54 protein-coding genes are annotated in these 51900 nt (G+C 63.0%); 34 read left to right on the top strand and 20 right to left on the bottom strand.

Going from position 1 to position 51900, the window contains the following annotated elements; all coding sequences use genetic code 11:
- From NKJ37_RS28065 to NKJ37_RS28045, 5 genes are all read left to right on the top strand, one after another.
- Positions 1-1753: pseudouridine synthase (locus tag NKJ37_RS28065; RefSeq protein WP_502902025.1), on the top strand; the 1753-nt coding region annotated here is incomplete at its 5' end.
- Entirely contained in the window at positions 1750-2304 is a 555-nt protein-coding gene (rsmD, locus tag NKJ37_RS28060) for a 16S rRNA (guanine(966)-N(2))-methyltransferase RsmD (RefSeq protein WP_023813546.1), read from the top strand. The genes NKJ37_RS28065 and rsmD, both read left to right, overlap by 4 nt.
- 132 nt (positions 2305-2436) lie before the next feature.
- Positions 2437-3825, top strand: a complete 1389-nt coding sequence (locus NKJ37_RS28055) for a M16 family metallopeptidase (RefSeq protein ID WP_352442467.1) — start codon at positions 2437-2439, stop codon at positions 3823-3825.
- Positions 3826-3829: 4 nt separating this feature from the next.
- On the top strand, positions 3830-5170 hold the full coding sequence (locus NKJ37_RS28050) for a M16 family metallopeptidase (RefSeq protein WP_352775939.1): 1341 nt from the start codon (positions 3830-3832) through the stop codon (positions 5168-5170).
- A complete protein-coding gene (locus NKJ37_RS28045; protein WP_352775936.1) occupies positions 5167-6030 on the top strand; it encodes a patatin-like phospholipase family protein in 864 nt (287 codons plus the stop codon). The genes NKJ37_RS28050 and NKJ37_RS28045 overlap by 4 nt, the downstream gene beginning before the upstream one ends.
- Before the next feature lie 76 nt (positions 6031-6106).
- Here the strand turns inward: NKJ37_RS28045 and NKJ37_RS28040 are convergent, their stop codons facing one another.
- From NKJ37_RS28040 to efp, 6 genes are all read right to left on the bottom strand, one after another.
- On the bottom strand, positions 6107-7084 hold the full coding sequence (locus NKJ37_RS28040) for a ComEC/Rec2 family competence protein (RefSeq protein WP_352775933.1): 978 nt from the start codon (positions 7082-7084) through the stop codon (positions 6107-6109).
- Complete coding sequence (locus tag NKJ37_RS28035) at positions 7081-7752, bottom strand: ANTAR domain-containing protein (RefSeq protein ID WP_352775930.1); 672 nt, start codon at positions 7750-7752, stop codon at positions 7081-7083. The genes NKJ37_RS28040 and NKJ37_RS28035 overlap by 4 nt, the downstream gene beginning before the upstream one ends.
- Before the next feature lie 4 nt (positions 7753-7756).
- On the bottom strand, positions 7757-9817 hold the full coding sequence (locus tag NKJ37_RS28030; RefSeq protein WP_352775927.1) for a sensor histidine kinase: 2061 nt from the start codon (positions 9815-9817) through the stop codon (positions 7757-7759).
- Entirely contained in the window at positions 9810-11150 is a 1341-nt protein-coding gene (locus NKJ37_RS28025) for an N-6 DNA methylase (protein ID WP_352775924.1), read from the bottom strand. The genes NKJ37_RS28030 and NKJ37_RS28025 overlap by 8 nt, the downstream gene beginning before the upstream one ends.
- Entirely contained in the window at positions 11147-11599 is a 453-nt protein-coding gene (locus NKJ37_RS28020; protein ID WP_352775922.1) for a helix-turn-helix transcriptional regulator, read from the bottom strand. Before NKJ37_RS28020 ends, NKJ37_RS28025 begins: the two co-directional genes overlap by 4 nt.
- A gap of 259 nt (positions 11600-11858) precedes the next feature.
- Complete coding sequence (efp, locus tag NKJ37_RS28015) at positions 11859-12428, bottom strand: elongation factor P (protein ID WP_027038615.1); 570 nt, start codon at positions 12426-12428, stop codon at positions 11859-11861.
- 117 nt (positions 12429-12545) lie between these two features.
- Between efp and epmA the strand changes: the two genes are divergently transcribed.
- Together epmA and NKJ37_RS28005 are read left to right on the top strand one after the other, a co-directional pair.
- Positions 12546-13586 carry an EF-P lysine aminoacylase EpmA gene (epmA, locus tag NKJ37_RS28010; protein WP_352629706.1) on the top strand — a complete coding sequence of 347 codons (1041 nt, stop codon included), beginning with the start codon at positions 12546-12548 and terminating at the stop codon, positions 13584-13586.
- Positions 13587-13698: 112 nt separating this feature from the next.
- Positions 13699-14949: an NAD(P)/FAD-dependent oxidoreductase gene (locus tag NKJ37_RS28005; RefSeq protein WP_352629708.1), complete on the top strand. Its 1251-nt coding sequence runs from the start codon at positions 13699-13701 to the stop codon at positions 14947-14949.
- Between the two features lie 23 nt (positions 14950-14972).
- Here NKJ37_RS28005 and NKJ37_RS28000 read toward each other — a convergent pair whose 3' ends face one another.
- Entirely contained in the window at positions 14973-15389 is a 417-nt protein-coding gene (locus NKJ37_RS28000) for a VOC family protein (RefSeq protein WP_013532348.1), read from the bottom strand.
- Positions 15390-15556: 167 nt separating this feature from the next.
- Between NKJ37_RS28000 and NKJ37_RS27995 the strand changes: the two genes are divergently transcribed.
- The 6 genes from NKJ37_RS27995 (at position 15557) to lpxK (ending at position 21188) form a co-directional block, all read left to right on the top strand.
- On the top strand, positions 15557-16900 hold the full coding sequence (locus NKJ37_RS27995; RefSeq protein WP_352775919.1) for a TldD/PmbA family protein: 1344 nt from the start codon (positions 15557-15559) through the stop codon (positions 16898-16900).
- The gene (locus tag NKJ37_RS27990) at positions 16887-17702 is read left to right on the top strand and encodes a 3'(2'),5'-bisphosphate nucleotidase CysQ (protein WP_352583473.1); all 816 of its coding nucleotides are present in this window, start codon (positions 16887-16889) and stop codon (positions 17700-17702) included. Before NKJ37_RS27995 ends, NKJ37_RS27990 begins: the two co-directional genes overlap by 14 nt.
- A gap of 103 nt (positions 17703-17805) precedes the next feature.
- Complete coding sequence (locus NKJ37_RS27985) at positions 17806-18051, top strand: DUF4170 domain-containing protein (RefSeq protein ID WP_027038609.1); 246 nt, start codon at positions 17806-17808, stop codon at positions 18049-18051.
- Between the two features lie 5 nt (positions 18052-18056).
- Positions 18057-18848 carry a lysophospholipid acyltransferase family protein gene (locus NKJ37_RS27980; protein WP_352775914.1) on the top strand — a complete coding sequence of 264 codons (792 nt, stop codon included), beginning with the start codon at positions 18057-18059 and terminating at the stop codon, positions 18846-18848.
- Positions 18845-20161: a lipid IV(A) 3-deoxy-D-manno-octulosonic acid transferase gene (waaA, locus tag NKJ37_RS27975; RefSeq protein WP_027038607.1), complete on the top strand. Its 1317-nt coding sequence runs from the start codon at positions 18845-18847 to the stop codon at positions 20159-20161. Before NKJ37_RS27980 ends, waaA begins: the two co-directional genes overlap by 4 nt.
- A 1-nt stretch (position 20162) precedes the next feature.
- A complete protein-coding gene (gene lpxK, locus NKJ37_RS27970) occupies positions 20163-21188 on the top strand; it encodes a tetraacyldisaccharide 4'-kinase (protein ID WP_352775911.1) in 1026 nt (341 codons plus the stop codon).
- On the opposite strand, the gene NKJ37_RS27965 is transcribed toward lpxK, so the two are convergent.
- Positions 21185-21418 (bottom strand): DUF2093 domain-containing protein, encoded by a 234-nt coding sequence (locus NKJ37_RS27965; protein ID WP_031213688.1) that lies wholly within the window; start codon positions 21416-21418, stop codon positions 21185-21187. The genes lpxK and NKJ37_RS27965 overlap by 4 nt on opposite strands.
- 125 nt (positions 21419-21543) lie before the next feature.
- Between NKJ37_RS27965 and NKJ37_RS27960 the strand changes: the two genes are divergently transcribed.
- Positions 21544-22131 carry a hypothetical protein gene (locus NKJ37_RS27960; protein WP_128308912.1) on the top strand — a complete coding sequence of 196 codons (588 nt, stop codon included), beginning with the start codon at positions 21544-21546 and terminating at the stop codon, positions 22129-22131.
- A 42-nt stretch (positions 22132-22173) separates the two neighbouring features.
- Here the strand turns inward: NKJ37_RS27960 and NKJ37_RS27955 are convergent, their stop codons facing one another.
- Positions 22174-23100: a LysR family transcriptional regulator gene (locus tag NKJ37_RS27955; protein WP_352775907.1), complete on the bottom strand. Its 927-nt coding sequence runs from the start codon at positions 23098-23100 to the stop codon at positions 22174-22176.
- A 91-nt stretch (positions 23101-23191) separates the two neighbouring features.
- Between NKJ37_RS27955 and NKJ37_RS27950 the strand changes: the two genes are divergently transcribed.
- From NKJ37_RS27950 to NKJ37_RS27935, 4 genes are all read left to right on the top strand, one after another.
- Positions 23192-24085 (top strand): DMT family transporter, encoded by an 894-nt coding sequence (locus tag NKJ37_RS27950; protein WP_023813564.1) that lies wholly within the window; start codon positions 23192-23194, stop codon positions 24083-24085.
- An 84-nt stretch (positions 24086-24169) separates the two neighbouring features.
- Positions 24170-25045, top strand: coding sequence for an alpha/beta fold hydrolase (locus NKJ37_RS27945; RefSeq protein ID WP_352775904.1), 876 nt, complete (start codon positions 24170-24172; stop codon positions 25043-25045).
- Between the two features lie 58 nt (positions 25046-25103).
- The gene (locus NKJ37_RS27940; protein WP_023813566.1) at positions 25104-25430 is read left to right on the top strand and encodes an antibiotic biosynthesis monooxygenase family protein; all 327 of its coding nucleotides are present in this window, start codon (positions 25104-25106) and stop codon (positions 25428-25430) included.
- Positions 25431-25442: 12 nt separating this feature from the next.
- Positions 25443-26333 (top strand): DMT family transporter, encoded by an 891-nt coding sequence (locus tag NKJ37_RS27935; RefSeq protein WP_023813567.1) that lies wholly within the window; start codon positions 25443-25445, stop codon positions 26331-26333.
- 72 nt (positions 26334-26405) lie between these two features.
- On the opposite strand, the gene mutL is transcribed toward NKJ37_RS27935, so the two are convergent.
- Both mutL and NKJ37_RS27925 read right to left on the bottom strand, forming a co-directional pair.
- Positions 26406-28280, bottom strand: a complete 1875-nt coding sequence (gene mutL, locus NKJ37_RS27930; RefSeq protein WP_128305109.1) for a DNA mismatch repair endonuclease MutL — start codon at positions 28278-28280, stop codon at positions 26406-26408.
- A gap of 276 nt (positions 28281-28556) precedes the next feature.
- A complete protein-coding gene (locus tag NKJ37_RS27925; RefSeq protein ID WP_127288978.1) occupies positions 28557-29459 on the bottom strand; it encodes a LysR substrate-binding domain-containing protein in 903 nt (300 codons plus the stop codon).
- 90 nt (positions 29460-29549) lie between these two features.
- Between NKJ37_RS27925 and NKJ37_RS27920 the strand changes: the two genes are divergently transcribed.
- The 4 genes from NKJ37_RS27920 (at position 29550) to NKJ37_RS27905 (ending at position 33971) form a co-directional block, all read left to right on the top strand.
- Complete coding sequence (locus tag NKJ37_RS27920) at positions 29550-31100, top strand: trimethylamine methyltransferase family protein (RefSeq protein WP_013532332.1); 1551 nt, start codon at positions 29550-29552, stop codon at positions 31098-31100.
- Positions 31101-31141: 41 nt separating this feature from the next.
- The gene (locus tag NKJ37_RS27915; protein ID WP_023813570.1) at positions 31142-32791 is read left to right on the top strand and encodes an ABC transporter substrate-binding protein; all 1650 of its coding nucleotides are present in this window, start codon (positions 31142-31144) and stop codon (positions 32789-32791) included.
- Between the two features lie 96 nt (positions 32792-32887).
- Positions 32888-33367, top strand: a complete 480-nt coding sequence (locus tag NKJ37_RS27910; RefSeq protein WP_023813571.1) for a DUF3828 domain-containing protein — start codon at positions 32888-32890, stop codon at positions 33365-33367.
- Positions 33368-33371: 4 nt separating this feature from the next.
- Complete coding sequence (locus NKJ37_RS27905) at positions 33372-33971, top strand: hypothetical protein (protein ID WP_023813572.1); 600 nt, start codon at positions 33372-33374, stop codon at positions 33969-33971.
- A gap of 9 nt (positions 33972-33980) precedes the next feature.
- Here the strand turns inward: NKJ37_RS27905 and queF are convergent, their stop codons facing one another.
- Positions 33981-34442, bottom strand: a complete 462-nt coding sequence (gene queF, locus NKJ37_RS27900; protein WP_010915503.1) for a preQ(1) synthase — start codon at positions 34440-34442, stop codon at positions 33981-33983.
- A gap of 101 nt (positions 34443-34543) precedes the next feature.
- Here queF and NKJ37_RS27895 point away from each other — a divergent pair, with 101 nt between their 5' ends.
- Positions 34544-36589, top strand: a complete 2046-nt coding sequence (locus NKJ37_RS27895) for an NADH:flavin oxidoreductase (protein ID WP_023813573.1) — start codon at positions 34544-34546, stop codon at positions 36587-36589.
- A 144-nt stretch (positions 36590-36733) separates the two neighbouring features.
- Here NKJ37_RS27895 and NKJ37_RS27890 read toward each other — a convergent pair whose 3' ends face one another.
- On the bottom strand, positions 36734-37138 hold the full coding sequence (locus NKJ37_RS27890) for a hypothetical protein (RefSeq protein WP_352775899.1): 405 nt from the start codon (positions 37136-37138) through the stop codon (positions 36734-36736).
- 115 nt (positions 37139-37253) lie between these two features.
- Here NKJ37_RS27890 and NKJ37_RS27885 point away from each other — a divergent pair, with 115 nt between their 5' ends.
- The 3 genes from NKJ37_RS27885 (at position 37254) to NKJ37_RS27875 (ending at position 38457) form a co-directional block, all read left to right on the top strand.
- On the top strand, positions 37254-37679 hold the full coding sequence (locus NKJ37_RS27885; protein ID WP_128305073.1) for a MarR family winged helix-turn-helix transcriptional regulator: 426 nt from the start codon (positions 37254-37256) through the stop codon (positions 37677-37679).
- Between the two features lie 77 nt (positions 37680-37756).
- Positions 37757-37999: a type II toxin-antitoxin system Phd/YefM family antitoxin gene (locus NKJ37_RS27880; RefSeq protein WP_023813576.1), complete on the top strand. Its 243-nt coding sequence runs from the start codon at positions 37757-37759 to the stop codon at positions 37997-37999.
- A gap of 8 nt (positions 38000-38007) precedes the next feature.
- The gene (locus NKJ37_RS27875) at positions 38008-38457 is read left to right on the top strand and encodes a type II toxin-antitoxin system VapC family toxin (protein ID WP_023813577.1); all 450 of its coding nucleotides are present in this window, start codon (positions 38008-38010) and stop codon (positions 38455-38457) included.
- On the opposite strand, the gene NKJ37_RS27870 is transcribed toward NKJ37_RS27875, so the two are convergent.
- Entirely contained in the window at positions 38445-39185 is a 741-nt protein-coding gene (locus tag NKJ37_RS27870) for a polysaccharide deacetylase family protein (protein WP_352442452.1), read from the bottom strand. The two genes, NKJ37_RS27875 and NKJ37_RS27870, sit on opposite strands and share 13 nt — an antisense overlap.
- Positions 39186-39318: 133 nt before the next feature.
- Positions 39319-41385: a putative bifunctional diguanylate cyclase/phosphodiesterase gene (locus NKJ37_RS27865; protein ID WP_352611656.1), complete on the bottom strand. Its 2067-nt coding sequence runs from the start codon at positions 41383-41385 to the stop codon at positions 39319-39321.
- Between the two features lie 332 nt (positions 41386-41717).
- On the opposite strand from NKJ37_RS27865, the gene NKJ37_RS27860 reads away from it, so the two are divergent.
- Together NKJ37_RS27860 and tdh are read left to right on the top strand one after the other, a co-directional pair.
- The gene (locus NKJ37_RS27860) at positions 41718-42905 is read left to right on the top strand and encodes a glycine C-acetyltransferase (protein ID WP_352611657.1); all 1188 of its coding nucleotides are present in this window, start codon (positions 41718-41720) and stop codon (positions 42903-42905) included.
- 52 nt (positions 42906-42957) lie between these two features.
- Positions 42958-43992, top strand: a complete 1035-nt coding sequence (gene tdh / locus NKJ37_RS27855) for an L-threonine 3-dehydrogenase (RefSeq protein ID WP_352678558.1) — start codon at positions 42958-42960, stop codon at positions 43990-43992.
- An 8-nt stretch (positions 43993-44000) separates the two neighbouring features.
- On the opposite strand, the gene NKJ37_RS27850 is transcribed toward tdh, so the two are convergent.
- Together NKJ37_RS27850 and NKJ37_RS27845 are read right to left on the bottom strand one after the other, a co-directional pair.
- Positions 44001-44507: a DUF2380 domain-containing protein gene (locus NKJ37_RS27850; protein WP_352678555.1), complete on the bottom strand. Its 507-nt coding sequence runs from the start codon at positions 44505-44507 to the stop codon at positions 44001-44003.
- Between the two features lie 154 nt (positions 44508-44661).
- On the bottom strand, positions 44662-45129 hold the full coding sequence (locus NKJ37_RS27845) for a MarR family winged helix-turn-helix transcriptional regulator (protein WP_352611658.1): 468 nt from the start codon (positions 45127-45129) through the stop codon (positions 44662-44664).
- Between the two features lie 87 nt (positions 45130-45216).
- Here NKJ37_RS27845 and hmgA point away from each other — a divergent pair, with 87 nt between their 5' ends.
- From hmgA to NKJ37_RS27820, 5 genes are read left to right on the top strand one after another with little or no spacing between them, the layout of a single operon-like run.
- Positions 45217-46530, top strand: a complete 1314-nt coding sequence (gene hmgA, locus NKJ37_RS27840) for a homogentisate 1,2-dioxygenase (protein WP_352611659.1) — start codon at positions 45217-45219, stop codon at positions 46528-46530.
- 11 nt (positions 46531-46541) lie between these two features.
- The gene (locus NKJ37_RS27835; protein WP_352775942.1) at positions 46542-47429 is read left to right on the top strand and encodes an MBL fold metallo-hydrolase; all 888 of its coding nucleotides are present in this window, start codon (positions 46542-46544) and stop codon (positions 47427-47429) included.
- Positions 47426-48439, top strand: a complete 1014-nt coding sequence (locus tag NKJ37_RS27830; protein ID WP_352775895.1) for a fumarylacetoacetate hydrolase family protein — start codon at positions 47426-47428, stop codon at positions 48437-48439. The genes NKJ37_RS27835 and NKJ37_RS27830 overlap by 4 nt, the downstream gene beginning before the upstream one ends.
- Before the next feature lie 4 nt (positions 48440-48443).
- Positions 48444-48731, top strand: coding sequence for a hypothetical protein (locus NKJ37_RS27825; protein WP_023813586.1), 288 nt, complete (start codon positions 48444-48446; stop codon positions 48729-48731).
- 4 nt (positions 48732-48735) lie between these two features.
- Positions 48736-49272 (top strand): DinB family protein, encoded by a 537-nt coding sequence (locus NKJ37_RS27820; protein WP_023813587.1) that lies wholly within the window; start codon positions 48736-48738, stop codon positions 49270-49272.
- Positions 49273-49290: 18 nt separating this feature from the next.
- Here the strand turns inward: NKJ37_RS27820 and NKJ37_RS27815 are convergent, their stop codons facing one another.
- The 3 genes from NKJ37_RS27815 to hppD all read right to left on the bottom strand — a co-directional run bounded on the left by NKJ37_RS27815 (position 49291) and on the right by hppD (position 51070).
- Complete coding sequence (locus NKJ37_RS27815) at positions 49291-49668, bottom strand: type II toxin-antitoxin system VapC family toxin (RefSeq protein WP_023813588.1); 378 nt, start codon at positions 49666-49668, stop codon at positions 49291-49293.
- Positions 49665-49889: a type II toxin-antitoxin system Phd/YefM family antitoxin gene (locus NKJ37_RS27810; RefSeq protein ID WP_023813589.1), complete on the bottom strand. Its 225-nt coding sequence runs from the start codon at positions 49887-49889 to the stop codon at positions 49665-49667. The genes NKJ37_RS27815 and NKJ37_RS27810 overlap by 4 nt, the downstream gene beginning before the upstream one ends.
- A gap of 68 nt (positions 49890-49957) precedes the next feature.
- Positions 49958-51070 (bottom strand): 4-hydroxyphenylpyruvate dioxygenase, encoded by a 1113-nt coding sequence (gene hppD / locus NKJ37_RS27805; protein ID WP_023813590.1) that lies wholly within the window; start codon positions 51068-51070, stop codon positions 49958-49960.
- Positions 51071-51208: 138 nt separating this feature from the next.
- Between hppD and NKJ37_RS27800 the strand changes: the two genes are divergently transcribed.
- Positions 51209-51676, top strand: a complete 468-nt coding sequence (locus NKJ37_RS27800) for an Lrp/AsnC family transcriptional regulator (protein ID WP_023813591.1) — start codon at positions 51209-51211, stop codon at positions 51674-51676.
- Positions 51677-51900 lie beyond the last annotated feature (224 nt).

The following is a 51900-nucleotide window of genomic DNA, read 5'->3' as shown; positions in this document are numbered from 1 at the left end:
CCCGGTGGCCGCCGAGGGTGAGCGCAAACCGTATGAGAAGCGCGAAGGACCACGCAAGCCCTACGCACCGCGCGGCGACCGCCCGATGGCCGCCGAAGGCGAGCGCAAGCCCTATGAAAAGCGCGAGGGGCCGCGCAAGCCTTATGCCCCCCGTGGCGATCGCCCGGCTGCGGCGGCAGCGGGCGGCGAAAAGCGTTTCGACCGTCCCAAGCGTGATTTCAGTGACCGCGCGCCGCGCGACGCCGGCGATCGCCCGAAGCGTGACTTCGCCGACCGCCCCAAGCGTGATTTCGGCGAGCGGCCGAAGCGGGATTTCAACGATCGGCCGCAAGGCGCGTCAGGTGGCAGCTTCAAGCCACGCCCGCGTCCCGCCGAGGGCGCGGAAGAGGCAGGCGAGCGCATCGCCAAGCGGCTGGCGCGCGCCGGCCTGGCCTCGCGCCGCGATGCCGAGGAGCTGATCGCCGCCGGCCGCGTCAAGGTCAATGGCCGCGCCCTGACTTCACCGGCCTTCAACGTCATGCCTGATGACATCATCCATCTCGACGGCATGGAAATCCCGCCGATCGAGCGCACCCGGCTGTTCCTGTTCCACAAGCCGGCCGGCGTCGTCACCACCAACCGCGATCCCGAGGGCCGCAAGACCGTCTTCGACGTGCTGCCGGCTGAATTGCCGCGGCTGATGACCATCGGCCGGCTCGACATCAACACCGAAGGCCTGCTGCTGCTCACCAATGATGGCGGCCTCTCGCGCGTGCTCGAACTGCCGGCCACCGGCTGGCTGCGTCGCTACCGGGTGCGCGTCCACGGCAAGGTCGAGGAAAGCGCGCTTGCGGGCCTGCGTGAAGGCATTGCCGTCGACGGCGTGTTCTACGGTGCCATCGAAGCGACGCTCGACCGTGAGCAAGGCACCAATGCTTGGCTGACGATCGGCCTGCGCGAGGGCAAGAACCGCGAAGTCAGGAACATCCTGGGTTCGCTCGGCCTCGACGTTACGCGGCTGATCCGCATCTCCTACGGGCCGTTCCAGCTCGATGACCTCGCCGAGGGCCATGTGCTGGAGATCAAGGGGCGCGTGCTGCGTGACCAACTCGGCGAGCGCCTGGTCGAGGAATCCGGCGCCAATTTCGACGCCGATGTCACCAAGCCGTTTTCCAACAAGCCGGTGCGGCGCACCGAAGTTCGCGAGCCGGAGCCGGAGCCGGAGCGGCCGAAATTCACCCGCGACGGTGAGCGCCGCCCGATCGGGGAGGGCGGTCTGATCAAGAACCGCAAACGCCGCGAAGGCAGCCGCGACGAGGCTCTGGGCAAACTGTCGACAAGTCCCGACAGAAGCGCGGAGAAGAGTTTTGGCGAACGCGGCCCGCGTCCCGAACGCAGCTTCGGCGACAAGCCGCGCGGCAATTTTGGCGACAAACCGCGCGGTGGCTTCGGTGACAAGCCACGCGGCGGTTTCGGCGACAAGCCTCGGGGTGGTGGCAAAAAGTCCGAGCGCGAGCAGCGGCCGATCGAGCCGCCCGGCCAGCGCAAGGCCAATGTCTGGATGGCACCGGGCGCGCGGCCGATCGGCAAGGGCAGGGCCGACGCAGACGCAGCCAAGGCCGCTGAAGCAAAGGCGCGAAAGGCATCGTTCAAGCCGACCTATGGCAAACCGGCCGGTGCCAAGCCGTTCGGCAAGCCGAGAGGCGAACGTCCGGGCGGGGCCGGCGGCGGTGAGCGTCCGCGCAATGGTCCCCGAGGCCCCAAAGCGAGATGAGAATCGTCGGTGGTGAGTTTCGCGGGCGTCCGCTGGCGACGCCCCGTTCGAGCGCCATCCGTCCGACGACCGATCGCACCCGCGAGGCGGTCTTCAACGTGCTGGCGCATCGCTTTGCCGCGCAGTTGGACGGTGCGCGCGTGCTCGACCTGTTCGCCGGCACCGGTGCGCTGGGGCTTGAGGCGCTGTCGCGCGGTGCCTCCTATGGCGTCTTCATCGAGGAATCGGCCGAAGGCCGTGGCCTGATCCGCGACAATGTCGAGGCCTTCGGCCTGACCGGCCGCACCAAGATCTTCCGCCGCGATGCCACCGGCCTGGGCGAAGCGGGCACGCTGGCGCCGTTCGGCCTCGTCTTTGCCGACCCGCCCTATGGCAAGGGTCTTGGCGAGCGCGCCTTGCAGTCGGCGAAAGCCGGCGGCTGGCTTCGCCCCGGCGCGCTGTGCGTGGTCGAAGAGGCGGCAGTGGCGCCGTTCGAGCCTGGTCCCGGCTTTTCGGTGCTGGACGAGCGCAACTATGGCGAGACCGTTATCCGCTTTGTCGAGGCGGTCTGATAGCCTGCATCCTTGGCCGGGCCTCATGGGCCGGCCTCTTTGCCGCCGCCTTTGCCGGCAACATGACCAACAATTAACTTTGCTTGTCGCCAGTACCTTGCCTATCGTCTGCAGACAGAACCGGAGCCATCGATGACATCCAGGATTGAATGGCTGCGCGGAACGCTGTTGGCGACCTCTTTGGCTTTTGTCATGACCAGCCCGGTGCTGGCCGAGAGCCCCGTCTTGCCCAACACGGTTCCGGCCGAGTTCAAGGTCACGGATTTCCTGCTCGACAACGGCATGGAGGTCGTCGTCATTCCCGACCACCGTGCGCCGATCGTCACCCACATGGTCTGGTATAAGATCGGCAGCGCCGACGAGCCGCCCGGCAAATCCGGCATTGCGCATTTCTTCGAGCATCTGATGTTCAAGGCGACGACCAACCATGCGGCCGGCGAGTTCGACCGCGCCATCTCCGATATCGGCGGCTCCAACAACGCCTTCACCTCTTACGACTACACCGCCTTCCACGAAACGGTGGCGCCGTCGGCGCTCGAGCTGATGATGAGCTTCGAGGCCGATCGCATGCGCAATCTCATTCTCACCGACGATGTCATCAAGACCGAGCGCGATGTCATCCTCGAGGAGCGCCGCTCGCGCATCGACAACAGCCCCGAGGCCGTGCTGGACGAGGAGGTCGATGCGACGCTGTGGCAGAACCAGCCCTATCGCATCCCGGTCATCGGCTGGATGCAGGAGATGCAGCAGCTGAACCGCGCCGACGCTGTTGCCTTCTATGACAAATATTACCGGCCCAACAACGCGGTGCTGATCGTCGCCGGCGATGTCGAACCGGACACGGTGCGGGCGCTGGCCGAAAAGACCTATGGCAAGGTGGCACGCGGCCCCGATCTGCCGCCGCGCATCCGTCCGGTCGAGCCGGAGCAGAACACCAAGCGCACGGTGACGCTCGCCGATGCCCGCGTCAGCGTGCCGAGCTTTTCCACCCAATGGGTGGTGCCGTCCTATCACACCGGCAAGCCGGGCGAGGCGGAAGCGCTCGACCTCTTGGCGGAGATCCTTGGCGGCGGCAATCGCAGCCGGCTCTACCAGGCGCTCGTCGTCCAGCAAGGTATCGCATCCAGCGCCGGCGCCTTTTTCCAGGGCACCATGCTCGACGACACCAACTTCACCGTCTATGGCGCGCCGCGCGGGGATGCCAAGATTTCCGACGTCGAAGCGGCGGTCGATGCCGAAGTGGTGCGCATCGTCAAGGACGGCGTCACGCCATCGGAGCTGGAGAAGGCCAAGGACCGCTATGTCAGGTCGATGATTTTTGCCCGCGACAAGCAGGATTCCATGGCCAACATCTACGGCTCGACGCTGGCCACCGGCGGCAATGTGCAGGACGTCCAGCAGTGGACGGACCGCATCCGCAAGGTCACGACAGACGAGGTCAAGGCCGTCGCCGCGCGCTACCTGGTGCTTGCCCGGTCGACCACCGGCTATCTCTTGCCGCAGCAACAGGCGGGGAATTGATTTGATGACGAGCACGAACGCGGTACGCGCATCACTCACCACCCTTTTCCTCTCCATCCTCTTCCTCATCCTGCCGGCACTCACCGCGCGGGCCATGGACATCCAGTCCGTCACCTCGCCGAAGGGCATCACCGCCTGGCTGGTCGAGGACTATTCCGTGCCGGTCGTCGCCATCCGCTTCGTCTTCGGCGGCGGCTCGACGCAGGACCCGCCGGGCAAGGAGGGCTTGGCCAATCTGATGACCGGCCTGTTCGACGAAGGCGCCGGCCCGCTTGACAGTGAAGACTTCCAGATCAAGCTCGACGATGCCGGCGCCGAGATGAGTTTTGATGAAAGCCGCGACGGCATCTACGGCTCGATGCGCATGCTGGCCGAGCAGCGTGACCAGGCGTTCGACCTGTTGCGGCTGGCGGTCAACGAGCCGCGTTTCGACCAGCTGCCGATCGACCGCATTCGCTCCCAGATCCTGTCCGGCATCATCGCCGGCGAGAATGATCCCGACACGGTGGCGCAGAACAAATGGGCGCGCGCCCTCTATGGCGATCATCCCTATTCCCGCTCCGACCAGGGCACCAAGGAAAGCATCGCCGCCATCACGCCCGATGATCTCAAAGCCTTGCACAAAGCGGTGTTCGCCCGCGGCGGCCTGCATGTTGCCGTCGTCGGCGCCATCGACGCGGAGACGCTGAAGAAGAAGCTCGACATGGTGTTCGGCGACCTGCCGCAAAACCAGGCGCTGAGGCCGGTGGCCGATATCGACCCGAAGCTGGCGCAGCATATCGAGGTTGACTACGACCTGCCGCAGACCTCCCTGCAGCTCGCTTTTCCCGGCGTGAAGCGCAAGGCGGCGGATTTCTTCCCCGCCGTGCTGATGAACGAGATCCTCGGCGGCGGCACCTTCACCTCACGCCTGTTCCAGGAAGTGCGCGAGAAGCGCGGGCTGGCCTACAGCGTCAACTCCTCGCTGATCAACCAGGACCACGCCAACGCGCTGATCGTCAGCACCGGCACCCGCTCCGACCGCGCGGCCGAGACGCTGGGGATCGTCCGCGACGTCGTCAATCAGCTGGCCGAAGAAGGCCCGACCGAGGCGGAGCTGGCGGCGACCAAGAAATACATGATCGGCGCCTACGCCATCAACAATCTGGACTCCTCCAGCGCCATCGCCTCGACGCTGGTCGAACTGCAGCTCGACGATCTCGGCATCGACTACATGCAGCGCCGCACCGGTTACATCAACGCGGTGACGCTCGATCAGGTCAAGGCGGCGGCGAAGAAGCTGCTGACCACCGAGCCGACCATCATGGTCATCGGCCCGAAACTGGCCGGAGCCGGCAAGGGATGAGCCTGACTTTCGGCATAGCCTTCGGCGGCGGCGGCGCGCGCGGGCTGGCACATATCCATGTCATCGAGGCGCTGGACGAACTGGGCATCAGACCGGTGGCGATTGCCGGCTCGTCGATCGGCGCCATCATGGGCGCCGGCATGGCATCAGGCATGACCGGCAAGGACATCCACGACTATGCCCGCTCGATCCTCGGCCGCCGCGCCCAAGTGGCGAGCCGCATGTGGCGGGCGCGGCCGGGCACCATCGCCGAAGCCATGCAGGTCCGCGTCAGCCAGTTCAACGTCGAGCGCATCCTGAAAGCCTTTCTGCCCGAAGCCATTCCCGAAACCTTCGGCGAGCTGCAAATCCCGCTGAAGGTGACGGCGACCGATTATTTCGGCCACAAGCTGGCCGTCTTCGAGGATGGCGACCTGCACTCGGCGCTGGCGGCGTCAGCGGCAATACCCGCCGTGTTCCGCCCGGTGATGCGTGACGGCAGGCTGCTGATCGACGGCGGCATCTACAACCCGGTGCCCTTCGACCTGATCGAGAACGATGCCGACATCATCATCGGCGTCGACGTGGTCGGCGCGCCGGAAGAGGCCGACCGCAAGCAGCCGACCTCCGTCGACCTGATGTTCGGCGCCACGCAGCTGATGATGCAGTCGATCATCGCCAACAAGCTAAAGCAATGCCGCCCCGACATCCTGGTCCGCCCGGCAGTGTCGAGATACCGCGTGCTGGATTTCCTGAAGATCGACGCCCTGATGAACGAGACGGTGGATATCAAGGATGAGCTGAAGCGCCAGGTGGAGAGGGTGCTGGAGGCGAGGAATAGCGCCGCCATCAAGAGGAGGCGGGGAAAGCAGGTCGGGTGAGGATGCAGTGGCATCAGCAGGCGGTTTAACCGAGGGTAGTCCGAGCCTGATTCGTCGTAACAAGATTGTTAAGAGTCTAATGCTTTGTACGTGCGCACATTGCTCTCGGAACATGATTTGTCACAAACTCGCGGAAGGCAGCTTCAATTGCGGGATCGCGCACTGCGCCGGCCTCCCCAAGCGTCAGCGAGATTGTGCCAGCGCAGCTGTGTTGCGCGTCGCGCCCCGCGGCTGGCCATTTCTCAAGATGCGTTGCTGTGACCGAATCTCCGCATGCCTTTGCGAGCTGGGTGCAAGCGAGACCGCATCCGTGGTCGAGGATTGCCTCGACGACCTCAGCCCGCGGATTAGCGTGCTTATTGCGCCCGTTCGACACATAGACCTGCGCGGGAGCCACCAGCTTCAACAGCCCTTGTACGAACTCGGCCGACTTTCCTGAGCCGGGCAGTCCACCATGATGCGGATAGACCAGAGCCGATGCGGTAAGCTTCGCGCCCGAGGCGACGACATCATCGAGACCGGTCGCATCGAGGTCGCCCGAGAGCAGCACGCCGACATCCGGAGTACGTTCCACCTTGATCACCGCCGACAGAGTGTTCGCGCTATTCGGCTTGCCGTCCGGCGAACGGCCGCCAACGCCAGACAACGCAAGCGCTTCGGAAGGGGAAACTACTGTCATGGAGATGTCGCCGACCTTCAGCGTACCTGGGACACTAACATTAAGACTTGGAACCGTTCGCATTGCATTGTTGCGGCTGGCGACGCGCACCGCCGCGAGCAGGTCGCGCCACGCGGTCGAGTCCTTGTCAGCGTCAGGATTCAGATACAAATTGCCGACGGTCACCGCACTGCTCGTCAACAAAGCGAGAATGCCGGAGAGGTGATCGGCGTCTGAGTGTGAGATCAGCGCATGTTCGACGTGCGCTATACCGAGCTGATCGAGGGTGTCGAGAATTGCTGAACCAACCGGCGCGTCGATAACGGCGACCATTCCGGCATTCTGCACTATCGCGCAATTGCCGTGCGCCACATCTAGGATCAGCACATCGCTCAAGACAGATCTCGAATATCTTCGACAATCTCATTCACATTGTCGAAGTATATTTCATCCTCGCTCGGTGCGCCAATGTTGACATCACCAAGGAGGTAATCACCTTTCTTAACAGCTTCGCGAACCGCATCGGCAATTTGCCACTTCGGGAGGACGAATGCGTGGTTGCGGTTCCACGACGGCACGACGATTTCGATGTCGCTCGTCCGGACGCCTTCGACGCGCAAAATGACCCGATGGGGCTTCCGGCTATTGACCGGCTGATCGGCGATTTCGAGCCGGACGATCTCGCGCAACCGTGAAACCTCCTCGAAACTGAACCCGTCGCGGCCCTTGATCACGGGCACGCGCGGACGCGCAGCGCGTAATTCAATAAGATCGGGTTCCTGAAATGTCGTGAGCAGCATCGCGGGTCGCTTGCGTTCTATCAGCCGTTCGACGACCTGAAGGCCGGTGAAGGTGGCGTACTGCTTGGCAGTCAGGCGATGATCGCAGATCACGAAACCGGGGTCGGCCTTTTCCACCTCAGCGATAAGCCGGTCAATGTCGCTGCCAAATGGTCCCATGATTGCGATCGGCTCAAAATGCTGTTCGCCCAGCAAATCGATGATCGTGTCGCGCCCATCCGGCTCGTCATCGATTACGGCTACACGGTCATTGAGCGCCAGCATCACATTATCCCAGCAAGACGCGCATTGGTGGTAGCTTGACGGTGAACAGCGCGCCGCCGAATGCCGTAAGTGGGTCGACGTCGATCTTTCCGCCCATATCCGACACAGAATCTTGCACGATCGTCAAACCAAATCCCGTTCCCTCGGCTGAGCTGGTAACTCCGGGCAGAAAGATCTCGGAGACATCAAGATCTTTGATACCGCCGGCGTTGTCCTCGATCATGATCAATACGTCGCCGTCATAAGCAGTCGTGACGTTTATCACGCGATCCGTGGCGTCCGAGCCACGCCGTTGGAAGGCGTTGATCGAATTAGTGATCAGGTTGAGAAGAATGCCCTCGATCAATGCTTCGCTGCCGTTGACGGCGACCTTGCCGGCGCCGAGGTCGACCTTGGGCACAACGTTGAAGTGTTCGAGAATCGGCTCGAGCAATCCCATCAGATTGTTGACACAGTCGTTGATGTTGATGCGCCCAGAACGACGCTTTCCCTTCGCCAACAGCTTGAGCGGGATCGACACGAAAGACTTCAGTTTAGCACTCGATCGCTCAATTCGGCCAACGCGCCGCTCCGCGTCATCGCGTCGCTCCTTCGGGATCATCTTCACGAGAGAGGCGAGATTAGTGTCGAGTAGTTCCAGCGGCCGCCCGATCTCGTGAGCGAACACCGCCGACGTCATACCCGCCGTTGCGAGCGATCGGTATAGCTGCAACTCCTCGCGGAGTACCTTGGTCTCGCGTTCGTTCGCCTTGAATACACGCGCGATCGCAACATCGACTTCCTTACGCTGGGTGACTGGAACGGCCTTGGCCAAAACTGCGTCCAGCGATGCATTTGCCTTCTCGGCGCGCTTGCTTACGTCGGCGCGTTCCGCGCGGCGTTTGGCTTCGCGCTCGCTGACTCTCACCTTTGCCGACCAATCGAGGGCATCGATACAGAATTGACGCAATTCCTGGAAAGCAGCGTTTTCCAAGTATCCGACGCGATCCGTTTTCTGTACGAGCGCGCCGGACACATTCGACACCGAGACGCGTCCGATCGCGCTGTTGGTGCCAGGGCGCAGCTCGGGGCTGCGCACTCGCAACAGGTTCATATCAAGCCAGTCGTTTCCCGGGCCGCCATAGGGCGGCACACGAAGCCCATCTTGGTAAATATGTACGCCGCCGATATGCTTTAGCCACGCACGGACCTCGGGAAGCGTCGAGCTTTTGTTCGAGAAACGCGAGGCCTCGAGAACGAAGTGCCACAGGTCGAAACGTAATGGCGGGGCCGCATACGTTCGCGAACCGGGCGCCGAGTATAGAATGGCACCTTTCCAATCGAGGAGCGAGAAGACGGCCTCTCCATTTGCGAGCAGTTCGCCGACGATCCTAAAATCGGCATCCTTGAAATAGGAGGCCTCGACTTTCGACTGGAGATCCTTGAACTCGGGTGCGTGCAGTTCGGTAGTGAAACCCGGATCGCCAGCAATGATCCCACTGTCATCTGAATCGCGAAATGGATCGGACAGCAGTAACAGGTTCCGCGCCAATTTATTGGCGATACCGAATCCGAACGCCGATCTCAGGCGCCGGATGCGGATCTCGGTACCAGAAGGTTTGTCTGAGACGGCGATCTTGATCGGGATTTCCACATCCTCGACCGCCTCCGCAACGTCGAACGCATCCCAATCGAGTTCAAGCCGCAGTTCAACCCCGGGCTGCTCGCGAGGTCGGGTGATGACGGTAACACGATGCCCCAAACGAAGCGCAGACAAGCGCCCAAGGCCTTTGTCGCCAACCGGGACGCGTTCAAAGCAGCGGGTGAGCGACGCAGCATCCTTGCGCGATCGTCCGACGATCAAGAAGCCTTGCTTTAGGTCGGCTTCGTTCATCCCGACGCCGTCGTCCGCTACGCTAATGTCGCCTCCGGGATCGCCGGTCCGAATTAATTCGACGCAGCACCGCGTAGCATCGGCATCATAGGCGTTCTTGACCAGCTCGATGACGCCTTGGTCCGCATCCGGCACGAGTTCTTCGCCGAGCCGCGAGAGGATCGAAGGGGAAAAGCGCAGTCGCTCACTCATCGGATGCTATCCAGCGCAAACTCTTAATCGCACCCGTCGTCAGATGTCGACATCGCATCAGCTCGTTCAACTGACTATTAGTCTCCGGAGATCGAAGCACGGCGACAAGCGCTTCGCACGCCGCCAGGCCATTTTCGCGCGGCATCGCGACAAGCAAATGGTTCTCGACCGCGACGGCTTCATCACCGACGATTACCGTCGCCACGGCGCGAAACTTGTCGCTCGGGCTCGAAGTGCGCCGGATCGCAACAAACGGAGGAGAAAAAACCCTGCCGGAATAGGCCAGACGGACCGGCGGCATAAACGCCGCATGCCAGGCTGGCGTTGTTTTGGCGCAGATATAGGCTCGGGAAGGGCCGCTCACCGGATCGCGGTGGGGCACGACAGAGCCAACGCGCACTTCGTAGAGGTCGTCTACCGTCGTAAGGACATGTGGTTTGGTTGCCGTCCATAGCGAGCTGGGAGTTTCCGAGCGAGAGAGCAGGGTCGAGAAGACGTCGACATCGGTCCATGAATCGAACCGGCCGTGCACCTCGAACGATCCCGAGTAGCCGAACTTCGATAGGCGAGTGCGGAATCGATTGTAGCGCGATCCGCATCGGAGCACTTCGGGAAGCACGGCGGCAATCGGCACGTCCGGCCGTACCGATGCAACGAGATGATCAAGGAAGATCGCGGCGGCGTTGATCTCGCCTGATGCCCAATCGAGCCTCTTAGGCCAAGTTGTCTTGCCGAACGGCGGGTTGAACAGGATCGCGTCGGCACGCCATAGCAGGTCACGACTTTCAGGCGCCGTCATGTCCTGTGCAACGATTTGTGGAAATGCTTCCAGAGGATCGGTTTGATCCGTGAACCCACCACGCGCCCGCGCCAGCATGCACAGCCGAACCTTGCACAGATCGACTAGGTCCTTGCGAATATCAAAGCCAGCTAGTCGTTCACCCCAGAGCGCTAGTGTTGCCTCTAAATTCGCTCCCAGAGGAAGAATTGCAGCTCGCGCGAGCAGCAGGTCGCCGATTCCGCAGCTTGGATCAAGCACGAGGGAATCCGCATCGAGCATTTCGGCCAGCTGAATCGCCAAGCTCCTCGATATGTCGTCGCTCGAGAAGAAGGCACCAAGCTCACGTCGCGTTTCGATGTCTATTTCACGGCGAAAGGTCGCGTAAGGCACACCGTTCAGCAGTGGGTGTGAGATCGTAACGGGAGACTTATCGCCGATCTCGCCGCTGGCAGTCTTTACTGCACTGGCGATGAACTCGCCGAATTTAATCGCCGGCTCTGGCGTCCTGGACACTTCGCCGAGACAGGGAGTCGACGCTGCGATGTTGGTCATGCCTTAAGAGCCGCCCACTCGAGCTTGACTTGAGTCAGGTCGCTCATCGTCCGAGCAAAGGTGGGGTCTCGCGCATCTGACACGTTGATCTGACCGATCACCCCTTGCGCGCGATAGATTAGCTGCCGGCCAGTATCGCTTCCACCCGCTGCGGTCCAGCTCTCAAGCGCGGCCTTCAGCTTGTCGGTGCGTTGGATCGATGGGCTTGCGCGTACGGCAGCGTCGTCAAGCACGTTCGCGACATCAGAATGAACCTGCGAAAGCGACCGGTCTGCGGCAATTCCGTATTCGGCGATGTAGCGCACCGCCAGCTCGGTCCGCTTCTCGACAGTTTCCCGGCTTCGCTCGATGCGCCCGATGCTTTCCCGCGACATGCCGATCGCTGACGCTAACTGGGCCTGCGATAGCTTCGCCCGCTGCCGCAGATCTTTCATTTCAGGACCAGTCACGTGCGCCTCATCAGCCTATGATGAGGCGCCGCGCCTCTTTTGGCAACTCATATTGTGTCATCACTTCACTAAATTTGGCGAAGCGGGGCGGATCCGCCCCTCAAGGGTCCGATGTCCATTTTTGCGGCCGAACGCCGGAAAGCTGCCGGTCAGCAACCGGCCCCACGGCGGTCATTCGATCCCCGGCCCTAAGGTGCCGCTCATGGCGCGAAGCGCTCGCTGAGGAATAACCGCCTTCGCCCTGAAGCTAAAGCAGCCCTCAGTCCTTCGCGCGCTCCACATAAGCCCCATCGGCCGTCATCACCACCACGCGGGTGCCCGGCGCGATGTGCGGCGGCACCAGGGTGCGCACGCCGTTGGACAGCACGGCCGGCTTGTAGGATGACGAGGCCGTCTGGCCCTTGGTCGTCGGCTCGGTTTCCACCACTTCGAAGGTGGCGCGCTGCGGCAGCACCAGGGAAATAGCAATGCCGTTGAACTGCGACACCTGCACGGCCATGCCTTCCAGCAGGTAAGGCGCCATGTCGCCGACCACGGCTTCCGACACCGCGACCTGGTCGTAGCTTTCCGGGTTCATGAAATGAAAGCCTTCGCCGTCGCGATAGAGGAAGGTATGCTCGCGCTCTTCCACATAGGCGCGCTCCACCTGTTCGGTGGTGCGGTAGCGCTCCGAAACTTTCACCCCGTCGCCGATGCGGCGCATGTCGAGCTGCGTTACAGGCGTGCCCTTGCCTGGGTGGATGTTTTCGGCAAAGAGGATCACATAAAGCTTGCCGTCCTTGTCGACGACGTTGCCTTTGCGGAGCGAACTGGCGATGACTTTCACCACGGTTTTAAATCCTGCAAGAAGAGTTGACTGGCGTTTGCCGGCTTGTGCGGCGCTGGATGGGGGCCTACCGCATCTTGGCCGCCACCGCCAGCCCCCTTCCACCATGATCCGAGCCGCATGACCGAAGCTTCGCCCTGGTGGACGCCTGACGTTCATGCCGACCGCCGCCCGCGGCTGATGCTGCGCAACGGCATCGCCGCCAGCCTGCGCGACTGGTTCGCCGCCCATGATTTCGTCGAGGTGCAGACGGCGGCCCTGCAGGTCTCGCCCGGCAACGAGGCGCATCTGGCGGCTTTCGCCACCGATGCGATCGGGCCGGACGGCGCAAGGGCGCCGCTTTATCTCCACACCTCGCCGGAGTTTGCCTGCAAGAAGTTGCTCGCCGCCGGCGAGCAGCGCATTTTCAGCTTCGGTCCGGTCTATCGCAACCGCGAGCGCGGCCCCTTGCACCATCCCGAATTCACCATGCTCGAATGGTATCGCGTGGGCGAAGCCTATGAGAGCCTGATGCTGGATTGCGCGGCCTTCCTGGCGCTGGCCGCGACAAGGGCAGGGGCTACTCTTTTCTCGTTTCGTGGCCGCGACTGCGATCCGTTCGCCGAGCCGGAACGGCTGACGGTGGCAGATGCCTTCTCTCGCCATGCCGGCATCGATCTGCTGGCCACGGTCGCCGCCGACGGCAGCACCGATCGCGACGCGCTATACGCCGCCTTGATCCGGGCCGGCATGCGTACCGCGCCCGACGACAGCTGGGCCGACCTGTTCAGCCGGGTGATGGTGGAAAAAATCGAGCCATTCCTCGGGCAGGGACGAACGACCATCCTGTGCGAATATCCGGTGGCCGAGGCGGCACTGGCACGGCCGAGCCCACGCGACCCGCGCGTGGCGGAGCGTTTCGAGCTCTATTGCTGCGGCGTCGAGCTCGCCAACGGCTTTGGCGAACTGACCGACGCCAAGGAGCAGCGCCGGCGCTTCATCATCGAGATGGATGAGAAACAGCGCATCTATGGCGAGCGCTATCCGCTCGACGAGGATTTCCTCGCCGCGCTTGCCATCATGCCGCCGGCCAGCGGCATCGCGCTCGGCTTCGACCGGCTCGTCATGCTGGCGACAGGCGCGCAAAAAATCGAGGACGTGATCTGGACGCCTGTTGCCTGAGGCGCGGAAAGATCTGGCCTATTCGATTCCAGGGATCAAGACTGGACCGTGACCCCGAACCAAGAGACCACATGATCGGTACTGGATTTCAAGGTCAATCGGAAGATCTACAGTGGCTGCTTCTGAAACGGTCGAAATCGCCATTGTCGGCGCCGGAGTTGTCGGGCTGGCGACGGCACTTCGCCTTGTCGCGGACGGCCGCGAAGTCCTGCTCATCGATCCGAACGAGCCGGGCTCCGGCGCGTCATCAGGCAATGCCGGAACGATCGCCGAATATGCCTGCATGCCGGTCGGCACTCCTGCGGTGCTGCGGGCGTTGCCAAAGCTGCTGCTTGATCCCGACAGCCCGTTTTCGCTGCGCTGGCCGGCGCTGCTGCAGCTGGCGCCATGGCTCGTTCGGTTCATGCGGCAATCGCTGCCGGCGGCCACCCGGGCCAATGCGCTGGCGCTCGCCGGACTGCTGGCCGACGCCCTCCCGGCCTGGGAAGACATGGCCGGGGAGGCCGGCCTGGAGGACCAGCTGCGCCGCAATGGCTGTCTTTACCTCTATCGCCGCGAGAGCGATTTTGCCGCTGGCGCCAGCGGCCGGGCAATGCGCGCTGGGTTTGGCATCCGCCAAGAGGTGCTGACTCCCGAAGAGGTGGCGGCGCTTGAGCCGGGCCTGCCGGCGACAGCAGCGCATGGCGTGTATTTTCCCGACTCGATCAATGTCACCGATCCGGCAATGGTGATGCGGCGGTTGCTGGGCGCGGTGAGTGCCCGTGGTGCATCGGTGAAGCAGGCTGAGATCACCGGACTGCAGGTCGAGGCTGACGGTGTCCAGCTCAGCGGACCCGGCGTTCGCATCAAGGCTGGCACGGTGGTGATCGCCGCCGGTGCACGGTCGCGCGCACTGGCCGCGCAGGCCGGCGACAGGATTCCGCTCGAGACCGAGCGCGGCTATCATCTCGAATTCCACACCGACGCGCCGCTGCTCAACCGACCTGTCTGTCCCGTCGATCTTGGTTTCTACCTGACGCCGATGGCTGGCCGCTTGCGGGTCGCCGGCACCGTCGAACTCGGCGGCCTGGTCGCGCCGCCAAATCCGCGCCGGCTGGCACTGCTTGACCGTGGCGCCAGGCAAATTTTTCCCGGGCTCGGCTCGCCTGCCTCGCAATGGCTCGGCTTCCGGCCGTCCCTGCCGGATTCCAGGCCGGTCATCGGCGCTTCGCGCGGCAGCTCCCGCGTAATTCATGCTTTCGGGCACGGCCATCTCGGCCTGACGCTGGCTCCGATCACCGCGCGGCTGGTCGCCGACTTGATCGGCGGACGCGGCGGTCCGGCTCGGCTCGCACCTTTCGCGGCGGGCCGTTTCGGCCGTTGATCGACGGATGCCCCCGATCTGAGCTAGTGCGCGAAAACCTGCTCCAGCGAGCGAAAACCCTTGAATTCCAGGGCATTGCCCGAGGGGTCGCGGATGAAAAGCGTTGCCTGTTCGCCGGGCTCGCCCTTGAAACGCACCATCGGCCGTTCCAGCCAGTCGATGTCGTCACGCGCCTCCAGCCGCGTCGCCAGGCGCTGCCAGTCGTCCATCAAGAGCACGGCGCCGAAATGCGGGATCGGCACGACAATGCCGTCGACCTTGCCGTCACTGGGGGCCTGTGCGGCCTGCGGACGCAGATGCGCCGACATCTGGTGGCCGTAAAGGTCGAAATCGACCCAGGTCGCCGATGAACGGCCGATCGCACAGCCCAGCACCTCGCCATAGAAAACGCGGGTTTCATCGAGATCACGGACCGGGAAGGCGAGATGGAAAGGCGTCATCGAAATGCTCCGTGCAAGCTGCGAACCGATTTTGCGTCACAGGGTTCGCGGTTTTGAACCGCCCACCCTGCATTTTGATTGAAGCCTATGCCATTGCACAAGCCGGACCGGAACAATAGATGGGTGGGCAACGGCCGCACACCGGCCGCACCAGCAGGATTTCAGGCATGACCGATATATCAGACGCAGCAAAATTGACCGACCGCGTCGCGGCCTTGGTCGAGGCTGCCAAGAAGGCCGGCGCCGATGCCGCCGACGCCGTGGCCGTGCGCGGCCGCTCGACCGGCGTGTCGGTGCGTCTCGGCAAAGTCGAGGCTACCGAAGCCTCCGAGAGCGAGGATGTCGCGCTGCGTGTTTTCGTCGGCGGCCGCGTGGCGAGTGTCTCGGCGACAGCGGCGTCCGACCCGAAAACGCTGGCCGAACGCGCTGTTTCCATGGCGAGAGTCTCGCCTGAGGATCCCTATCAGGGGTTGGCCGACCCGGCATTGCTGGCCAAACAGACACGCGATCTCGATCTGTTCGACGCCACCGTGGTGTCCGCCGACCAGTTGAAGGAAGCCGCATTGGCGGCGGAGGCGGCAGCGCTTGGCGTCAAGGGCGTGACCAATTCGGCCGGCGCCAGCGCCGGTGCCGGCCTCGGCGGCCTGGTGCTGGCCACCTCGCACGGCTTCCTCGGCCATTATGTCGGCTCGCGTTTCTCGCGCTCGGCCAGCGTCATCGCCGGTGAGGGCACCGGCATGGAGCGCGACTATGAATTCTCCTCGCGCCAGCACTTTGCCGATCTCGATGCGCCCGAGGACATCGGCCGCAAGGCCGGTGAACGCGCGGTGCGCCGCATCGGCGCGCGCAAGGCAGCGACCGGGCCGGTCGACGTGGTGTTCGACCCGCGCGTCGCGCGCGGCATCGCCGGCCATCTTGCTGGCGCCATCAACGGCGCCTCGGTGGCGCGCAAGACCTCGTTCCTGCGTGACATGATGGGCAGGCAGGTGGCCGCGTCCGCCATCACCGTCACCGATGAGCCGCTCAGGCGGCGTGGCCAGGCCTCGCGGCCGTTCGACGGCGAGGGCGTCGAGGGCGAAAAGCTGTTGATGGTCGAGAAAGGCGTGCTCAACCACTGGTTCCTGTCGACCTCGGCTGCAAGGGAACTGGGCCTCGTCACCAACGGCCGCGGCGCGCGCGGCGGCTCCTCCGTGACGCCATCCTCCACCAATCTCGCCATCGAACCGGGCGAGCGGTCGCCGGAAGAGCTGATCAAATCGCTCAGGACCGGCTTCTACGTCACCGAAGTGTTCGGCCAGGGCGTCGACATGGTCACCGGCGAATACAGCCGTGGCGCCTCGGGCTTCTGGATCGAGAATGGCGAACTGGCCTATCCGGTCGCCGAGGTCACCATCGCCTCGAACCTGAAGACGATGTTCCTCAACATGGTGCCGGCCGATGACCTCGACCGCAATTTCGGCACCGCCGCCCCGACGCTCCTGATCGAAGGCATGACCCTTGCCGGAGCATGACCTGACCATAGCCGGGGCCATCTCCGGCGCCTCTGGGGACTTGCCGCTGCTGCGCGATGCTGCCCGCGAGGCGGGGCTCATCGCCATGCGCTACTTCGGCAACAGCCCGCAAGTCTGGATGAAGGGCGGCACATCGCCGGTCAGCGAGGCCGACCATGCCGCCGACGCCTATCTGCGCGAAACGCTGCTGGCGGCGCGGCCGGACTATGGCTGGCTGTCGGAAGAGACGGTCGACGATCCGGTCCGGCTTTCGGCACGCCGCACCTTCGTCGTCGACCCGATCGACGGCACGCGCGGTTTTCTGGAAGGCCAGCGCACCTGGTGCGTCAGCGTCGCCGTCGTCGAGCGTGGCCGTACGCTGGCCGGCGTGCTGGAATGCCCGGCGATGGAGGAGACCTATTGGGCGCTGCCCGGCCAGGGCGCCTTCCGCAACGGCAAGCGCATTGCGGTTCGCAAGCTGGCGGAAACAGCCGAGATTTCCGGGCTGAAGCAGTTGACCGACCTGATGCCGGCCGAATGGCAGGCGCGGCTGAAGCGAGCGCCCTACAGCCCTTCGCTGGCTTATCGGCTGGCGATGATCGCCAATGGCGCGCTGGATGCCACTTTCGTCAAGCCGAATGCGCATGACTGGGATATTGCGGCGGCCGACCTCATCCTGCGCGAGGCCGGCGGCCAGCTGCTCGACCAGCACGGTCGCGCTCCGCTCTATGCCGGCGAGGTGACCCGTCACGGCGCCCTTGCTGCCGGCAGCGGTGAATTGCTGGCCGTGCTCGCTGGCGTCATCGCCGGCCTGGACGCGTGAAGGCGTTTTCCCCGGCGAGATGAATTCATCTCGCCCTAAAGGTTCCAAAGTTGGCGGCTTTGGTCTAGACCTGTGACAAACTCACGATATGTGAAGGACCGACATGGCCGCGGAAGACGGAAAGAAACAGCTTTTGCATCTGGTGTTCGGTGGCGAACTCAAGAAGCTTGGCGGCACCGAATTCCGCGATCTCGAGGGCCTCGATATCGTCGGCATCTATCCCGACTATCAATCCGCGCACACGGCGTGGAAAGCCAAGGCGCAAGCCAGCGTGGACAACGCCCACATGCGTTACTTCGTCGTTCATCTGCACCGGCTGCTGGACCCCGACAACAAGGTTGCCGGTTGACTTCGATGGAGCATGACCTGGCGAAAGGGCCAGCAAGCGATGCCGCGCCCACGGGCAGGGGACGCAGCCGCACGACCAAGGCCTTCTGGCGCAAGATTCGCCAACCGCTGGCGCAGTCGCGATTCGTCAAGAACGCCATCGCCAGCCTGTTCGCTCAGTTCGTGCGCTTCGTGCGCCTTACCAATCGCGTCGTCGAGGGATCGGCACGGTTTTCGGGCGGTGCCTATACCGAGTTCGAGCCTGGCATCATCGCCTTGTGGCACGGCCAGCATCTGCTGACGCCGGCCTATTACCCCAAGCGCAAGCCGCTGGTCGCCATGGTTTCGCGCAGCGCCGATGCAGAGCTCAACGCTTTGATGCTGGAAAAATTCGGCATCGAGGCGGTGCGCGGCTCCGGCGGGCGGGAGAATGCCAGGCACCTCGACAAGGGTGGGGCAAAAGCGCTTATCGCCCTGAAAAAGTCGCTCGCCGTCGGCAAGAACGTCGCCATGATCGCAGATATTCCGCACGGCACGCCGCGAGACGCAGGGCTTGGCATCGTTCTCCTGGCGCGCCTCTCGGGCCGGCCGCTTGTGCCTGTCGCCATCACCACCAGCCGTCGCAAGGTGCTGGAGAAGAGCTGGGACAGGACCACCATCAACCTGCCGTTCGGCCGTTCGTCGATCGTCATCGGCCAGCCGATCTTCGTGGCGGCCGGCGCCGATGACGCCGAAATGGAGCGCAAGCGCCAGGAAGTGACGACCGCGCTCAATGCCGCGACCGCCGAGGCCTACCGTCTCGTGGATGCCCCGCGATGAGCGGCCGCTGGGCGCGAGCCATGCTGTCGGCATACCGTTTCGCGGGTGCGGCCGCCTATCCGCTGGTCGGGCCCTATGTGGCCTGGCGCACCTCACGCGGCAAGGAAGACCGCTACCGCCGCCGCGAGCGCTATGGCGTCGCCGGCCGCGCGCGCCCCGACGGGCCGGTGATCTGGATCCATGCCGCGAGCGTCGGCGAGACCATCGCCGTCGTGCCGCTGGTCGAAAGCATTCTCGACTACGGCGTCAACATCGTGCTGACGACCGGCACGGTCACCTCGGCGCAGGTCGCCGATGAGCGTCTCGGTGACCGGATCATCCACCAATACGTACCGCTCGATCTCAAGCCGGCGGTCAGCCGGTTCCTCGATCACTGGCAGCCGGATCTGGCGATCATCGCCGAATCCGAAATCTGGCCGATGACCATCCTCGAGCTTGGCGCGCGCCGCGTGCCGCAGGTGCTGGTCAATGGCAGGCTGTCCGACCGCTCGTTCAAGTCGTGGAAGAAACGGGCCAACATCGCCGAGGCGTTGTTCGAGAACCTGGCTCACGTCGTGGCGCAGTCGGATGTCGATGGCGAGCGGTTTCTGGCGCTCGGCGCCCGGCCGGTCACCGTATCGGGCAATCTCAAGGTCGATACCTCGCCGCCGCCCGTCGACGAACGGGCGCTGGCGACGCTGCGGCGGCAGATAGGCACGCGCCCGACCTGGGCGGCGATCTCGACACATGACGGCGAGGAAGTGGTCGCGGCTGAAGTCCACGCGACGCTGCACAAACGCCATCATGGTCTCCTGACGATCGTCGTTCCGCGTCATCCCGATCGCGGCGAGGCGCTTGCGGCGCAGATTTCCGGCATGGGCCTGAAGGTCGCGCGGCGCAGCAAGGGCGACAGGATAGCTGCCGACACGGATATATTGCTCGGCGACACGATCGGCGAGATGGGGCTCTATCTCCGGCTGACCGAAATCGCCTTCGTCGGCCGCTCGCTGACCTCCGAGGGTGGCCAGAACCCGCTGGAACCGGCCATGCTCGACACCGCGGTTCTCGCCGGGCGCAATGTGCAGAATTTTCGCGAGGCCTACCAGCGTCTGCTCGACAGCGGCGGCGCCAAGCTGGTGCGCGATCGCGACATGCTGGCCGGCGCCGTCAATTTCCTCCTGACCAACGAAGTGGCGCGCCACGAGATGATGGCGGCGGGTGTGGCGACCGTCGACGAGATGCGTGGCGCGCTGGCGCGCACGCTGAAATCGCTTGAGCCCTACATCCAGCCGTTGGTCGTCAAGTCGCGCCTGAAGGGCGCGAACGGTCGCTAGCGTGGCCTCCGAAGCACCACCATTCTGGTGGGAAGAGCCGGACTGGCGGGTCCTGGCATTGTCGCCGCTATCGGCCATCTATGCGGCCGCCGCCGGCCGCGGCATGCGGCGGGCCAAGCGCGAGAAGATCGAGGCACCCGTTCTGTGCATCGGCAATTTCACGGTTGGCGGCACCGGCAAGACACCGGTGGCCATCGCGCTCGCCGAGCAGGCGAAGCGAATGCATCTGAAACCAGGCTTCCTGTCGCGCGGCCATGGCGGCTCGTTCGCCGAGCCTCACGTGGTCGATATCGACCATGACAGTGCCAGGCATGTCGGTGACGAACCGCTGCTGCTCGCCGAACACGCGCCGGTGGCGGTGACGCCGAACCGTGCCGCCGGCGCCCGGCTGCTGCTGGAACGGCATGGCTGCGATTTCCTGATCATGGATGATGGCTTCCAGAGCGCCCGCATCCACATCGACTACGCGCTGGTCGTCGTCGACGCGCGCTATGGGATCGGCAATGGCCGCGTCATTCCGGGCGGGCCGCTCAGGGCCAAAATCGTCGACCAGTTGGTCTTCACCAGCGGGCTGTTGAAAATGGGCGAGGGCACTGCCGCCGACAGCGTGGTCCGCCAGGCGGCACGCGCCGGCCGGCCGATCTTCGAGGCCCATACAGAGCCAAGCGGCAAGGCAGGGCTTGCCGGCAAGCGGTTCCTCGCCTTCGCCGGTATCGGCCATCCCGAGAAATTCTTCGACACGGTGCGCCAAGCCGGCGGCGAACTGGCGTTGACGCGGCCGTTTCCGGACCATCATTTCTATGCCGAGGACGAACTTGCCGAGTTGGTGGCGACCGCACGCGCCGAAGGGCTGGTGCTCATCACCACCGCCAAGGACGCCGCCCGACTGCGCCACGGCGCCTCACAGGACTTTCTCGACCGGCTCGAGGTGCTGGAGATCGACACTGTCTTCGAACTCGATCACGTTCCCGAGCGCATCATCGACGAGACGCTCGATGCCTGGCGCCAGCGCAAGCTGAAGGGTTAACCGCGTTTACGCAGCTCCGGATGCATCTCGATTTCGCGGCGCAGCGAGGCGGTGGCGCTGATGTAGGGCTCCTGCCTGGCGACGCTCCAGTATTTCAACTCGTCGAGCGGAATGCTTTCGCCTGTCACCGCGCAACGCACGAACGCGCCGGGACTGGTAACCTGGAAGTCGCCATCCAGATAGCGGATGCGGGCTTCCTTGCCGCCGGGGCCTTCGAAACGGTTCATCATGCGGGGACGCCAGGGTTCATGAGGATTTCATCGCCATAAATTCCCGGCGAGGTCAAGCATGCGACAAGCCTGAGACAATGCTGAACGCTTATTGTGAGGCGGAAAAATGGTGTTGGTGGGCCGCAATGGACATTTCCTCCACTCGTCTTCCCGCCTTGCTCAGGGAAGTGATGACGCCGCAGGCCGTGCCCTCGGGGCAGGCTGATCCAGTCATGACGGCACTGGTCAAGGCGCTGGTCCAACCGCCGGCGCCGTCTCTGCTCGCACAACAGACAGCGCCAGCGCTGTTGACTTTGCCGGCCGCGCCAATGGCCGTCAAATCGCAGCAGATCGCATCGGCTGGCATCGTCGATGCCTATCTTGCCCAACTTGAGACGGGCGAAGAGGCGGCGTTGGCAACGATCGCGGCGAGAAAGGCAAAACCCGAAGCCGAAACGCCGCGAGCCTTCTTGCCGCCTTCGACAACGGCCAATGATAATGCTCCTGCCAGGGTTGCGGGGCTGTCATTGCTGTCGCTTATCCCGCCGCAGGCTCCAGTCCCGCGCAACGCTGCCGCTTTGGGTGCATTGGCGGGCAGGCACAGGCCGGCCAATCAATCCCATGGTGCGGCGCCGAACCCTGAGCACTTGCTGGTGAAGGTCGGCTTTGTTTCGATAGTGGCCGGTTTGCTGGGAACCGTGATCCTTGGGTTCGTTCTGTTGTTGCTTCGCTGAGCTTCGAATCGGCTGGTTCTCGATATATGCCCGGCGGAAGGCCTACCGCTCGGCTTCGATGAACGCCTCGATCTTTTCCGGCGCCAGCCCGGCCTCCGCCGCGATGCGGCGGGCGAGGTCGGCGGCTGCGGTACGCGGCCGCCCGATCGGCCGGTCGAGCCAGTAGGACACCGGATTGAGCGCGGTGCGCTCATCGACGGGCGTGATGCGGCCCGATTGCAATTGATGCCCGGTCAGGGGTGGGCGTGCCAGCGCGATGCCGAGCCCATAGGCGGCGGCATCGAGCACCAGATTGTAGTCCTCGAAGCGACGGTCCTGCGGGCGCGGGCGATAATCCATGCCTTGCGCGGCAAACCAGGCGCGCCAGGCAGACGCGTCGGAATCGTTGATCAGCGGATATTTGAGCAGCCGGGCAGGGTCGCCGCGGCCGATCTCGCAGGCAAGCTCGGGTGACGCGACGGGGAAGACATGTTCCTCGAAAAGCTGCACCGAGACGCGGCCCGGAATGCCGCCGCGTCCACAGCGGATGGAGAGATCGATGCCCTCATCGGCAAGGTCGGCCTGGCGGATATCGACATCGAGCACGATGCGCAGCTTCGAGGGATTGTTCTCCAGAGCCGCCATGCGCGGCATCAGCCACAGTCCGCTGACCGAGGGGATCGAGGTCAGCCGCACCACGGCGGTGCCACGCGGCTCGACCCAGCGGTCGGAATGGGTCGATATCAGCGCAAAGGCTTCCGACGTGCGCAGATGCAGCCGGTTCCCCTCGATCGTCAGCGAGACGCCGCGCGCACCACGGTCGAAGACTTTCAATCCCAGCCAGTCCTCGAGCTTGGCGATCTGCCGGCTGACGGCGCCATGGGTGATATTGAGCTTTTCGGCGGCCGCCGAAAAGCTGCCTGTCCGCGCCGCCGCATCGAAGGCGCGCAGCGTCTCGAGCGGCACCATTGTGTCCGAGCTGTGATCCATAGTCACAGGTGATCCTCGATTTGGTCGTTTGTCAACTGGCCTGAAATGGCGTTTTCTGCCTCTCAGGACCGAAGAATACGAGGGCAGTGAGATGAGCGCGATGACGGGCACGTTGAATTCGACACAGCGGATGGACACCACGGCAGCCATTGCTGTCGCGCTGACGGTGGTCGGCTGGGCTTCTGCCTTTCCCGCCATCCGAGCCGGTCTCGCCGCCTTCGGACCGCTGGAATTGGGTGCATTGCGCTTTGCCATCGCCGCGGTGCCGGCGGCGATCTTCCTGGCCGTCAAGCGCCCGGTGCTGCCCAGGCTCGACGAAGTGTGGCGCCTTGTCTTTGGCGGCGCCATCTTCGTCGCGCTTTATACCGTCATGCTCAATTTCGGCGAACTGACCGTCTCGGCCGGTGCAGCCGGCTTCATCATCAATGTCAGCCCGATCTTCACCGCCATCATGGCGATGGTCCTGCTGGGCGAGCGCTTTTCGGGCATGGCCTGGGCCGGCACGGTGATTTCCTTCGCCGGCATTGGCGTCATCGCCATGGCCGACGGGCATGGCCTGTCTTTCAACACCGGTGCTCTTCTGGTGCTTGGTTCGGCCTTGTGCTCGGCCGTCAACACTATCGTCCAGAAGCCGCTGTTTGCCCGCCATCATCCGTTGACCATTTCGGCTTCGAACATGGTGCTCGGCGCACTATGCTTGGCGCCCTTCCTGCCGTCGGCCTTTTCGCAGGCGGCGGTTGCCGACACGGCAGGCCTCGGCGCCGTCATCTTTCTTGGCATCGTGCCCAGCCTGATCGCCTATGCCGCCTGGGCGACCGCGCTGTCGCGTCTGCCCGCCGCACGTGCCTCCAACTTCCTCTATCTGGTCTCGCCGATGTCCGCGCTGATCGGCTTCTTCTGGCTGGGCGAAGTCCCGACGCTGCTCGGCATAATCGGCGGCGCGCTGGCGCTGGGCGGTGTCATCGTGGTGAATTTGAAGAGATGAATATTGCCGTCCGTCCGCTTCCCTCATTCGGAACGATCCCTCGGTCAAAGGCGTTTAGCCGGTGTTTATTCGACGGAGGTCCGAATGCCGGGTGCAACGACGCACCGACGCATCCAACTGGATGATCTATCCATTTTCTATCGCGAGGCAGGGCCGCCAGAAGCACCTGTCTTGCTCTTGCCGCACGGCTATCCCTGCTCTTCGTTCCAATTCCGCCGACTGATGCCGGCGCTCGCCGACCGCTGGCGAACGATTGCATTCGACTGGCCGGGCTTCGGATACAGTGGCACACCAGATCCGGCCGCCTTTGGCTATGATTTCGACGCCTATTCCGACGTGCTTTCCAAACTTGCCGGTGAATTCGGTCTCGAACGCTACGCCTTGTGGCTGCATGATTATGGCTCGCAGATAGGACTCCGGCATGCGATCTCGCACCCGGAGCGGATCAGCGCCCTGATCATCCAGAACGGCGACATCTACGAAGACGTGCTTGGACCCAAATACGCCACGATCAAGGCTTGGTGGACCGACAAGTCGCCCGACAAGCACCGTCCGCTCGAGGCCGCCGTGAGCGAGGACGGGTTCCGGGGCGAGTTCATCGGGGAAGTGGCTGACGACGTTGCAATCCGCGTGCCGCCCGATCTCTGGAGCCTTCACTGGCCATTGATGAACACGCCGGTTCGTCGGCAGATCGCCGTCGGTCTGATGGAGAAGCTGGAAGCCAATCTCAATTGGTTTCCGCGTTACCAGGCTTATTTGCGTGAACACCACCCGCCCACGCTGATCGTTTGGGGGCCAGAGGACGGCTATATGCCCGCGGCGTCGGCGCAGGCCTATAATCGCGATCTGCCCGATGCGGAACTGCATCTGATCGAGGGGGCGGGTCACTGGCTGCTCGAGACACATTTCGACGACGCGCTGCCGCTGGTCCGCGATTTCCTGGCTCGTGTTCACGGCTGATCTCACCCGGCGTCGCTTGCTGCGCTCAGTTGTTGTCCCCTGTCTGAAGGAGAACCTCATGCCGACCAAACCGACCATCGCGCGCATCTGGCGCGGTCGCACCCGCCGCGACGTCGCCGACGCCTATGAGCCATACCTGCGTGCCGAGGGTATTCCGCCCCTCGAGAAGACGGCGCTTGGCGTCCAATTGCTGCGCGAAGACCGCGATGCCGAGACGTGGTTCACAACCATCTCGTATTGGGCCGACATGCAAGCGATGACGGCCTTTACCAGAGGCGAACCGACCAAAGTCCATCATCTGGACCGCGATGCCGAGTTCCTGATCGAGCTGCCGGAGCGGATCGACATCCACCGGATACTTGTCGATCGTCAGGGACTGCGCTGAGCGGCGAATCTGGTGGTTCGCAATCTCGCCTTCTTCGCGGTGATGTCGCTGATCTGGGGGCTGACCTGGGCGGCGATCAAGCTCGGTCTCAATGACGTGCCTCCGCTACTGCTGGCGGCGGCGCGCTATTTGCTGACCGCCGCGCTTCTGGCAACAGCGGTGCGTGGAGCCGGCGCGGCATTCGCCCACGGGCGAACGGGGCGGACGGTGGTCTCGGCATTGCTGGTCAATACCGGCACCTACGGTCTGCTTTTCTGGGGAATGCAGCACGTGCCCTCGGGATTGTCGGGGCTGGTCAACCTGGCGCTGATCCCGATCCTGCTGTTCGCGATTGCCGCATTCACCGGCGAGGAGCGACCGACCTGGCGCCACGCTTCCGCGCTCGCTATCGGCAGCATCGGGCTGGTTGGGCTGTTCTGGACGCGGCTTGGCGCGGGAAGCGGTTCGAGCGGCATCGGGCTCGCTGCGATCGTCGTTGCGACCGCCTGTTATTGCTTCGGCAGCGTGGTTTCGCGCCCGCTGGTGGGCGCGGTCAAACCACTGGCGCTGACAATGGTCCAGGCTGCGATCGGCGGTGTTGCACTGCTTGCGCTGTCGCTCGTGCTGGAGCCGATCTCGGGTGAGACGCTCGAGGCGCTGCACACGCCGGCCGCCATCGGCAGTCTGCTGTTCCTGTCGCTGTTTGGCACGATCGTCGCCTATACGCTCTATCTCGTGCTGATGCGTGATTGGGGCACCGTCCGTGCCGGGCTCTACGCCTTCGTTTCGCCGATCGTCGCTTTAGCGGCCGGAGCCTGGCTCTTCGGCGAGGCGGTCGGCTGGGCTGAAATCGCCGGTGCGATCCTCCTGCTGGCGGCGGCTGCGATCGCGCTGCTCGGGCCGCCAGGCGAAAATCGCGGGTGACCGCATTGTCGGCCGATCTCCTTGGCTTGCCGGTCTCAAGTGGTGAAGCGATGGCCCGCAATCCGTCCGCAGCTATCGCCGCCCGAAAAGCCGTTCGATATCCGCCAGCTTAAGTTCGATGTAGGTCGGGCGACCGTGATTGCAGGTGCCCGAGCCGGGCGTCGCCTCCATCTGCCGCAGCAGGGCATTCATCTCCTCGGCCTTGAGCAGGCGGCCGGAGCGCACAGAGCCGTGGCAGGCCATGGTCGCGGCTATTTTGTCCAGCCGCTCCTTCAGCGTGTCGACCGTGTCGTTGTCGGCGATCTCGTCGGCGAGGTCGCGCACCAATTGCCCGACATTGGTCTCGCCCAGCATCGACGGCGTCTCGCGCACCGCGACGGCGCCGGGGCCGAAGCGCTCGATGCCGAGACCGAAGCGGGCCAGCGTTTCCGAATGCAGCGCAAGCCGCTCGGCATCCTCCTCCGGCAGGTCGATGATCTCGGGCAGAAGCAGCATCTGCGAGGGCACCGGGCGCGAGTGCAGCGCATTCTTCAGCGCCTCGTAGACCAGCCGTTCATGCGCCGCATGCTGGTCGACGATGATGAGCGAATCCCTGGTCTGGGCGACGATGTAGTTCTCATGCACCTGGGCGCGCGCCGCGCCCAGCACCGCGCCGAGCAGCGTCTCGGCCGCTTCATCCTGCCCTGCGCGTGCATCGGCGCTATGCTGCGGACCGGCATCGAAAGCCGCTTGCTCGTTTTCATGCAAGCCGCGCTGCTGGAAGCCCGCACCCTCGAAACCCATATCGAGCGGCCGCTGCGACGACCGGGCGGGATCGAAGCCGGACGGACCCGAGGCGCGGTAGGCCGCGTCGTAGCTGCGGTGGCCGTTTGCCGCTCCACCGTGGCCGTAGGATGCGGCCCCTGGCCGGAACGCCGCCATCATGCCGGCGGCCCCCGTGGTGGCGGCGCGGACGCCGGCATCGGCCAGTGCCTGTCGGATTGCCCCGACGATCAGTCCGCGCACAAGGCCGGGATCGCGGAAGCGCACATCGGCCTTGGCTGGATGAACATTGACGTCGACGATGGCCGGGTCGAGCGTCAGGAACAGCACCGTCACCGCATGGCGGTCGCGCGGCAGGACGTCGGCGTAGGCACCGCGTATGGCGCCGGCGATCAGTTTGTCGCGCACCGGGCGGCCGTTCACATAGGCATATTGCTGCAGCGCGTTGGCGCGGGTGAAGGACGGGATCGACACGTGGCCGGTCAGATGCACGCCTTCGCGCATCGCGTCGAGGGCAATAGAATTGTCCGGAAAGTCGGCGCCCATCACCTGGGCGACACGGCGCAGGCTGCCTTCCGCGCTGTCATCCGCCGCCGGCAATTCCAGCGTCGAGCGGTCCGAGCCGGCCAGCGTGAAGCGCACGGCGGGGAAGGCGATGGCGATGCGCTTGACCACATCGCTGGTGGCCGAGCTTTCGGCGCGCTCGCCCTTCATGAACTTTAATCGGGCCGGCGTTGCGAAGAACAGGTCGCGCACCTCGACCGTGGTGCCGCGATTGGCCGCCGCCGGCCTGACAGGCAGGACGCGGCCACCCTCGATGCCGATCTCGGCGGCGCTGTCACTTGCTGCCGTGCGCGAGCGGATCGAAAGTCGCGACACCGAGCCGATCGACGGCAGCGCTTCGCCGCGGAAGCCCAGCGAGCGGATGTCGTTGATATCCTCGGTGAGCTTGGAGGTGCAGTGTCGTGCGATCGCCAGCGCCAGCTCCCGTTCGGGAATGCCGGAGCCGTCATCGGTGACGCGGATCAGGTTCAGCCCACCGCCGGCTGTGACGATCTCGACGCGCGAAGCACCGGCATCGAGCGCATTCTCGACCAGTTCCTTGACCACGCTCGCCGGACGCTCGATGACTTCGCCGGCGGCGATCTGGTTGATCATCGTTTCGGAAAGCTGGCGGATGGGCATGGCGCCACTATAGGCGGATTCGACGCCGATGAGAAAGCATTCGATGTCGGCGGAATAGCGATGATGCTGGCAGGACAGCACCCCCCTCTGGCCTGCCGGCCATCTCCCCCGCAAGGAGGGAGATCGGATGTCGCCACGGCTTTCGCCAATCTGCAGCGCTGCAGGAAGGGTGGCGAGGCTGGAACTGCCAATCTCCCCACTTGCGGGGGAGATGTCCGGCAGGACAGAGGGGGGTGCTGTCCCGCCGACTTCCAAGGGACAGGGAGGCACTGCCCCTCACGCCTGAGCCGCCAGCCAGTCTCGCACCTTGCGGGCGTTGTCGCTGAGTTCCCGGTTCTTCGGCCAGACGACATAGAACGCCTTGCCGGTCTTCAGCACATGATCCGTCACCGGCACCAGCAAGCCCGACGCCAGCAACCGCTCGGCGAGGTGCCGCCAGCCGAGCGCGATGCCTTGGCCTTCCATGACGCCCTGAATCACCAGGCCGTAATCGTTGATGCGCAGGCCGCGCGCGGTATCGCTGAGATTGGCGCCCGCCGACTGGAACCATTCGTCCCAGCTGGCCGCCTCGCGATACGGCTCCTCCAGATGGATGAGGCGGTGCGTGGCCAGTTCGGCAGCGGATTTGGGCAGGCCGAACTTTGCCGCATAGCTGGTGCCGGCGACGGGAAATATCTCCTCGTCCGCCAGCGGCAACGAGTGATAGTCCGGCCAGTCCCGCGGCGCGCCGCCGCGCACGCCGAGCGGAATGCCTTCGGCGATGATGTCGAGGTCGCGGTCGGCGGTCTGGATACGCAGGTCGATGCCCGGCAGTTCGTCGCGGAACTGCTGCAGGCGCGGCATCATCCAGAACGAACCGAACGCGGTCGAGGCGGCCAGCGTGACATGACCGCCGGTCGCCTGCAGGCGTAGATCCTCCGCCGATTTGCGGATATGCGAAAGCCCAAGCGAGACATCGGCATGGAAGCGCTCGCCGGCCTCGGTCAGGAGAACCTGGCGGTGGCGGCGCTGGAACAGCTTGGCGCCAAGCTGCTCTTCCAGCCCGCGCACGGCATAGGAGACGGCGGCCTGCGTCATGCCGAGCTCGCGGCCGGCGGCGGTGAAGCTCGAAAGCCGCCCGGCCGCCTCGAAGACGATCAGGCTGCCGGCCGAGGGCAGGAGGTGGCGCAGGCTTCGCATAAGCTGAGCTTATACAAGAGATCAGGATTTTCCAGCGTCACATCACCATTTTGTCGCGCTAGGCTCCTTCATGAGTGGAATGGAGTTGCCATGAACGCACCGGCCCCTGAAGTGACCGAACATGCCAACCGCCGCAGTGGCGGCCGCCTGGGGCGCAAGGCGCTGCGCGGAGCCCCCGTAACGTCGTTCCCGACCCTGGTCCGCCAGATCCCCGTCTACCAGATGGTCCCCGATGAGGCGGTCGAGCTGATCCACGAGGAGTCGCTCCTGATCCTCGAAGAGGTGGGATGCGAATTCCGCGACGACGAGGCTATCGCGCTGTGGAAGGCGGCGGGCGCGGATGTCTCGGAAACTCGTGTGCGGATCGACCGGGCCCTGCTGATGGAGCTGGTATCGAAGGTCCCGTCGGAGTTCACGCTCAATGCGAGGAATCCGCAGCGTACGGTGCGGGTGGGCGGCAACAATACCATCTTCGTGCCGATGTATGGCGCGCCTTATGTTCGCGATCTCGACAACAACAGGCGCTACGGCACGCTGGCCGACCTCAACAATTTCCACAAGCTCGCCTACATGGCGCCGGCGCTGCATTCATCGAGTTCGGTCATTTGCGAGCCGATGGAAATCGCGGTACCGAAGCGTCACCTCCACATCATCCATTCCGCGCTTAAGCATTCCGACAAGCCGTTCATGGGCATCGTCACGTCCAAGGAGCGGGCGGAAGACACGATGGCGATGGCAGGCATCGTGTTCGGCGAGGATTACGTCCGCGACAATCCGGTCCTGGTGTCGATCACCAACTGCAATTCGCCGCTGGTGTGGGACGCCACCATGCTGGACGCGATGAAGGTCTATGCGCGAAGCAACCAGCCGCTGATCCTCGCACCCTTCGCACTGTGCGGCGCCTCGACTTCGGCGTCCGCCGTGGGCGCGGTTGCGCAGGTCAATGCGGAAGCGCTGGCGGGCGTCGCCTTCACGCAACTGCTGCGCCCAGGGTCGCCGCAGATCTACGGGCAGTTCATGGTCACGGTGGACATGAAGACCGGCGCTCCGATGGGCGGCACGCCCGAGGCGGCGCAGATGATGTATCTGATGGGAGCCTTGGCGCGGAAATACCGGCTGCCGTGGCGCACGTCCGGCTTTCATGTCGGGTCGAAGCTCAACGACGCCCAGGCGGGTTACGAGGCGAACATGCTGATGCATGCCGCCATCCTCGCCGGCGCCAACTACATCTGGCACTCCGCGGGATGGCTCGAGGCCGGCCTGACCTGCGGCTATTCGAAATTCGCCACCGACTGCGAACAGCTCATCGGCTGGTACAAATATGCCGGCGGTCTGCCGTTCGACGATTTCAAGGAAGCCATGGCGGCCATCCGCGAGGTGGGACCGCAGGGCCATTTCCTCGGCACCCAGCATACGCTCGAACATTTCGAATCCGCCTTCTTCATGCCCTCGATCATGGACTTCAATTCGTTCGAACAGTGGAAGGCGGAAGGGGCGAAGGACCACGACACGCGCGGCCGCGAGAAGGCGCGCAACATGCTGGCGGATTACGAGGAGCCGAAGCTCGATGAAGGCATCGCCGATGGCCTGATGGATTTCATCGCGCGGCGCGAGGAGAGGCTGCCGGACAGCGTCAGTTGACGCGAAGAACCAAGATCAAGGGAACCAGACGGGAGGAAAAAATGGCATTCTTCAGAAGCAGTGGCGATCGCGTGCCGAGCGCTATCGAGGCAATGGCGGTCGAAGCACGCGCGGGTCGTGTCGACCGGCGCGAGTTCCTGGCGCTGGCAAGCGCCTTCGGCGCATCGACGGCGCTTGCCTATGGCATGATCGGTCTTGCCGTGCCGGATCGGGCCTTGGCCGAAGAGCCGAAGAAAGGCGGAACGCTGCGCGTCTCGATGTCGGTGAAGGGACAGAAGGATCCGCGCACTTACGACTGGGTGGAACTGGCGAACATTTCGCGTTGCTGGCTGGAGCCGCTTGTCCGCTATACCAGGCAGTTCACCTTCGAGCCGGTTCTGCTCGAAAGCTGGGATATCAATGACGACGCCACCGAATATGTGCTGCATGTGCGCAAGGGCATCACATGGAACAACGGCGATGCCTTCAACGCCGATGACGTCGCTCACAATCTGACGCGCTGGTGCGAGAAGAATGTCGCCGGCAATTCCATGGCCGCCCGTGTCGGCGCGCTGATCGACACAAAGACCGGCAAGGCCAGGGATGGTGCGATCACCAAGGTCGACGACAACACGGTCAAGCTGAAGCTAAGCGAACCAGACATTTCACTGATCCCGAATTTCACCGACTATCCGGCGCTCGTCGTCCATCGCAGCTTCGATGCCGATGGTGCCGATCCGATCAAGAAGCCGATCGGCACGGGACCGTTCGAACTGGTCTCCTACGATGTCGGCCAGAAGGCGGTCGTCAAGCGTCGTGAGAATGGCAAATGGTGGGGTGGTGAAGCGCCGCTCGACAGCGTCGAGTTCATCGACTACGGCACCGATTTCAACGCCACCGTTAACGCGTTCGAATCGGGTGAGATCGACCTCAATTTCGAGTCGCCCGCCGACTTCATCGACATTCTCGACAAGATGGATCTGGTGAAATCGGAGGTGGCGACGGCGACGACGCTGGTTGCGCGCACCAACATTACCCACAAGCCCTATGACGACAAGCGGGTGCGCAACGCCCTGCAAATGGCCGTCGACAACAATGCGGTCCTCCAACTTGGTTACGCCGGGCGAGGCACCCCTGGTGAAAACCACCACGTTGCCCCGATCCATCCGGAATACTATCCGCTGCCCAAGAAGACACGCGACGCCGCCGGCGCCAAGAAGCTGATGGCGGAAGCCGGACAGGCTGACTTCGAGCATGAGCTGATCACCATCGAGGACGATTGGCAGAAGAATACCGGCGACGCCATTGCCGGCCAGCTGCGCGATGCCGGGATCAAGGTGAAGCGCACGGTGCTGCCGGGTTCGACCTTCTGGAACGACTGGACGAAATATCCCTATTCGATGACGATCTGGTACATGCGCCCGCTTGGCGTCCAGGTGCTGGCGCTCGGCTATCGCACCGGCGAGGCCTGGAATGAATCGGCATATTCCAACCCCGATTTCGACGCCAAGCTCAAGCAGGCGCTATCGCTCATCGACGTGGAGAAACGACGCGAGGTCATGAAGGATGTCGAGCAGATCCTGCAGGATTCGGGCGTCATTATTCAGCCGTTCTGGCAGAAGCTCTACAGCCACCAGAACAAGAAGGTGAAGAACTATGGTGTCCACCAGACATTCGAGATGGACCTTCAGAACGTCTGGCTGGACGGCTGAAACAAGGCGCTGCAGGACTTCATGAGCCGCAAAAAAGCCGATATGCAGGATACGTGGTATTGATAGGCTCAAGCCATCAAAAGCCGGAGATTCTGCATGAGACTGACAGTGCTCGTTGCCGCCCTTTCGATAGCCCTGCCGGCCGCCGCCGTCGCCGGACCGGCGTCCGATGCGGTGAAGTTCTTCTATGTCCCGGCGGTCAAGTTCGAGGCCGACGAACAATATCGGGACCGGTTCACCGAACCGGTGACGAAACTGTTCGAGTTGAACGACCAGGCAACGAAGAAGAACCCGGACCAGGTCGCCTGCATCGATTTCGATCCTGGTCTCGACGCCCAGGATTTCGATCAGAAAACCGTCTCGAAAACGCTGAAACTGTCTGAGAAGCTGGATGGCGATAACGCACAGGTCACGGTATCCTTCAGCCTGTTCTCCGAGGGCGATGATTCCAAACGTGAAATGCTCTGGTCGCTCAAGAAGATCGACGGCAAGTGGAAGATATCGGACATCGCTTCCAAGACCAGCGACTGGACGCTCAGTGCGCTGGAATGCATGGCCGGCCAGACGCCGGAGTGAAGCGATGGCCCATCGCCGGTTGCTGGCCCTGTCGGGTGTGTGTCTGCTGGCGGCTCTGAGCGGCGCCGCCGCGCAAGGCCTGTTGGGTGCGCCGCCGGCTGACGCCGCGCCGGGCGACAGCGGGGCTCCGCCCGCAAATGCACCCGGAACCGGAGTGGAACCGGCAACGCCGCCTGTTGGATGGTCGCCAGCCGAAGCCGCGCCGGCCGCACCGATCCAGCCGGGCTCGCCGACCGCTGTGGTGCGGCCGTTTTACGATCAGGTCGGGCTGGAGATCGATCCAGCCGAGCGAAGCCATTTCATCGACCCGGCCAAAACCGTGCTCGACAAGAGCGACGCCTTGCGCAAATCCGGGCAGGGCGAGTGCCTCGACCCCAACATGGCGCTCGATAATGCCGATTACGACAAGGCCGAGATCGACAAGAGCCTGAAGACGCTCGAGGCGATCAACGGCGACCAGGCCAAGGTCATCGTCGCCTTCGTCATATCGGGCAACCCGCACCGGCTGGAATGGAAATTCAAGAGGGTCGACGGCGACTGGAAGATATCGGACCTGCTGTCGGTGACCGGCGAATGGGCACTCAGCCAATATCAGTGCGAATGATGGGCGAGCTCAACCCCGCCCGCGATAGGGCGCCACCCCGGTGTCGGGCAGCCAGGCGCCTTCGGGCGGAGCGCCCGTTTGCCAGAACACATCGATCGGAATGCCGCCGCGTGGATACCAATAGCCGCCTATGCGCAACCACAGCGGCTTGGTTGCCGCCACGATGCGGCGGCCGATCATGACGGTGCAGTCTTCATGGAAGGCGCCATGGTTGCGAAACGAGGTCATGAACAGCTTGAGCGACTTCGATTCCACCAGAGCCGCATCGGGTGCGTAGTCGATGACGATATGGGCGAAGTCCGGCTGGCCGGTGACGGGGCACAGCGAGGTGAATTCCGGACAGGTGAAGCGCACGATCGCCGGCGGTCCGTCACCACGCGAAAACGGTACGGTCTCCAGGACCGCTGCTTCGGGGCTTTGTGGCGTCTCGACGTGCGCGCCGAGCTGGGTGAGAGTTTTGGTGTCGATCATGGGCGCAATCCTTGTCGCATGCGCCCGGAGTGCGTGCGGGACGACATGCTTGAAAACGAATTTTGCCGCTCATTAGCACAATTTGAAACCGCAGGAAGACGATGACCAGCAACGATCCGCTTCTCCAGCCCTACCAGCTCAAACATTTGACGCTGAAGAACCGGGTCATGTCGACCAGCCATGAGCCGGCCTATTCCGAGGACGGCATGCCGAAACAGCGCTACCGGCTCTACCATGCAGAGAAGGCCAAGGGCGGCATGGCGCTGACCATGACCGCCGGCTCGGCGATCGTCTCGCGCGACAGCCCGGCCGCCTTCGGCAATCTGCATGTCTATGACGACAGGATCGTGCCGTGGCTGGCCGAGCTCGCCGACGCCTGCCACGAGCACGACTGCAAGGTGATGATCCAGATCACCCATCTCGGCCGCCGTACCGGCTGGAACAAGGCCGACTGGCTGCCGGTGCTCTCGGCCTCGCCGGTGCGTGAGCCGGCGCATCGCGCATTCCCGAAGACGATCGAGGACTGGGACATCGAGCGCATCGTCGCCGACTATGCTTCAGCCGCCCAGCGCTGCGAGGCCGCCGGCCTCGACGGCATCGAGTTCGAATCCTACGGCCATCTGATGGACGGCTTCTGGTCGCCGGCCACCAATCATCGCGACGACGAATTCGGCGGCTCGCTGGACAATCGCCTGCGCTTCACCAACATGGTGCTCGATGCCGTGCGGGCAGCTGTCGGCGACAAATTCGTCGTCGGCATCCGCATGGTCGCCGACGAAGATTTCGAAAAAGGCCTGTCGAAGGCGGAGGGGATCGAAATCGCCAGGCGGCTGGCGGGCTCCGGCAAGGTCGATTTCCTCAACATCATTCGTGGCTCGATCGAGAGCGATGCGGCGCTGACCAAGGTCATCCCGGTAACCGGCATGCGCTCTTCGCCGCATCTTGATTTCGCCGGAGAGGTGAGGGCGGCGACGAAATTCCCGACCTTCCACGCGGCGCGCATATCCGACGTGGCCACCGCACGCCACGCCATCGCCACCGGCAAGCTCGACATGGTCGGCATGACCCGCGCCCATATCGCCGATCCGCACATCATCAAAAAGGTGATGGAGGGGCGCGAGCATGAGATCCGCCCGTGCGTGGGCGCCACCTATTGTCTCGACCGCATCTATGAGGGCGGCGAAGCGCTTTGCGTCCACAATGCCGCGACCGGCCGCGAGGCCGAAATCCCGCATATCATCGTCAAGACCGAAGGACCGAAGCAGAAAATCGTGGTCGTCGGAGCCGGCGCCGGCGGGCTGGAGGTTGCGCGGGTCGCGGCCGAGCGCGGCCACAAGGTGATGGTGCTTGAAGCATCGAGCCAGGCCGGCGGCCAGGTGCGATTGGCGACGCAGAACCCGCGCCGCAAGGAACTGATCGGTATCATCGACTGGCGGCTGGCTGAACTCGACCGGCTCGGCGTCGAGATCCGCTACGACACTTGGGCGGAAAAAGACGATGTCCTGGCGCTGTCGCCCGATGTGGTGGTGGTCGCTACCGGCGGCCTGCCGCAGAACCCGCCGCTGACGGCCGGCGACAACCTTGTCACCTCGAGTTGGGACATCATGGCCAGCAGCGTCAAGCCGGCCGAAAATGTGCTGCTCTATGACGACAATGGCGGCCATCAGGGCATGGGCGCCGCCGAACTGATCGCCAATGCCGGCTCGAAACTCGAGCTTGTATCGCCGGAGCGTTTCTTTGCCCCGGAAATGGGCGGCATGAACCATGTGCCCTATATCAGGGCCTTTCAGGAAAAGGGCGTCACCATCACCATCAACACGCGGCTGCGTTCGGTGCGGCGCGAGGGCAATCAACTGATCGCAGAGCTGGCTTCGGATTTCGCCGATGGCTGGCGCGGCGAGCGCAGGGTCGACCAGGTGGTGGTCGAGCACGGTACGCTGCCGCTCGATGATCTCTACCTATCGCTAAAGCCTCTGTCGAAGAATGGCGGTGCGGTCGACTACGAACGGCTGGTGAGTGGTGGCGACATCTTTCCCAAGCGCAATCCAGAAGGCGGCTTCGTGCTGTTCCGCATCGGCGACGCGGTCGCCTCGCGCAACATCCACGCCGCCATCTATGACGGCATCAGGTTCGGCTTGCGTATCTGAAATTAGCTATTGCGAGGATCGGTGGCGCGCGGTCGGACCTGCGTACGAGAGCCCGTATACTTCGGTCTGGCCGCGCGCCCGCACGTCATTGGCTCGTCGCCAGACAACGTACGATTCTGTGAGCTTGTGCTGCGTGGGCGGCGCTCAAAACATTCTGGCCGTGGCCATGCACAGCACGGTCAGCACCAGCAGCCCCCCTGCGATGCGCTCGCCTCTTGTCATCTTCGCGCGCAACTGGCTTTCCGTTGCCGCATCGGCACCGGCAAGCTGCCTGCTGGCTGAGCCCACCAGCGCGCCTTGCACGCCGGCGGCGATCAGGGCCGTCACGATGCCCAGCGCCAGCACCTTCTCCATCGAGCCGAAAACGCCCTCGTGAAAGAAATACCAGAGCAGTATGCCGGTCAGGAAAACCAGACCGGCAGCGCCCATTTGCGGCCGGAAGAACCGTTCCGCCCGGATGTCCGGGTCACGGCCGACCGCGATCGTCGTACCCGCCCAGAATACACCTGCCATGACATGAAGGCCGATAACGATGTAGACATATTGCATAACCGGATTTCCTCTTTAGCCCGCCATCTCTCGGTAATTAGATATCAAATGGTTAGATGTCAATGTATAAGTCGCGCCAGTTCCATCCGTGCATGACACCGTCTAGTGTCCTGCAATGACACCCTTCGAACGCCCGCCAGTCGGCATGAATCTCGGACGAACCGCCAAGCTGGTTGCCCAGGCCTTCGACGCTGCCCTGGTCGAGGCCGGTGGCACGCTGCCGGTCTGGCTCACTCTGCTGTCGGTCAAGTCGAGCAAGCTTGCCAATCAGCGTGAACTCGCCGGCATGATCGGCATCCAAGGCGCGACGTTGACCCACCATCTCAACGCGATGGAGGCGCAGGGCCTGCTGACGCGCCGCCGTGATCCCGTCAACCGCCGGGTTCATCTGGTCGAACTGACCGCGGCCGGAGAAGCGATGTTCGAGACATTGCGTAAGGCTGCGCTTTCCTTTGACAAGCGGCTGCGGGTCGGACTGTCCGACGAGCGGCTGGCGGAGTTCGCGCAGGTGCTGGCCGTGTTGCGGGCGAATGTGGGATGATCTTGGGGGGATCGACAGGCCTTGTATGATCCGAGTTGCTCTGCTATATGACCACTCTAGTCATTTTGGAGCAAGCTATGCGCGAGATTCAGTTGAAGGATGCCAAGGCAACACTTTCAGCGGTGGTCGATCAAGCCGTCGCCGGGACGCCTGCCGTCATCACCCGTCACGGGCGCAAGCAGGCTGTCATTCTGTCTTTCGAAGACTATGAAAGGCTTTCGCGCGTGCCAAGTTTTGGACAATTGTTGGCGGCCTTCCCTGGTGACCTTGGCGATATTCCGCCTCGTTCCCGCAAACCGGCTCGCAAGGTCGCGTTGTAACGCGGTCGATGTTTCTGCTGGATACCAATATCATCTCGGCAATGGCGCCGTCCAAGAAAGCGGATCGGCATGCATTGGCGACTTGGCTCGACCAGGCGAGCAACCATCTGTTCCTGTCCGTTGTCACCGCATCCGAAGTTGCCGCTGGAATAGCGAAGGCCGAACGTGAGGGTGCGACAACAAAGGCGAACTCGCTGCGCGGCTGGTGGCAAGCGGTTCAGCACCTTTATGGAGAAAGAGTGCTTCCCTTCGATTTGCGCGCCGCGCATGCTGCCGGACTAATCCTGGATCGGGCGAGGGCGCACCGGCCTGGATTTGAAGACATAGCGATCGCTGCCACTGCCGAGGTTCATGGTTTAACGATACTGACGGACAACGAGCGTCATTTCGCGCCACTTGGTGTGCCAATGCTCAATCCGCTGAAGAGCTTGCCGTCTTTGCCGGCTCAGTCGTCGTAGCCCTGGATTGTCCCAAAAGTGTAATGGCGCAGCTTCAGAGCGGTGATCAGGTTTGTCAGCTTCGTCTTGCCGTCGAACGCGTTCTGGAACATCTCGTCATGCATCAGCAGGATCAGCTTGCCGGGCTTGACGAAGCGGCCATAGCCGAACAGGTGATCGATCTCGCTGACCAGATGATCGACGCTCTGCACCGGCTCGCCGTTGTCCTTGTGCACCCATTCATGGTCCCAGCCGTAGAGATAGAAGCCTGAGGCCGCGACAAACTCGTAATCGGGCTCTTCACGCCCCTCCTGGGCGAGGCCAAGCGAAGTGTCGTTCTTCGACATGGAGGGCAGCCTGAACACGTCGCGCCCCGGCAGTCTTGCATGCACCAGGGGCTTCAACCCGAGCACCGCGTTTGCCCGTACCATGTCGGCGACGACACCCTCGGTGTCGCCGTAAAAATGCCGGTAGTGATTGTAAGCATGGCTGTAGCTGTGGTTGCCGAGCGTCACCAAAGGAAGCTGCCTGGCACGCTGGACGAGCGCTCTGTTGGCGGCGCTAGCCTGTGCGTGCATGCCGACCATGAATAGGGTTGCAGGAACCTGCTCGGCTTCCAGCACATCGAGGATGTTGCTTGTGCCGTTCAGCGGCCCATCGTCGAAGGTAAGATAGATTATGCGATCGGCCCCTTGGGCGGGAACCGCAAAAATCAAAAGCGCCGCCAGCACAAACCGAAACGGTGTCATCGGCCCCGATATCCGGTTGCGATCACGACAAGGCCGCCATGTCCACAACGGCTTGTCAAGGCGAGCCGGTGCATGTCGCCCAAAAGTGCGCAGCGGTTTTGGGATAACGACATGCACAAACAAAAAGGCAAACCTATGCCAGGCTTCCTTGCAGCACCGTCAGCTTGGCCTTCTTGGGCATGCGGGCGGTCAGCCATTCCAGCGCCTTGTCGTGCGGCATCGGGAAGGCGATGGAGTAGCCCTGCACCTGGTCGCAGCCGATCGCCATCAGCGAATTGAGCTCGGCCTCGGTTTCGGCGCCCTCTGCGACGATCGAGATGCCAAGGCCACGCGCCAGCTCGGTGATGGCGCGGACGATCTTCGAGTTGTCGCCATTCTCATGGATGTTCTGGACGAAGCGGCGATCGATCTTCAGCCGGTCGATCTCGTTCGGGTTGACATGGCTGAGCGAAGCATAGCCGGTGCCGAAATCATCGAGTTCAAGATGGACGCCGGCTGCCCGGATGTGCCGCAGCTTGGCCGCGATGCCCGTCTTTTCGTCATCGAGGATGACGGATTCGACGATTTCCAGCGACAGTTTCTGCGGCGGCAGCCCGGCCTTTTCCAGCGTCTCGAACAAAAACACATCGAAGTCGTGCTCGCGCAGCTCGGTGCCGGAAACATTGACGGCAAGCCGTCCGAAGGCAATGCCGGCGCGATTCCATTCGGCGGCCTCGTTGATCGCCTTGGTGATGACGATGCGGCCGATCTCGGGCATGAAGCCGCATTTCTCGGCGACCGGAATGAACTCGCCGGGCGGGATCATGCCGCGCTCCGCATGGTTCCAGCGCACCAGCGCCTCGATGCCGCTGATCGTGCCGTTGGTCAGCGATACCTGCGGCTGGAAATAGACCTGGAACGCCCGCTCGGCGATGGCGACCTTGATGTCGTGCTCGAGCTGCTTGCGATAGTCGAGTTCGCGGCGCAGCTCCTCGGAGAAGAAGGAGAAGTTGCCGCCACCAAGCTTCTTGGCGGAGTAAAGCGCCAGATCGGCATGGACCAGCAAATCCCCAGCATTGTCGGCGTCGATCGGATAGACCGCGATGCCGGCGCTGGCGCCTGGGAGAATGGTCGTGCCCTGGAAGACGATCGGCTCGTTGATGTGTGCCAGGATGCGCCGCGCCAGCATATTGATGTCTTCGGTGCCGCCGGCGCCGCCGAGGATCATGACGAACTCGTCGCCGCCCAGGCGCACGCACAGATCCGACGCCCGGCAGGAATCGCGCATGCGCTGTGCCGTGACGACCAGCACATAGTCGCCGGCGGCGTGGCCGAGCGTATCGTTGATCTGCTTGAATCGGTCGAGATCGAGCTGGACGACGGCAAGGCGTTCGCGACGCCGGTGCGTGCCCTTGATCAGCGTGTCGAAATGATCGGTCAGGAACGTGCGGTTGTGCAGGCCGGTGAGGCCGTCATGCACCGCGATGAAGGCCATGGAATTGCGCGCGTCGATCAATTCATTCGTCTTGCGCAGGATGGCGTTCGACATCGGCCTAAAGATGAACAGCGCCACCAGTATGATGACGCCGATTGTGGCGTAGAACAGCGTGCGATGGAGAGCGAGCAGCTTCTCGGAGCGGTCGTCGGCGTCGGCAGTGATGCGCTGGCCGAGCGCGGCATAGCCCGACAAGGTCGCATTGGCGACAGAGGCGTCGAGATTGACGCGCTCGCCGCCGCCCTTGTAACCGCCATTGCCGCTGAATTGCGATTCATAGGCCGAGATCAGGCGGTCGCCATTGGCGATCAGCCCGACCGAGAAATAGTCGAGGTGGAAGGGCTTGGCGAAAAGGACGCTTTCGATCGACTTCGGGTCGAGCTTGGCCGGCGATTGCGGATCGGCTCCCGTCTGATCGAGCAGCAGGTCGTAGTTCGTCTCGAACTCCGCCGTTGCCTGCTTGAGCGCGCTGACCAGCGCCGGCTGCTTGTCGCGTGAACCGGCACCCGTTGCACCGGCAAGGAAGACGATGCGCTGCGACAGCGTCTTTTGCGTGCTGACGATGTCGAGCAAGTTGTGATTGTGCTGTTGGGTGGCCATCATCTGCTGCAGCAGGATGAAGGAGGCGATCACCATGGCCGCAATGATCAGCAGGGCCAGCCAATAGCCAGCCTTGATCAGCAGTATGAGCTTGCCTGAAACGGTTTGCACCGGCTGCTGCGACATTTTCGGGGGCGGCCCTCTCGCCTACGGATTCTTGCCAAAAGATTCTTGTATGAGCACCATTGAACTGCAAACGTTAACAGGACCGGAAATCGACGGCTGCCCGGAAAGGGGCAGCTGTCGAAAGATCGCGAAATGGTTATCGGCTCGTTTAGCGCCGTACCGGCATTTGAGCGGTCATCGGCCAGAACCGTTTGTCGCGGCGTCGTTTCCGCGGCTGCATGATGATCGACATCGGGGCCGCATCGTGCTGCCTGCCACCGATCCGGTCGTTTTTGCGATGGATTTTTCGCGCGGACGAGACGACAGTCAGCCCACATCAAACGAGGCCGACCATGACCGCAGCATTCCTCTCCCACATCGACAGCGAGCTCGCGGGGCTCAAATCGGCAGGCCTCTACAAGTCGGAGCGGTTGATCACTTCGACGCAGTCGGCCGAGATCGAGGTCGGCGGCGACAAGGTGCTGAATTTCTGTGCCAACAACTATCTCGGCCTCGCCGATAGCGCCGATTTGCGCAATGCTGCCAAGCAGGCGCTCGACCGCTATGGCTACGGCATGGCATCGGTGCGCTTTATCTGCGGCACGCAGGAAGAGCACAAGCAGCTCGAATCCACGATTTCCTCTTTCCTCGGCATGGAAGACACCATCCTCTACGGCTCCTGTTTCGATGCCAATGGCGGCCTGTTCGAGACGCTGCTGGGCGAGGAAGACGCCATTATCTCGGATGCCTTGAATCATGCCTCGATCATCGATGGCGTGAGGCTGTCTAAGGCCAAACGTTTCCGCTACGCCAACAACGATATGGCCGATCTCGAGGCGCGCCTGAAGGAGGCGAAAGACTGCCGCTTCCGGTTGATCGCCACCGACGGCGTGTTTTCGATGGATGGCATCATCGCCAATCTCAGGGGTGTCTGCGACCTCGCCGAGAAATACGACGCCATGGTGATGGTCGACGACAGCCATGCCGTCGGCTTCGTCGGCCAGAACGGCCGCGGCTCGGCCGAACATTGCGGCGTCGAGGGCAGGGTCGACATCGTCACCGGCACGCTCGGCAAGGCGCTTGGCGGGGCCTCCGGTGGCTACACCTCGGGCAAAGGCCAGGTGGTCGACTGGCTGCGCCAGCGCTCACGGCCGTATCTGTTCTCCAACACGCTGATGCCGGCGATCGCCGGCGCTTCGATCAAAGTGTTCGAACTGATCAAAGACGGCGATGGGCTGCGCGACAAACTCTACGACAATGCGGCGCGCTTCCGGTCGCAGATGGGCAAACTCGGCTTCACGCTGGCCGGAGCCGATCATCCGATCATCCCGGTGATGCTGGGTGATGCCAGCCTGGCGCAGGAGATGGCGGCGCGCATGCTGAAGCGCGGCATCTATGTCATCGGCTTCTCCTTCCCGGTGGTGCCGAAAGGGCAGGCCCGCATCCGCACGCAGATGTCGGCGGCCCATTCCAGCGCCGATATCGACCGCGCGGTGGAAGCGTTTGCCGCCGTCGGGCGCGAACTCGGGGTCATTTCCTGAAAGGCCGGAATCGAAAAGCGCTTCCGGATCAAGAGATTCAAGGGACAAAAGCATGTCGAACATGATGAAGGCGCTGGTGAAGGCCAAGGCCGAGCCAGGCATCTGGATGGAAGAGGTGCCGGTGCCGGAGATCGGCCCCAACGACGTGCTGATCAAGATCAAGAAGACGGCGATCTGCGGCACCGACGTGCATATCTACAATTGGGACCAGTGGGCGCAGAAGACGGTGCCGGTGCCGATGGTCACCGGCCATGAATTCGTCGGCACCGTTGCCGATTTCGGCGCTGCGGTCACCGAATACAAGGTTGGCAAGCGCGTGTCGGGCGAAGGCCACATCGTCTGCGGCCATTGCCGCAACTGCCGGGCGGGCAGGGGGCATCTGTGCCGCAACACGCTCGGCGTCGGGGTCAACCGTCCGGGCGCTTTCGGCGAGTATCTGGCGATCCCGCAGCACAATGTCGTGCCGATCCCCGATGATGTGCCCGACGAGATCGCCGCCATCTTCGATCCCCTGGGCAATGCCGTTCACACCGCATTGTCCTTTGATCTGGTCGGCGAGGATGTGCTGGTGACCGGCGCCGGGCCGATCGGCATCATGGGCGCGCTCGTCGCGCAATGCGTCGGCGCGCGCAAAGTGGTCATCACCGACATCAACCCGGTGCGGCTGGCGCTGGCCAAGAAACTCGGCGTCCAGCATGTCGTCGACGCCTCGAAGGAAAAGCTGCGCGACGTCATGCCGGCGCTTGGCATGACCGAGGGGTTCGACGTCGGCCTCGAAATGTCGGGCGCCGCCCCCGCTTTCCGCGACATGATCGACACCATGAACAATGGCGGCAAGATCGCCATTCTGGGCATCGCGCCGACCGGCTTCGAGATCGACTGGAACAAGGTCATCTTCAAGATGCTGCATCTCAAGGGCATCTACGGCCGCGAGATGTTCGAAACCTGGTACAAGATGATCGCGCTTGTGCAGGGCCCGCTGGATGTCTCCGGCCTGATCACGCACCGCATCGGCATCGACGATTTCCAAGCCGGCTTCGATGCGATGCGCAGCGGCAGTTCCGGCAAGGTGGTGATGGACTGGTAGATGCCGCCCTACCGCAGAATTCTGTTTTTCATCAGCCATTTCACGGAGCGGGGCCACGCGTGGTTCGCACCCATGCGAAGATCGGTAAACCCCTCCGAAACATGTCTCCCGGTTTCGGCGTCAAGGATGCGAATGAACATAGTATGTTCTGTTCGGTTGACGCGCGTTACGACGCCAAGCAAGGCAAGCGACGCGCCGTGCTCCTTGGCAATCGGGCCTTCACAACCAGCGCAGTTGCGCAATCCGTGCGGCGCAGCAGCCTGTGTATCCCTCGCCGGCACATCAATTACTGTAAAACCCCCAGACTGGGAGAGCATGTCCCTCGCAACTTGTGCCGATTCCGACAGATAGCGCCTGTCATATTCATCCGGGGGAATTATTCCCGCCCCGGCGCTCTTATCCTCCAATTCGAAAGGGAACACTTCGATCGACATCGGCTTTGTCTGCTGGGCCTGCGCAAATGTGCAGGTGCCTACAAGCAGCGTCACCAGGACACTTAATGTGCGAATGCTCATCGTAGTCCTCCCGTCGGTGTGATGGGCATTATACGCGGCCTGACAACGCAAATCACGATCAAATCGAAGGCAATGCTATGCTTTGGCTGTGGTGGGAGCTCCCACGCAGTCTCGCTCGAACTCTGTCGTTCAGAGTGATTGGCTTGATCTTGGACTAGCTCGGGACCAGACTGGTCTCCAATGCAGCCAGTCCGCTGGTGATCGCCGCGCGCTCTTCAGCACTTAGTCTTGCCAGCAAATCCCGTTCGAACGCCTTCGCCAGCGGCACCATCTCGCGATAGGCGGCAAGCCCCGTTCCGGTCAGCGTCAAATGTTCGATACGGCGGTCTTTTTCGTCCGGTTTTCGCGTCAGCCAGCGACGCCGTTCGAGTTCGGCGACAGCGCGCGAAACCTTTGTCTTGTGCATGGCCGACTGTTCGCCCAGCGCCGTCGCCGTCATCGTGCCACGCTGTCCGAGCCCGGCCAGCGTGCGCCATTCGGGACGCGTGAGGCCGTGACGATCCTTGTATATCCTCGAGAATTCCCGGCTGACGGCCTCGGCAAGCCGGTGCAGCCGGTAGGGCAGGAAATTTTCCAGATTGAGAATTTCAGGCGCGTCGGACGCTTCGCTCTTGATCACCATTTTTCAAAGTCGCCATTGATGGTTACATTTTCAATGGTTACAAATGAAACCAGTTTGGTCAATTGATATCCATTTCGGGAGGAAGCAATGGCCTTTTCCTATATGCCGGGCTTCGGCAACGACTTCGAAACCGAGACGCTGCCCGGTTCGCTGCCGCAAGGACGGAATTCCCCGCAGCGGCCGGCCTACGGCCTCTACGCCGAGCAGCTTTCGGGCTCGCCCTTCACCGCGCCGCGCGGCACCAATGAGCGCTCCTGGCTCTACCGCATCCGGCCAAGTGTGAAGCACACCGGCCGCTTCAAGCCGGCGAGCTATCCCTTGTGGAAGAGCGCGCCCAATGTCGGTGATCACGAACTGGCGCTTGGCCAGTACCGCTGGAATCCGGTGCCGATGCCGAAGGAGCCGACCGATTTTATCAAGGGCATGCGCAGCATCACCACATCAGGCGACGTGCTCGGTCAGGCGGGCATGGCAGCGCATGTCTATGTCGCCAACACCTCGATGGTCGACGACCATTTCTTCAACGCCGACGGTGAATTGCTGGTCGTGCCGCAGGTCGGCGCCTTGCGCTTGGTCACCGAGATGGGCGTCATAGAGCTTCGGCCCGGCGAGATTGCCGTGCTGCCACGCGGTCTGGTCTTCAAGGTCGAGCTGGGCGACAAGGAAGTGCGCGGCTATGTCTGCGAGAACTACGGCGCCAAGCTGACGCTGCCCGACCGTGGCCCGATCGGCGCCAATTGCCTGGCCAATCCGCGCGATTTCAAGACGCCTTGCGCCTGGTTCGAGGAGAAGGAAACGCCGTGCCGGCTGACGGTGAAATGGTGCGGCAATTTCCATGTCACCGAGATCGGCCATTCGCCGCTGGACGTCGTTGCCTGGCACGGCAATTACGCGCCCTACAAATATGATCTGGCGACCTTTTCGCCGGTCGGAGCGCTGCTGTTCGACCATCCCGACCCGTCCATCTTCACGGTGCTGACCGCACCGAGCGGCGAGGAGGGCACGGCCAATATCGACTTCGTCATCTTCCCGCCGCGCTGGCTGGTGGCCGAAGATACCTTCCGGCCGCCCTGGTACCACCGCAACATCATGAGCGAGTTCATGGGCCTGATCCATGGCCAGTACGACGCCAAGGAAGAAGGCTTTGTGCCCGGCGGCATCAGCCTGCACAATCTGATGCTGGCCCATGGGCCGGATGCGCCTGGCTTCGAAAAGGCCTCGCGCGCGGACCTGAAACCGGTCAAGCTCGACAACACCATGGCGTTCATGTTCGAGACCCGATACCCGCAGATGCTGACCCGCTACGGCGCGGAACTCGAAACCCGGCAGGACAACTACATCGATTGCTGGGCGGACCTCAAGAAGCGTTTCAACGGCACGCCCGAGGGCGACTGGTCTTGAGCACCGAGCCAATGCCGGATCGGTTGGTGCTTTTGGGCTCGAAGGGTGGCCCGGCATTGCGGCCGGGTGGTCCATGGCCGAGCTCGTCGGTGCTGCGGATGGGCGGCCGCTGCATCGTCGTCGATTGCGGCCTTGGCGTCACGCGGGGTCTCGTCGATGCCGGCATCAGCCTGAAATCGCTCGACCTGATCTTCATCACCCATCTGCATTCCGATCACGTGCTGGAACTGGGGCCGCTGATCCACACCGCCTGGACGGCGGGTCTGGCGGCGCCGGTCCACGTGTTCGGTCCGCCCGGCACGGATCATTATTGGCAGCGCTTTTGCCAGGCGATGGACTTCGACATCGAAATCCGCGTCGTCGACGAGGGCCGGCCGGATATTCGAGACCTGGTTTCGATCGTCGAATTCGGCGAAGGCCAGGTGCTCGAGCAGGGCGGCTTGACGGTTTCGGCGCTGCGCGTCGAGCATCCGCCGGTGACCGACTGTTTTGCCCTGCGCTTCGAACACGGCGGGAAAAGCGTGGTGTTCTCCGCTGACACGGCCTTCTTTCCGCCGCTCGCCGAATTCGCCCGGAGTGCGGATATCCTCGTCCATGAAGCCATGCTGGAGGAAGGCATCGAGCGGCTGGTGGCCAGGACCGGCAATGGCGCGCGGCTGAAAGAGCATCTGCTTGCCAGCCACAGCTTTGCCGAAGAGGCCGGCAGCATCGCCAGCGATGCCGGGGTGAAGAGACTGGTGCTCAATCACCTCATTCCAGCCGACGATCCCGGGATCGGCGAGGCCGACTGGACTGACGCTGTCAGGAAAACATGGGCCGGCGACTTGACGATCGCCCGCGACGGCCTTGTTGTGGAGTTAAGCAGCGAGAAAGCTGCACAAGGAGAGGAAACTGCATGAAGCTTGCCACATTGAAGGACGGGACGCGCGACGGAAAACTCGTCGTCGTCTCGCGCGACTTGACACGCTTCACCGACGCCTCGTTCCTGGTGCGCACGCTGCAGGCGGCGCTCGACGACTGGCGCCGCATCGCCCCGCATCTCGCGACAATAGCGGAATCGCTTGAGAACAATGCGGTGCCGGCGGAGCGCTTCCACGAGCATGACGCCCACTCGCCGCTGCCGCGCGCCTATCAATGGACCGACGGCTCGGCTTACGTGAATCATGTCGAACTGGTGCGCAAAGCGCGCGGCGCCGAGATGCCGGCAAGCTTCTGGACCGACCCGCTGATCTACCAGGGCGGCTCGGACGCCTTCATTCCGCCACGTGACCCGATCCGCATGGCTGACGAAGGCTTCGGCATCGACATGGAGGGCGAGGTCGCCGTCATTGTCGACGACGTGCCGATGGGCGCCACTCTCGAAGAAGCGCGCGCTGCGATCCGGCTGGTCATGCTGGTCAATGACGTCACGCTGCGCGCGCTCACCGGACCGGAACTGGCGAAGGGGTTTGGTTTTTTCCAGTCAAAGCCGTCCTCGGCGTTTTCGCCGGTCGCGGTGACGCCGGACGAACTGGGTGACGCCTGGGACGGCGGCAAGGTCAGCCTGCCGCTGCTTGCCGATCTCAACGGCAAGCCGTTCGGCCGCGCCAATGCCGGTGTCGACATGACCTTCGACTTTCCGGCGCTGATCGTTCACGCGGCAAGGACACGGCCATTAGCCGCCGGCACGATCATCGGTTCCGGCACCGTCTCCAACAAGCTCGACGGCGGGCCGGGCAAGCCTGTCTCGGCCGGCGGCGCCGGCTATTCCTGCATCGCCGAATTGCGCATGATCGAGACCATTGTGTCAGGCGAACCCAAAACGCCGTTCCTGCGCTTCGGCGACACGGTGCGCATCGAGATGAAGAACAAGACCGGGCATTCGATATTCGGCGCCATCGAGCAGAAGGTCGAGAAATACGAGAGGTAAGGGCATGACCGGGGTCTATCTGCTGGCCGGTGTCTGGGCACTCGCTATACTGGCGGTCTTCATCCAGGCGATCCGGCTGAGTTACCGCATCGAGGCGCGCTCGCCTGACCTGACCAACCGCGGCGGCTTTCCGCGCAAGGCGATGATGTTCCACACCATCACCAACATGAAAGTCGCGCGGGATGAGGAGACGCAAGCCATGCGTCGGCGCATGAACGGGCTGCTGCTGATCGTTCTTGCCGGATTCGCGATCATGGGGGCAGGCTTGCATCTGGTGCGGGCAGGGGGATGATCTCGTGAACCTGCTCGACCATCTGCGCCGTATGGCCGGCAACAATCTGTGGTCGAACGACCGGCTCTACCGCGCGGTGCTGTCCCTCCAGCCCGGTGAGTTCGAGGCCGAACGCACCAGCTTCTTTCCGTCGATCAAGGCAACGCTCAACCACATCCTTGCGGTCGATCTTCTCTATCTCGATTTTCTCGAAGAGGGTGGTCTCGGTGCTGCCGCCCATGACGACTTCGTGCCCCTCGACGAGCCGGCGGCGTTGTTTGCCGCGCAGGTCGCAGCCGACCGGCGGCTGATCGCCTTTTGCGATAGGCTGTCGGCCGACGATCTCGATCGCCGCGTCATCACCGACCGGCGCGAGGACGGCATGATCCCCGAGCGCATCGGCGATATCCTCGCCCATGTCTTTCTGCACGACATCCATCACCGCGGCCAGGTGCACGCAATGCTTTCGGGCACGTCGGTCAAGCCGCCGCAATTGGACGAGTTCTTGCTCGATTATGATTTGAAGCTGAGACAAGTGGAGGTTGAGCGGCTGGGTTTGTGAGACCAATTGCTTGGCCGATCATGCCACAGCGACACCGTAACGGGCGAAATGCGGGTCGGATGTCAAGATGGTCAGGTTCTCTACTTGCGCCTGCGCGATCAGCAGTCTGTCGAATGGATCACCATGATGGTGGGGTAGGCTGCTGACGGCGTTCGCATGCTGCAAAGTGACGGCAAGTGGCTGAAATTGCATTCTGGGAAGCAGCGTTGGCAGATCGTCCGGCGCGTTGAGTTTTCCGATTGAGCGTTTGATGGCAATTTCCCAGACGCTTGCCGCGCTCGCGAACACCACCGCTTCCGAAGCCAAGATAGCGCGGTGGTGCTGGCTGAGACGTGGATCGTCTGAAATCGACCACAGGATGATATGCGTGTCGGCGAGAAACGGGCCGACCGTCATTTCACGTACTCGTCCCATTCGGGACCGAGTTCATCAAAATCGTCCGCAATCCAAATCTTGCCCTTCAAGGCGCCAATACGCGGCAGTGGTTCGGCCGCTGCCGGCGGTACGATGCGCGCGGCCACCTTGCCGTGGCGTGTGAGAACGATCTCCTCGCCGGCTTCCGCGCGGCTGACGAGTTCCGACAATTTGGCCTTGGCCTCGGCGATGGAAACATTCATAGCGCGATCCTTATGACCATAATTTAGGTCATAATTGGTCGCGCCGCAAGAAGCCCGGTTCGAATCTACTACTCCGCAGCCTGAACCTTGATCACCCCGCGCTTGATCTGGTCCTGCTCGATGGATTCGAACAGCGCGCGGAAGTTGCCCTCGCCAAAACCTTCGTCGCCCTTGCGCTGGATGAACTCGAAAAAGATCGGGCCGATCACGGTCTTCGAAAAGATCTGCAGCAGGATCTTGGTCGTGCCGCCGTCGACGACGCCTTCGCCGTCGATCAGGATACCGTGCTTCTTCATCCGCTCGATCGGTTCGTCATGGCCATTCACGCGGTCATACGACATGTCGTAGTAGGTCTCCGGAGGGCCGGGCATGAACTTCAGGCCGTTCTCGGCCAACCTGTCGGTGGCGGCGTAGATCTCGTCGGTGCCGACAGCGATGTGCTGGATGCCCTCGCCATTGTACTTCTTCAGGTATTCGGCGATCTGGCTGGTCTCGTCCTTGGACTCGTTGAGCGGAATGCGGATCTTGCCGCAGGGCGAGGTGATGGCGCGGCTGACCAGGCCGGTGATCTTGCCGTCGATGTCGAAGAAATGGATCTGCTTGAAGCCGAACAGATTGCGGTAGAAATCCCACCATGTGTCCATCTGGCCGCGGTAGACATTGTGGGTCAGGTGATCGAGATAGTAGAAGCCGACGCCTTGCGGCCGCGGGTCGCGCTCGCCCAGCCACTCGAACTCGGCATCATACGCCGAACCCTTCTTGCCATAGGTCTCGATGAAATAGAGCAGCGAGCCGCCAATGCCGACGATTGCCGGCACGTCGAGCGCCTTGTCGGCGCCTTCGTAAGGCGTGGCGCCCTTGGCAACGGCGTGATCGAAAGCGTGCTTGGCATCGACAACCCGCCAGGCCATCGAGGCAGCACAAGGCCCATGCCTGTCGACGAACTTCATCGCGTGCGAGCCAGGCTCGGCATTGACGACATAGTTGATGTCGCCCTGGCGCCAGACCGTGATGTCCTTGGTGCGGTGCTTGGCCACCGCGACATAGCCCATGCGGCTGAACAATTCGGGGAGCTTCCGCGGCTCCGTATGCGCGAATTCGACAAACTCGAAGCCGTCGGTGCCGGCCGGGTTGTCCTTGCTGATCTTGGCGGGCGGGGCGTCGTGCGGGAAGGGACCCATCATATTCCTCCGAAAGCTGGCCTGGCCTGAAAAGGCCATTTGACACGATCATAACGCGGAGGAGGCGCACGGTGCTTGCATTCAAACGCTTGAAATGATGATGTCATGCGTGAAGCGTGCATGATAAGAGAAAAAGCCATGGATGAGACGCGGATTGATCAGTTCGACCGCAAGATAATGGCGCTTTTGCAGGGCGATGCGCGGCTGACCAACAACGATCTTTCGGAGCGGGTGAACCTGTCGGCGTCGCAATGCTCGCGCCGCCGCCAGCGGCTCGAGGAGGATGGCTTTATCAAGGGCTATCGGGCGGTGCTCGACCGCGACAAACTCGGTTTTTCGCTGGTCAACGTCATCTCGGTCACACTCGCCACGCACAATCACGACAATGCGCGGCGCTTCGGTGAACTGGTGGCGCGGCTGCCCGAGGTGCAGGAAGCGCACGCGCTGACCGGCGAGATGGATTATATATTGAAAGTGGTGACGCCCGATTTGAAGTCGCTGTCGGAATTCGTCAACGGCGTGCTCTTGCCGCACGAATCCGTGCAGCATGTGAAGACGGCGATCGTGCTGGAAACGCTGAAGGAGACGGGTGCGTTACCGATTTAGGCAGAACGGATTCCAGTTGATACGTCGGAGGGGCAGCACCCCCCTCTGTCCTGCCGGACATCTCCCCCGCAAGGGGGGAGATTGGATGTCGCGAATCCCTTCGCCAATCGCCAACGTTGCAGGAAGAGCTTTGGCGGCGAAGCTGCCGATCTCCCCCCTGTTTGGACCGGAGACATCGCGAACAGGTGTGCGAGGACATCGCGAACAGTTTTGTCACTTATCGT

The organism is Mesorhizobium sp. M0140, assembly GCF_040322475.1.
Classification (GTDB): Bacteria; Pseudomonadota; Alphaproteobacteria; order Rhizobiales; family Rhizobiaceae; genus Mesorhizobium.
This window is presented reverse-complemented; position numbering and strand designations above follow the sequence as displayed.

Bases quoted from the DNA above. Each gene is read 5' to 3' on its own strand.
- NKJ37_RS28035 (WP_352775930.1), bottom strand. From the start codon at position 7,752: ATGCTGGCGCTCAATGACCGTGTAGCCGTAATCGATGACGAGCCGGAT.
- NKJ37_RS27885 (WP_128305073.1), top strand. From the start codon at position 37,254: ATGACACCCTTCGAACGCCCGCCAGTCGGCATGAATCTCGGACGAACC.
- queF (WP_010915503.1), bottom strand. From the start codon at position 34,442: ATGATCGACACCAAAACTCTCACCCAGCTCGGCGCGCACGTCGAGACG.
- NKJ37_RS27850 (WP_352678555.1), bottom strand. From the start codon at position 44,507: ATGAGCATTCGCACATTAAGTGTCCTGGTGACGCTGCTTGTAGGCACC.
- NKJ37_RS27870 (WP_352442452.1), bottom strand. From the start codon at position 39,185: ATGACACCGTTTCGGTTTGTGCTGGCGGCGCTTTTGATTTTTGCGGTT.
- NKJ37_RS27875 (WP_023813577.1), top strand. From the start codon at position 38,008: ATGTTTCTGCTGGATACCAATATCATCTCGGCAATGGCGCCGTCCAAG.
- rsmD (WP_023813546.1), top strand. From the start codon at position 1,750: ATGAGAATCGTCGGTGGTGAGTTTCGCGGGCGTCCGCTGGCGACGCCC.
- NKJ37_RS27815 (WP_023813588.1), bottom strand. From the start codon at position 49,668: ATGACGGTCGGCCCGTTTCTCGCCGACACGCATATCATCCTGTGGTCG.
- NKJ37_RS27810 (WP_023813589.1), bottom strand. From the start codon at position 49,889: ATGAATGTTTCCATCGCCGAGGCCAAGGCCAAATTGTCGGAACTCGTC.
- epmA (WP_352629706.1), top strand. From the start codon at position 12,546: ATGACCGAAGCTTCGCCCTGGTGGACGCCTGACGTTCATGCCGACCGC.
- NKJ37_RS28050 (WP_352775939.1), top strand. From the start codon at position 3,830: ATGACGAGCACGAACGCGGTACGCGCATCACTCACCACCCTTTTCCTC.
- NKJ37_RS27835 (WP_352775942.1), top strand. From the start codon at position 46,542: ATGCCGGATCGGTTGGTGCTTTTGGGCTCGAAGGGTGGCCCGGCATTG.
- NKJ37_RS28045 (WP_352775936.1), top strand. From the start codon at position 5,167: ATGAGCCTGACTTTCGGCATAGCCTTCGGCGGCGGCGGCGCGCGCGGG.
- hmgA (WP_352611659.1), top strand. From the start codon at position 45,217: ATGGCCTTTTCCTATATGCCGGGCTTCGGCAACGACTTCGAAACCGAG.
- NKJ37_RS27890 (WP_352775899.1), bottom strand. From the start codon at position 37,138: ATGCAATATGTCTACATCGTTATCGGCCTTCATGTCATGGCAGGTGTA.
- NKJ37_RS27915 (WP_023813570.1), top strand. From the start codon at position 31,142: ATGGCATTCTTCAGAAGCAGTGGCGATCGCGTGCCGAGCGCTATCGAG.
- NKJ37_RS27985 (WP_027038609.1), top strand. From the start codon at position 17,806: ATGGCCGCGGAAGACGGAAAGAAACAGCTTTTGCATCTGGTGTTCGGT.
- NKJ37_RS28025 (WP_352775924.1), bottom strand. From the start codon at position 11,150: ATGACCAACATCGCAGCGTCGACTCCCTGTCTCGGCGAAGTGTCCAGG.
- NKJ37_RS27925 (WP_127288978.1), bottom strand. From the start codon at position 29,459: ATGCGAAGCCTGCGCCACCTCCTGCCCTCGGCCGGCAGCCTGATCGTC.
- NKJ37_RS27895 (WP_023813573.1), top strand. From the start codon at position 34,544: ATGACCAGCAACGATCCGCTTCTCCAGCCCTACCAGCTCAAACATTTG.
- NKJ37_RS27830 (WP_352775895.1), top strand. From the start codon at position 47,426: ATGAAGCTTGCCACATTGAAGGACGGGACGCGCGACGGAAAACTCGTC.
- tdh (WP_352678558.1), top strand. From the start codon at position 42,958: ATGTCGAACATGATGAAGGCGCTGGTGAAGGCCAAGGCCGAGCCAGGC.
- NKJ37_RS27955 (WP_352775907.1), bottom strand. From the start codon at position 23,100: ATGGATCACAGCTCGGACACAATGGTGCCGCTCGAGACGCTGCGCGCC.
- NKJ37_RS28000 (WP_013532348.1), bottom strand. From the start codon at position 15,389: ATGACGCCTTTCCATCTCGCCTTCCCGGTCCGTGATCTCGATGAAACC.
- NKJ37_RS27995 (WP_352775919.1), top strand. From the start codon at position 15,557: ATGACCGATATATCAGACGCAGCAAAATTGACCGACCGCGTCGCGGCC.
- NKJ37_RS27980 (WP_352775914.1), top strand. From the start codon at position 18,057: ATGGAGCATGACCTGGCGAAAGGGCCAGCAAGCGATGCCGCGCCCACG.
- NKJ37_RS27950 (WP_023813564.1), top strand. From the start codon at position 23,192: ATGAGCGCGATGACGGGCACGTTGAATTCGACACAGCGGATGGACACC.
- hppD (WP_023813590.1), bottom strand. From the start codon at position 51,070: ATGGGTCCCTTCCCGCACGACGCCCCGCCCGCCAAGATCAGCAAGGAC.
- NKJ37_RS27920 (WP_013532332.1), top strand. From the start codon at position 29,550: ATGAACGCACCGGCCCCTGAAGTGACCGAACATGCCAACCGCCGCAGT.
- NKJ37_RS27905 (WP_023813572.1), top strand. From the start codon at position 33,372: ATGGCCCATCGCCGGTTGCTGGCCCTGTCGGGTGTGTGTCTGCTGGCG.
- NKJ37_RS27960 (WP_128308912.1), top strand. From the start codon at position 21,544: ATGGACATTTCCTCCACTCGTCTTCCCGCCTTGCTCAGGGAAGTGATG.
- NKJ37_RS27910 (WP_023813571.1), top strand. From the start codon at position 32,888: ATGAGACTGACAGTGCTCGTTGCCGCCCTTTCGATAGCCCTGCCGGCC.
- NKJ37_RS28055 (WP_352442467.1), top strand. From the start codon at position 2,437: ATGACATCCAGGATTGAATGGCTGCGCGGAACGCTGTTGGCGACCTCT.
- NKJ37_RS27845 (WP_352611658.1), bottom strand. From the start codon at position 45,129: ATGGTGATCAAGAGCGAAGCGTCCGACGCGCCTGAAATTCTCAATCTG.
- NKJ37_RS27825 (WP_023813586.1), top strand. From the start codon at position 48,444: ATGACCGGGGTCTATCTGCTGGCCGGTGTCTGGGCACTCGCTATACTG.
- waaA (WP_027038607.1), top strand. From the start codon at position 18,845: ATGAGCGGCCGCTGGGCGCGAGCCATGCTGTCGGCATACCGTTTCGCG.
- NKJ37_RS27945 (WP_352775904.1), top strand. From the start codon at position 24,170: ATGCCGGGTGCAACGACGCACCGACGCATCCAACTGGATGATCTATCC.
- NKJ37_RS27880 (WP_023813576.1), top strand. From the start codon at position 37,757: ATGCGCGAGATTCAGTTGAAGGATGCCAAGGCAACACTTTCAGCGGTG.
- NKJ37_RS27940 (WP_023813566.1), top strand. From the start codon at position 25,104: ATGCCGACCAAACCGACCATCGCGCGCATCTGGCGCGGTCGCACCCGC.
- NKJ37_RS28030 (WP_352775927.1), bottom strand. From the start codon at position 9,817: ATGAGTGAGCGACTGCGCTTTTCCCCTTCGATCCTCTCGCGGCTCGGC.
- NKJ37_RS27800 (WP_023813591.1), top strand. From the start codon at position 51,209: ATGGATGAGACGCGGATTGATCAGTTCGACCGCAAGATAATGGCGCTT.
- NKJ37_RS27865 (WP_352611656.1), bottom strand. From the start codon at position 41,385: ATGTCGCAGCAGCCGGTGCAAACCGTTTCAGGCAAGCTCATACTGCTG.
- NKJ37_RS27965 (WP_031213688.1), bottom strand. From the start codon at position 21,418: ATGATGAACCGTTTCGAAGGCCCCGGCGGCAAGGAAGCCCGCATCCGC.
- mutL (WP_128305109.1), bottom strand. From the start codon at position 28,280: ATGCCCATCCGCCAGCTTTCCGAAACGATGATCAACCAGATCGCCGCC.
- NKJ37_RS27860 (WP_352611657.1), top strand. From the start codon at position 41,718: ATGACCGCAGCATTCCTCTCCCACATCGACAGCGAGCTCGCGGGGCTC.